The organism is Euzebya tangerina (assembly GCF_003074135.1).
GTDB lineage: Bacteria > Actinomycetota > Nitriliruptoria > Euzebyales > Euzebyaceae > Euzebya > Euzebya tangerina.
Genome location: NZ_PPDK01000002.1, coordinates 115,344 through 173,014, shown reverse-complemented (window position 1 = coordinate 173,014; position 57,671 = coordinate 115,344). Strand labels below are relative to the sequence as shown.

Below are 57,671 nucleotides of genomic sequence, written 5' to 3'. Positions count from 1 at the left end.
ATCAGTCCCGAGCGATCTCGCGTTCCTCGTAGACCTCGAACTCGTCGCCGACCTTGATGTCCTGGAACTTGTCCAGCCCGACACCACACTCGAAGTTCTCACGGACCTCGGTGACGTCGTCCTTGAACCGCCGCAGTGAGGCGATCGTGTCGTCGGCCACCACGGTGGAGTCGCGGATGACCCTGACCTGGGCATTGCGCTTGAGCGTGCCCTCGGTGACGTAGGACCCGAAGACGAACCCGGCACGCGGCACCTTGAAGATCTCGCGGACCTCCGCACGGCCGACCACGACCTCCTCGAACTCGGGTGCGAGCAGACCCTTGACGGCGTTGGTGATGTCCTCGATCGCCTTGTAGATGATCGAGTACTGCCGGAGGTCGACTCCGGACTCCTCGATCGCCTCGCGGGCGCTCGACTCCGGCCGGACGTTGAAGGCGATGATGATCGCGTCAGACGTCACGGCAAGGTTGACGTCGTCGTTGGTCACCGCACCCACGCCCTTGCGGACGATCCGGGTGCGGACGCCTTCGAGGTCCAGCTTGTCCATCTCGGCCGCGACCGCTTCGACGGTCCCGGACACGTCGCCCTTGATGACGAGGTTGAGCATCGACAGCTGGCCCTCCTGGACCGCGGTGCCAAGGCCCTCCAGCGTCAGGCGCGGACGGTTGGCCAGCTCTTCCTTGCGTGCACGAGAGGCACGGTCCTCGGCGATGTCACGAGCCGTCCGCTCGTCCTCGACGACCCGGAAGTCGTCGCCGGCGTCAGGGACGTCTGACCAGCCGAGCACCTGGACCGGCTTGGCCGGCTCGGCCGTCTCGACCCGCTCGCCGGTGTCGTCGAACATCGCACGGACCTTGCAGCTGGCCACACCCGCGACCAGGTTGTCGCCCACGTTCAGCGTGCCGTTCTGCACCAGCACCGTGGCCACGGCACCACGCCCGCGGTCGAGGTTGGCCTCGATCACGGTCCCCATGGCCTCACGGTCGGGGTTGGCCTTGGTCTCCTCGACATCGGCCTGCAGCAGGATCAGGTCCAGCAGCTCATCGAGGTTCTGGCCGGTCATGGCGGAGACGTCCACGAAGGTCGTCTGGCCACCGAACTCCTCAGCGATGAGTTCGTACTCGGTCAACTGCGTTCGAACACGAACGGGGTCGGCGTTCTCCTTGTCGATCTTGTTGACCGCCACGATCAAGGGGACCTCGGCCTCCTTGATGTGGTCGATCGCCTCGACCGTCTGCGGCTTCACCCCGTCGTCGGCCGCGACGACCAGGATCGCGACATCCGTGACGGAGGCACCACGGGCACGCATCGCGCTGAACGCCTCGTGACCCGGGGTGTCGATGAAGGTGATCTTCCGGCCCTCGCGGGTGACCTGGTAGGCGCCGATGTGCTGGGTGATCCCGCCGGCCTCGCCGGAGACGACGTCGGCGTTGCGGATCGAGTCCAGCAGCAGGGTCTTCCCGTGGTCGACGTGACCCATGACGGTGACCACCGGTGGGCGGTCGACCAGGTCGTCCGGGTCGTCTTCCTCGATCTCGTCGAAGAAGAGGTCGTCGGCCTCGATGAAGTTGATCTCGGCGTCCATCTCGGCCGCGACGAGCTCGATGAGGTCGTTCGACATCGTCTGGGTCACCGTGATCATCTCGCCCATGCGGAACAGCACACCGACGATGGAGGCCGGGCTGACGCCGATGGCCTTGGCGAACTCGTTGACGGTGATGCCGGGCACGATGTCCACCGGACCTTCCACGGCGGCCTTGACGGCCTCCTTCTGCTTGCGGCCGCGACGGGGGCGGTTGTCACGCTCGAACTGCTCCTGCGGGGAGAGCTCGCCGCGACGGCCCTTGCGACCCTTGCCGCGACCGGGGGCACCACCGGGACGACCACCGCCGGGACGACCGGGGCCGCCGCCAGGGCGACCAGGTGCGCCACCGGGGCGGCTCGGACCGCCCTTGGGTGCTGCCTTGAGTGGTGGTGGGATGGACCGCTTCCCGTCGCCCTCCTGCGGCAGCTTGGTCTCGACGCGACGCCGTGGTTCGACGGCCGCGCCACGCAGCATGCGGGCCGGGATGGTGGACTCGCCGGGGCGTGGCGGACCGCTGGTCGCGGTGCCAGGGGCCACCGTCGCTTCGCCCTCCGTCTCCTCGGTCTCCTGTGGCGCTCGAGCAGCGGGGCGTTCCTGAGGCTTCTCGTTGGGCCGGTAGACCACACCCTGGCGGGCGATGGCCGCAGCCTGACGCGGGTCGAGCGGCTTGCCGACCGGCGAGGGCGTGGGCGTCGGCGCTGCGCTCTCGCCGGTGCTGGCCGCCGCCGGACGCGCCGGGCTGTCGGCCGGACGAGCTGGTGGGGTTGCCGGACGAGCCGGCGGCGGACCGGCGGGCCGATCCGGTGCTCCGCTCGGTGGCGGGGTGGACGCAGGGCGTGGGGACGCGGCCTCGCCGCCGACGGTGGCGGACCCACCGTCGGACGGCTTGAAGGCCTGGACCGGAGGGCGGAGGGCCCGGGCCGGCGCGGCAGCGGGCTGCTCGCTCTCCTCGGACTCCTGGGCCTTGCGCAGGTGCGGCGGCAGGATGCGGTTGGCCGTCCGCTCCTTCGGCTTGGCCTCGTTCATGGCCCGCTCGTACTCCTCGGCCTCCTTGCGGGCACGCTCGAGCTCGGCCTGCTCGCGCTCTTCCTTGGCCTTGCCCAAGCTCTCCCGGAAGCGCAGCGCGTCACCCTGCGACACCGACGAGGAGTGCGATTTCGCCGCAATGTCCATGTCGCCAAGGCGTTCCAGGACCTCTTTGTTGGACAGGCCTGTTTCCTTGGCGAGTTCGTAAACGCGGACCTTACTCAGTGGGACCACTCCTGGGTCGTGGGATCTGTGACGCCGGGGCGTCGCTTGCGATGGGACGGCTGTGACGACGAACTGTCGGCGAGCCTCTGCCGGCGTCAGACGGTCGGCGTCGTGGCCAACCTCTATCGGGAAGATGTCTGCCGCCGGCGGACCGGCACTATGCGTTCTTGTCGTGGGCGACCCTCAACCCTACTCCGGGGCTGGCGGTGCTGCTTCTGCGGTCTCGGCCGCGGCGGACCCGTCGTCCGACCCGGCGTCCGGCTCGCCGATTGGGTTGCCGAACTCGTCGATCTCACCCCGGTCGAGTGCCTCCTGGAAGGCCTGCTGCTCCTCCGCGAACTGCGTCTCGGACTTGATGTCGATGCGCCAACGGGTCAACCGCGCCGCGAGGCGGGCGTTCTGACCCTCGCGACCGATCGCCAGCGAGAGCTGATAGTCGGGCACCACGACCAGGGCCGTCTGGTCCTCCGGGTACAGGTACACCTCGCTGACCTTGGAGGGGCTGAGGGCGTTGGCCACCAGCTGGGCCGGCTCCTCCGACCACGTGACGATGTCGATCTTCTCCTGGTTGAGCGACTCGACGATCGAGCGGACCCGGGAGCCGCGCGGACCGACGCAGGCGCCGACCGGGTCGACGTTGGGATCGTTGGTCGCCACCGCGATCTTGGTACGGTAGCCGGCTTCACGAGCGACACCGCGGATCTCGATCGTCCCGGCTTCGATCTCGGGCACCTCCAGGCGGAAGAGGCTCGCCACGAGGTCCGGATGGGACCGGCTGACGATGATCTGGGGACCCTTCATGGACTTGCGGACCTCGGTCACGATGGCCCGCATGCGGCTGCCGTGTTCGTACCGCTCCGAGGGAACCTGCTCGGCGACGGGCAGCACGGCCTCGGCGTTGCCGAGGTCCAGCACCACGACGCGGTTGTCGTGGATCTGGATGGTGCCGGTGACGAGGTCGCCGTTCTTGCCGGAGTACTCGCCATAGGTCAGCTCGCGCTCCGCCTCGCGCAGGCGCTGGGTCAGGACCTGCTTCACGGTCTGGGCGATCATCCGACCGCCGGCATCGGCGGGGGTGTCGACCCACTCGTCGATCACGTTGCCCTCCTCGTCCAGCCGCTGGGCGAAGACGGTGACCTCGCCGCTGGAGCGGTCGATGACGACACGGGCCTCCTCGGCGTCGGCGTTGGAGCGCTTGTAGGCGTTGGCGAGCGCCCCCTCCATGGCGTCGAGAACGGTCTCGAAGGACAGGTTCTTCTCGCGCGCGATGGCCTCGAGCGCGGCGATTTCGACATTCATGAGAGTCCTTCCTGCTGTGGGTTCAGGAGGTGGGATGAGGTCATCACCAGCGCACCTCCTGCTTGGCCGAGAGGATGTGGTCGTAGGCCACCGTGTGAGCCTCGCCAGCGGAATCGGTGATCTGGACCGCATCGCTGCCGGCGGGTCCGACGGTGCCGCGCACCTCACCGGTCTGTCGGCCGTCCTGCCCCAGGCGGACGTGGACGGTCCGTCCCTCCACCCGGTCGAAGGAGGCCTGGTCGGACAGCGGCCAGTCGATGCCTGGGGACGTGACCTCCAGGGTGTACCGGTCATCCGTGGGGTCGTCGGTGTCGAGTTGCTTGCTGAGCGCCTTGGCCAGCTGTCGGCACGCATCCAGCGTCACGCCGCCCTTGCGGTCCACGATCACCTGGACGCGCTGCCGGGGGCCGGTCCCCTTCACCACCACGTCGAGGACGTCCAGATCCCCGTCCTCGGCAAGCGGGCGCGCCAGCCGTTCGACGGCGTCGGCGAGGTCGGCCATGACGGTGCTCCCTTCGGATGTAGTGGGGTGGACGGGCGGTGCGTCGGGCTCCGCGTTGAAGTTGTCCAGCTCCGAAGAGAGCCCGGTCGCTCGCGCGACCAGCATTTGCGGAAGCCTAGCAGCGCTGGTCGTCGCGGTCAGACAAGCCCGATCCGCCTTTGCCACCGAACCGCAGCGAGCTCAGCCGAGTTGCCGCTGGATGCGGCTGAGCTCCTCCTGCGCGCCGATCACCACCAGCACGTCGCCGGCCTGGAGCGCCACCATCGGATCCGGGCGCGTGGTCGGGCGGTCCTTGCCAGCCCGGCGGATGGCAACCACGTTGGCACCGTACTTGTCCCGCAGCCCGGCGTTCGCCAGCGTCCGACCGACCAAGGGTGAGCGCTCCGACAGCGTCACCTCCTCGAGGACCAGGTCGATGTCGGAGGAGTGCGTGACGATGTCGAGGAAGTCGACGACCTCAGGCTTGGTGAGCAGCGCCGCGATGCGACGACCACCGATCTCGGTCGGGGCGATGACCCGGTCGGCTCCGGCCTGCTGTGCCTTCGTGACGTTCCGCGTGTTCTTGATCCGCACGACGATGAACAGCTCAGGTCGCATGATCTTGGCCGTCAGGGCGATCAGGACGTTCTCGGCGTCGTCGTCGGTGCAGACCGCAAGCCCGGTTGCACGGGCGATCTGGGCTCGCTCCAGGACCCGCTCGTCGGTGGCGTCCCCGACGATGTGGGCGACGCCGGTCCCAACGACGCTCTCCAGTCGGTTCTCGTCGGTGTCGATCACGATGTGCTGGCGACCGGCTTGTCTCAGGTCCTCCGAGACCTGCAGGCCCACCCGACCGAACCCGCAGATGATCATGTGGGCGTCCAGCTCGGCCAGTTCGCGTTCCATACGGCGTCTCCCGACGAGATCCAGCAGGTGACCCTCGACGAAGAACTCGATGAGGGTGATGGTGAGGAAGGTGAATGAGCCGACTCCGAGCAGGATCACCCCACTGGTCAGCACCCGACCGGTGGCGTCCAGCGTGATCGTCTCGTCGAACCCGACTGCGAAGATCGTGATGATCGTGAAGTAGCTGGCCTCGGCCAGGCTGGCGTCCTGGGTCGTGACGTAGCCGACGATGCCGCCGATGACCACGAACACGAAGAAGGTGCCGGCGAAGGCCAGACGCCGGGTGACGGGTAGTCGCCCGACGTGGACCCGGTCGGGTCCGGGATCGCTGAAGCTGCTCATCCGGTACCGCAGCGTACGGTCGGGGCCATGGCCCACACCCCCATGTTCGACGACGACGACCCGATGCTGCTGCAGGTCCGGGCGTTGGCCGCGGAGTTCCCTGGCGCCGCGGAGAAGACCTCACACGGCCGACCGGCCTTCTACACCAAGAAGGTCTTTGCGTACTACGGCGGGTCCCTGAAGGTCGACGGCGAGTGGGTGCAGCACCCGCAGTCGCTGGTGCTGAAGTCGGATCCGGAGGACCGCCTGGCGCTCCTCGATGATCCCAGGACCTACACGCCGGCCTACCTCGGACCCTCGGGTTGGATCGGAATCGACCTCGAGGCGCACGCCGACTGGGCGGAGGTGCGGGAGCTGCTGGACGCCTCCTACCGGCTGACCGCGCCGGCCCGGCTCATCGCAGAGTTGGAGTAGCCGGCTCGGACGCACGGGTTGGGCCGCGTCACGGGTTGGGCCGAGTCGCGGGTTGGGCCGCGTCACGGGTTCGGCAAGGCGCCGTGGTCCGCGAGGATCGTCCGAAGCTCGGCGTGGACACCAGGTGGGCTGGCGACGTAGACCGTTGCAGGGCCCGTCGCCTCCTCCCCCTCGAGCGTCGTGACGGTCACCCCCGCCTCACGGGCGATGATCAGCCCGGCGGCCACATCCCACGCGTTCATCCCGCCCGCCATGCTCGCGTCGATCGTCCCCTCGGCCATGCAGGTGAGATCCGCCACCGAGCAGCCCTGCATCCGGGTACCCAGCGTCCGGCGCGTCAGCGCGCGAAAGCCCGCCATCATCGCGGCGTCCCCGCCGAAGTGCTGCGATCCGGTGCCGGTGATCGCGTAGGTGACCAGGGTGCGACCGAGGTCCGTGGTGTCCTGACAGCGGATCGGGACGCCGTTGCGGGTGGCGCCGAGCCCACGTGCCGCCGTGAAGACGCTCCCGGTGGCGGGGAGGATCACGACGCCGAGGAGCAACTCGTCGTCGCCGTCGGCCAGGCCGATGCTGATCCCCCAGGTCGGCAGACCCTTGAGGAAGTTGGTCGTGCCATCGATCGGGTCGACGTACCAGCGCCGCTGCCCCGGCTTCGGCGTCCGACCCGCACCGGTGCCCTCCTCGCCGATCACGAGGTCATCCGGGAACGAACACGCCAGACGGTCGGCGATCAGCGACTCGGTCTCTCGATCGGCGACGGAGACCAGGTCGCCCGGGTCCTTCTCGATCCATTCGACGCCGCGGTGGAACCAGGACAGCGCGAGCTCTGCTGCGTCCCGCCCGATCCGGGTCGCCGTGGCGAGTTCGGCCTGGAGATCAGGAGACAACGGCTGGCTCGCCCTCGCCACGCTCGGCCCGGATCTCCTCGGCCATCTCGTTGGCGAAGTGAACCAGGGTCTCCACGATCTCGTCCTCCCCGACCGTGAACAGGACCTCGCCCTTCTTCAGGATCTGGCCCTTGCCCTTGCCGGCCGCCACCCCCAGGTCGGCTTCACGCGCCTCGCCGGGGCCGTTGACCACACAGCCCATGACGGCGACGCGAAGCGGGACGTCGATGCCTTCGAGCCCCTTCTGGACGCTCTCCGCCAGGGTGTAGACGTCGACCTCGGCACGGCCGCACGAGGGGCAGGACACGACATCGAGGCCGCGTTCCCGCAGATGGAGAGCCTCGAGCATGGTGATGCCGGCTTTGACCTCCTCGACGGGGTCGGCGGACAGGGAGACCCTGATGGTGTCGCCGATCCCCTCGCTCAGCAGCGCACCGATGCCCACCGCCGACTTGATCGTGCCCGTGCCCATCGGGCCGGCCTCGGTCACACCGAGGTGGAGCGGGTAGTCGGTCCTCTCGCTGAGCAGCCGATAGGTCTGGATCATGGTCCAGGGGTCGGAGTGCTTGACGGAGATGGCGATGTCGGTGAAGTCGACGTCCTCGAGGATCTTCACCTCGTCGAGTGCCGACTCGACCAGGGCCTCCGGCGTGACACCGCCGTGCTTCACGACGAGGCGCTTCTCCAGCGACCCGCCGTTGACACCGATGCGGATGGGGATGCCGGCCGCCTTGGCCGCGTCGCCGATGACCTTCACCTTCGAGGTGTCGCCGGCCTTGTGGATGTTGCCCGGGTTGATGCGGACCTTGGCCACGCCTGCCTCGATGGCCTGCATGGCGTACTTCCACTGGAAGTGGATGTCGCTGACCACGGGCACCGTCGACTGCTTGGCGATCGTGGAGAGGGCGTCGGCGTCCTCCTGCCGCGGAACGGCGACGCGGACGATGTCGACGCCAGCCGCGTTCATGGCCGCGATCTGCTGCAGGGTGGCGTTGACGTCGTGGGTCGGCGTCGTGGTCATCGTCTGCACGCTGATCGGGGCGCCACCACCGACCTTCACGCCTCCGACATCGATCTGTCGGGTCTCACGCCGGACCGGGGGCTCCTGGTGCGGAGCCGTCTCGGGCGTCGTCGGGAGGATCGGGAGTGACTTCTTGCCGGATTTGGTCGGAGTCTGCGACATCAGGCAAAAGGCTACCCAGCACCGCTGCGAGCAAGACGTGCACGGGTCGGCCGTTGGTGTACCGCAGCCTGTCCACAGGCTGTGCGCTGAGCGCACGTTCTTGGCTGCCCGATGCGCCACCGTGACCCCATGACCGCACCAGGACCGTTCTCTGACATCCACGACCCGATACCGCGGTGGGACACCCAGTCCGACCTGCTCACCAGCCTCGCCGTCCACGATCTCGAGCAGGGTGGCGAGGTCAAGCCGTCGTGTGTCGCCTTCCAAGGCGAGCAGGCGGTGTTCCTGACCACCCTCCGCCCCTTCACGACCGGCGGCCACCATCGTCCGGTGCTGGAGGTGCTCGCCGTGGCGGCCGGCCTGGGCGCGGACCGCCTGATGATCTCGCTCGCGGGTCGCGCGTGGTCGCTCGAGGATCCCATTCCGCCGGTCAGCGAGGATGGTGACCTGCGCCAGCCGGTCCTGACCATCCACTCCGTCGACGGCAGCACGACCCCGCCCCTGTCACTCAACCGACTTCGGGCCTACGACCGAACCGAGACCGGCGAGGTCCGGCTGGGTGAGATGATCTGCGAGGTGAACGCGCTCGGGTTCATCCCGAGCGCACTGGCGGTGGCCGCCAGCGAGGCGACCCCGGTGCCGGTGCCCGGTACGGATCAGGCTGCGGCGCTGATCACGCAGATCTCCCGCTGCGAGCGGCTGGGTCATCGCTTCGCGTGGTCAACAGACACCGCCGCCTACCTGGACGTGCTACTGGACCAGTTCCGAGGCCGGGGAGGTGATGTCGAGGTACAGCGCTGCACTGGTTAGGACCAGGAAGAACGCGATGACCGCAAGCGCCACCGGTGTGACGATGCTGGGGTTGAGGTGGAACTTGGGTCGGGCCTTCGCGGCCCCGCGCAGTCGACGGGCACCGTTCACGGCCTCCTCGATGAACATGACCGCGACGTGGCCACCATCCAACGGCGGCAGCGGGAGCATGTTGAGTATCCCGAGCACGAGGTTCAGCTGGGCCAGCACGACCAGCACCGCGAAGATCTCGCCGCGGTTGCCGAACTCGCTGACGATCTGGCCAGCTCCGACCAAGGAGGTCACCGACTCCTCCTCGCGTGGCGCATCCTCATCCAGAGAACCGAAGAAGCGGCCCAGCCCCTCCAGGCTGAACACCTGTGTCAGCCCCTCGACCGTGGTGGTCGTCAAGAACGCAAACGAGTAGTTCTGGCCTGTACCGACCAACGCCTCGGAGGCCGAGGGGGCGAAGACGATGCGGGTTGCGTCGGCCACACCGAAGGCGCGCTGCTCGACCTCGGGGGACACGCCGAGAAAGCCGAAGCCCGCACGATCCGGGTTGGGGTGGGGAACGTCGAGGGTGACCTCCACCGTCCGCTCGCTGCCGCCACCGGCGATCGTCAGCGTCAGCGTGTCGCCGAAGCGGTCGGCCACTGCGGCACTGATGGCGTCGAACGTCGGTGTGGCCTCACCATCGACGGCAACGATCTCCTCCCCCGCCTCCAGACCGGCTGCCTCCGCCGGGCTGGCCTCCGACACCTGGCTGACGCCGTTGGTCAGCACGTCCACGCCGACGAAGGCCAGACCGCCGAGGAGGAACAGGATCGCGAGGATCACGTGGATGACCGAGCCGGAGACCAGCACGATGAACCGCTTCCAGGGTGCGTACTGGTAGAAGAGCCTGCCGTCGTCCGCCGGGTCCGTGTCCTCCCACGGGGTCATGCCGATGATCTTCACGAACCCGCCGGCTGGGATCCACTTGACCCCGTACTCGGTCTCCCCGCGCTGCGTCGACCAGATCGTGGGTCCGAAGCCGACGAAGAACTGGCTGGCCTTCATGCCGAAGGCCTTGGCCGTGGCGAAGTGACCCAACTCGTGCAGCACGATCGCACCCACGATCACGATGACGAAGAGTGCGACGAACATGTTGGCTCAAGGGTGCCGCGCCCCGGGGGGCTGTGCAGATCACGACTGAACCAGATGACACCCCAGATGACATCTGTCACGCGCAGGTCCTGACAAGCGGCACTACCGGAGTGGTCGGCTGAGGGTCACGGTGATCCACATGACCACCAGAGCAAGCACCACCAGCAGCACCCAACGACCCGCGCAAGCCCTGCCCTGCATCGCCCACGGCGTGACCTTCACCTACCCCGGCACCCACCCGAGCGCGGCCAGGCCGGCACTCGCCGGCGCGGACCTCCAGGTCGGCCCGGGTGAGATCGTGGCGCTGCTGGGCCCCAATGGCGCCGGCAAGACCACGCTGGTCGACTGCATCACTGGCCTCCGCGCGCCCGACCACGGCTCGGTCCGTGTAGGAGGTGGCGACCCGCGCGACCAGGCGACACGCCGGGCGCTCGGTGTCGTGCAGCAGACCGCAGGCTTTCCACGACACCTGACCGTCAGCGAGATCGTCGGTGGTGAGGCGGTCCGACATGGCGTTCCGGCGCCACGCGCGGCCGCAGTCCTGGACGAGCTCGACATCCGCGACCTGGCGTCCCGCCGCACCAAGGAGCTGTCGGGTGGACAGCAGCAGCGTGTCTGGCTGGCTCGGGCGCTGGTGACCCAGCCCGTCCTGTTGGTCCTGGACGAGCCCACGGTTGGTCTGGACTCGAGCACGCGCCGCCAGTTCTGGAACGACCTGCAGGTCCGACGAGACCAGGGCATGGCGATCTTGATGACCACCCACCTCATGGACGAGGCCGGGGCCATGGCCGACCGGGTCGTTGTCATCGCCGACGGCCGGATCGTGGCCGACGAGACACCGCGACGGCTCACGGGCCGGCTGCCCAACCGCACGGTCACGCTCTCCACGACGCTGTCCATCGACCGGGTCCGCCGGCTCCACGGAGTCGTGTCCTGCAGGGCCGACGGCGACCTCCTGACCATCGTCACCAGCCATCCCGAGGACCTTCTCCGACAGCTGTTCGAGCAGGATTCGCAGATCACCGATCTGCGGGTCGAGACCGCGAGCCTCGACGAGGCCGTCGCCGCCATCTCCACCGGCATGCCGACCACGCCACCCACCACTTCCACCACCATCACATCCCCCATGGAACTGGAGCACATCCGATGACCGCCCTCGCCCCCATCGCCCGCGTCGAGATCCGCGACGAGATGCTCGGCATCATCCGCGAACCCGCCGCAATCCTCTTCTCGATCGTCATGCCCGTGGCCTTCTTCGCCCTGTTCGTCGGACTCTTCGGCACCGAGCAGGCCGCCGACCAGGCGGTGCCGACCGGCACGCTGATGCTGGCGACCTTCGGGACCTACGGCGTGCTCGGCGCCGGCATGCTCTCGCCCGGCATCAGCCTGGCCGAGTCCCGGGAGGCCGGCTGGTTGCGCGTCCAACGAGTGTCCCCCGTTCCCCTCCCCCTGATCCTGGGCGCCAAGGTCGTGGCCGCCTTTCCCTACTGCGTCGGCATCCTCGGTGCGATGACGCTCACCGCAGGGGTCATGGGCGTGCTGGAGATCGGGATCCTGGAGTGGCTGGCACTCGTTGCGCTCATGGTGGTCAGCGTCATCCCCTTCGCGCTCATCGGGATGGCCGTCGGTGCACAGGCGTCGGGCAACGCAACGACCGCGATACTCAACGCCATCATCATGCCGATGGCCATCGCCTCGGGCTTGTGGTTCCCACTCGAGATGATGCCCGAGTGGGTCGCGCAGATCGCTCCGGTGTGGCCGACCTACCACCTCTCCCAGCTGGCACTGGGCGTCATCGACGCCGGCCCGCTCCGGCTGGGCAACGCCGTCGCGCTGCTCGGCTTCGCGACCGTCGCCGCCCTCGTCGCAGCGGTGTCATACCGTCGGGCACGGATATGAGCTCGGACCTGAACATCGCCACGGCATCCGCTCGGACCCGCCTTCGCCAGTACCTGGCGAGGCCGGGGACGGAGTGGCTGTACCTGTTCTTCCTCTCCAACCTGGTCTGGCAGCCGGCGTTCGACCCGGACGCGGGCCTGGTGCAGTGGTTGCTCGTCATCGGGGTCATCGCCGCCTTCGTGCCCCTGTGGCTGGTCCTGTACCAGCCGGACTCGAGTCGTCGCCACGGGGCCATGGTCGCTCTGACGCTGCTGGGTACAGCCGCGACCGTCGTCAACGTCGGTGCCGCGGTCTGTCTGGTCTACGTGGCGGCAGCCGCGGGATCTGAATCCGATCGCGGGCGCGCGTTCCGCTGGTGGTTGGTGCTGACGGGACTGCTGCTGACTCTCGCAGTGGTCTCGGCCGTGCCGTTCCCGTTTCGCCTGTACGGCATCCTGCCACCTCTGATCCTGATCTGGACCATCGGCGTGTCGGTCCAGGGCGAGGCGGAGCGGCAACGGCAGGCCGAGGAGCAGCGCATCGCAGCGATCCGGGCGGAGCACCTGGCGACCGCGTCCGAGCGTGAGCGGATCGCGCGAGACCTGCACGACATGCTGGGTCAGAGCCTGACGGGACTGGTGGTGCAGGCCCAGCTGGTGCGGAGCACGGTCGCCAGCGACCCCCAGGCTGCTGCCCGTGCGGCGGCTGCGGTGGAGGAGGACGCACGCACCGCTCTGGTCCAGGTGCGGCAGGCCGTCTCGGGTCTGAGTGAGCTGTCCTTGGCTGAGGAGGTGTCCCGGGCCGAGGACAGCCTCGCGGCAGCGGGTGTCGTGGCCGAGGTCACCGTCCCCCCCGACGTCCGCCCGGATCCGATGCTGGAGCGCACCCTGGCACTCGCCTTGCGTGAGGCGGTCACCAACGTGATCCGTCACGCCGATGCTCAGCGTTGCCGAATCACCCTGGACGAAGCCGGCGCCACCTATCGGCTGGAGGTGGCCGACGACGGCGTCGGCTCGACCGAGCCCGACGGCAACGGGCTGCGAGGACTACGGGAGCGCATAGCCGCCGTCGGTGGCAGCGTCGAGCGACGTCAGCGAGCTGGCACCACGCTGATCGTGGCTGTCCCCGCGTGACGGCGACGCCGGTGGGACCCGACAACTCCCCGGTCCGCGTCGTCCTGGCCGAGGACCAGGCCATGATCCGGGACGCCTTCGCCCAGCTCCTGGGGCTCCAGCCGGGAATCGACGTCGTGGCCACGGTGGCTGACGGCCACGCTGCCATGGCTGCGATCGCACACCATGAACCGGACATCGTGCTGACCGACATCGAGATGCCGGGTGCAACGGGTCTGGACCTTGCCGAGCGGATCCAGCAGCAGGAGCTCGACTGCCGCGTGGTCATCGTCACGACCTTCCAGCGGCCCGGCTATCTGCGGCGAGCGTTGGCCGCCGGCGTCGCGGGCTATGTGCTGAAGGCGGCACCGATCGAGGACCTGGTGCAGGCCCTGCGCACCGTCCGCGACGGAGGCCGTGTGATCGACCCAGAGCTGGCCGTCCAGGCGTGGGAGGCGACGGTGGAGCTGACCGACCGCGAGCGCGACGTCCTCCGGGCGGTCGAGAGGGGCCTGTCCGGTCGTGAGATCGCCGCGGACTTGCACCTGGCCGAGGGAACCGTGCGCAACTACCTCTCGGAGGCGTGCACCAAGCTCGCTGTGTCGTCCCGAGCCCAGGCGGCCACCAAGGCCCGCAACCTGGGCTTGCTTTGACGACCCGACGAGCCGAACGTGTCGGGCCCGCCAGGGTGTGTCAGGTTCGCGCGACAGGCCGCTCATGGGCGACACACCGGCTGGCAGCCCGGTCTAGGCGCGGCGGGTGATGTGTGCTCGGGCGGTGGTCCGTGCTTCGTCGATGACTTGACGGACGTGCTCCAGGCTCTCGATCGGCTCGGCCTGGTGGACCTCGAGGGTGTCCCCGACGACGTCCGCGATGCCGAGGAAGGACAGCCGCCCGTCGAGGAAGGCGGCAACCGCCGCTTCGTTCGCGGCGTTGAAGACAGCGGGTGCGGTGCCACCGGCCCGACCGGCCTGGCGGGCCAGCTGGACCATGGGGAAGGTGTCGTGGTCCAGTGGCTCGAAGGTCATCTGGACCGCGGAGCCCCAGTCCATCCGCGTCGGTGCGAAGTCAAGACGTTCGGGCCAGGTCAGCGCCAACTGGATGGGTAGCCGCATGTCAGGCGGGCTCAGCTTGGCGATGGTCGCCCCATCGGTGAACTCAACCATCGAGTGCACGATCGACTGTGGGTGGACGACCACGTCGATGTCGTCGAAGTCGATGTCGAAGAGCAGGTGCGCCTCGATGACCTCGAGGCCCTTGTTGGCGAGGGTCGCGGAGTTGATGGTGATGGCCGGGCCCATGTCCCAGGTCGGGTGGTTGAGGGCGTCGGCGACCGTCACGGTCGCCAGGTCGGCCCGATCGCGGCCGCGGAACGGTCCGCCGGATGCCGTGAGGACGAGCCGCCCGACATCCCGGGCCTGCTCACCCCGCAGGCACTGCGCGATCGCGGAGTGTTCGGAGTCGACGGGCACGATCTGATCAGCGCGTTGCCGGGCCTCGCGGACCAGGTCGCCGCCCACGATCAGCGACTCCTTGTTCGCCAGGGCCAGCTGGCTGCCGGCGTGCAGCGCCGCCAACGTCGGCTCGAGGCCGCGGCCACCGTCGATGCCGTTGATGACGACGTCGGCCCCCGAGCCGGCGATGTCTGCGGCGGCACCGGCCCCGACGCAGACCTCGACGTCGGGGAGCGCCTCGCGCACACGACCGGCCAGGTCGTCATCAGCGACGCCGATGAGTCGGGCACCGGTGTTCTTGGCCTGTTGGATGATGTCGTCCCGGCGACCACAGGCGAGCGCGACGACCTCGAACCGGTCGGGGTGGTGGCTGATGACGTCGAGGGTCTGCGTTCCGATGGAGCCGGTGGACCCGACGATGGCGACGGTGCGGCGGCTCATCGCTGTGCGATTCGGTCGGCGGCGCCCACGGCCGCAGGCAGCATGCGGCCGCTGGCCATCTGGTAGTTGGCGTACAACTGCCCACAGGCGGCGTCGATGTCGTTGCCGCGATTGGCGCGGATGGTGGTCGAGATGCCACCGTCGTCGAGGACCCGGGCGAAGGCCCGCTGGTCGCTGATCGAGGGAGCGGTCCACGGGACGGCAGGGGTCGGGTTCATCGGTATCAGGTTGACGTGGGCCGAGCCGCTCGGCATGTGGGTGGCCAGCAACTGTCGGAGCGAGGCTGCCTGCTCGAGCGTGGTGTTGACGCCGTCGATCATCACGTACTCGAAGCTGACCCGTCGGCCCGTGGACTGCAGGTAGTGGCGTGCGGCGCCGAAGACCTCGGCAAGCGGGTGTTGCCGGTTGGCCGGGACGAGATCGTCGCGAAGGTCGTCGTCGGGAGCGTGCAGGCTGATCGCCAGCGTGATCGGGAGGTCGAGCTCGGCGAGCTTGACGATGCCGGGCACCAGCCCGATGGTCGACACGGTGATGGACCGTGCGGACAGCCCGAATGGGCCGTGGAGCCACCGGACGGCCTCCAGCGTCACATCGAGGTTCGCGAGCGGCTCACCCATCCCCATGAACACCACGTTGGTGACGTAGTCGGGCACACCGTCGGGGAGCCCAGCTGATCCCAGCTCACCGGCACCATCGGAGCCAGCGAGGAGCCGTTGCATCACGGTGACCTGTCGCACGGTCTCACCGACGGTCAGCTGCCGTCTGAACCCTGCCTGGCCGGTGGCGCAGAAGGGACAACCCATGGCACAGCCGGCCTGGGTGGAGATGCAGACCGTCGCTCGCCCAGCGCGCGCCGTTGATCCAGCTCGGGCGGAGCGGTCACCCGTGGCCGGGTACAGCATCAGGACGCTCTCGACCGCCTCGGCAGCGCCAGCGGTCCCGCACTCGAGCAGCACCTTCCTGGTGAGTCCGCCGTCCGACTCGCTGACCTTGAGCACGCGGGGTCGCGCTGGCATCTGCTCGGCCAGCCGCGCCCGCAGATCCTTGGACAGGTTGGTCATCTCGGCTGGATCGTCGATGCCCTTGGCCAGCCACTCCGCCACCTGGTCACGGCGGTAGGCCGGTTCGTCGGCCAGCAACTGCGCCAGGCCGTCCGGGGTGTAGGGGTCGGGTTGCACGGACTCAGTGTGGGTTGCCATCGGCGAACTCGCTAGATGCCGAACGTCAGGAGCGTGACGTGCGTGGCCGGGAGCGAGATGAGGAGGGCGTCGATGCGGTCCATGACCCCGCCGTGGCCCGGGAAGATGGTGCCGAGGTCCTTCACGCCCAGATCACGCTTGAGGACGGACTCGGCCAGGTCACCGGTGGTCGAAGCGATCACGACCGCGCCAGCCACTGCCAGCGCCACCCCGATGCTCAGGTCGGGCACGAGCCGCGCAGTCACCAGCACGGCCAGCAGCACGGTGGTGACCACCGCACCGCCGAAACCCTCCCAGCTCTTCTTCGGGGAGATCTGCGGCGCCATCCGGTGGCGACCGAAGTTGCGGCCGAAGGCATAGGCGCCGATGTCGTGTGTGACGGTCAAGGCCGTCGCTGCCATCACGTACCAGTGTCCGTCATCGCGCTGCAGGAGCAGCCCGAGTGAGCTGGCCCCCAGGTTGACCCACAGCAGCATCAGCGAGAGGGCAGCGATCCGTGAGACCGCGTGACCGCGCTTGCCGGTGACCATGACTGCGAGGAAGCCGGTGAGCAGACCCATGAACAGCCCGACGACGACGAAGTCGCTACCGCCGAGGTAGGCACCGTAGAGCATCACCGGCAGGGCGATCAGGGCCACGAGTGTCGGGGGTGGGGCCTTGGTGCGGGCGAATGCGGCGTGCAGCTCGGACAGCGCGATGCCGATGTTGACCAACACGAAGGTGAGGAACAGAAGCGGGTGGATCAGCAGCGATCCGACGAACATGGTCGCCAGGCCCACACCGACGCCGATGGCGACCGGAAGGTTGCGCCCGCCACGGTGGATGGGCTCGACCGGCTGGCCGTCAGCCGATGACTCCGGTTGCTCTGGGGCTGCCATGACGTCGTGTGACTCGAGGACCGGTCACACCTCCAGCAGCTCGGCCTCCTTGGCCTTCAGCACCGTGTCGATCTGGGACGTCGCCGCATCCGTGCGCTTCTGCAGATCGTCCTCTGCCCGACGCAGTTCATCCTCGCTGATCTCACCCTCGCTCTCGAGGGACTCCAGATCGCTCTTGGCCGAACGCCGGGCGTTGCGAACCGCGATCCGGCCGTCCTCGGCGCGTTCGCGGGCCAGCTTGACGTACTGCTTTCGCCGCTCTTCGGTCAGCTCCGGGAGGATCACCCGGATGACGGAGCCGTCGTTGCTCGGGTTCAATCCCAGGTCGCTCATCATGATCGCCTTCTCGATGTCGCGGAGCGAGCTGGCGTCATAGGGGGCGATGAGCAGCATGCGGGCCTCTGGTGCGGTGATCCCGGCCAGTTGCTGGAGCGGCGTCGATGCACCGTAGTAGTCGACGCGGAGACCGGTCAGCAGCTGCGGGTTGGCCCGACCGGTCCGGATCTTGGAGAACCCGTCCTTGGTGTGCTCCACGGCGTCGTCCATCTTGAGCTCGGCCTCGTCCAGGATGTCATCGATCATGGGACTATCCTGCCCGAGATTGGCCGTCGTCGTCCTCAGCCCGCTCCACCAGCGTCCCGATGGGCTCCCGCTCCACGGCCCGGCGGATGTTCCCCTCGGTCATCATGTTGAACACGATGATGGGCAACTGGTTGTCCATGCACAGCGAGATCGCCGTGGCGTCCATCACCTTCAGCTCGTCGGCGAGCACCTGCAGGTAGCTCAGCCGGTCGTACTTCGTGGCGCTCGGGTCGACGGCCGGGTCGGCGTCATACACCCCGTCGACCTTGGTGCCCTTCAGGATCGCCTCGGCGTCGATCTCGAGGGCGCGCTGCGCCGCCGCGGTGTCGGTGGAGAAGTACGGCGCTCCCAGCCCCGCGGCGAAGATGACGATCCGCTTCTTCTCGAGGTGGCGGACAGCCCGCCTGCGGATGTAGGGCTCGGCCAGCTCCTGCATGGCGACCGCCGACTGGACACGCGTGTTCACGCCACGCTTCTCGCAGGCATCCTGGAGGGCCAGTGCGTTGATGACGGTGGCCAGCATGCCCATGTGGTCGGCACTCGAGCGGTCCATGCCGGTGGCGGACAGCGACGCGCCGCGCAGGATGTTGCCTCCACCGACCACCACGCCGATCTCGGTGCCGAGCGCAGAGACCTCCACCAACTGGTCAGCCACCGATCCGACGATGGTCGGCGAGATGGCCGTGCTCTCGTCGGCGAAGGTCTCCCCCGACAGCTTGAGGAGGACTCGGCTGTAAGGTGCCACCGGCCCTAGCCGATCTGGAAGCGGACGAACCGGCCGACCTCGATCTTCTCACCGGTCCGGGCGCTGGCGTCGGTGATGAGCTGGGCGATGGTCTGGTCGGGGTTCTTGACGAATGGCTGATTCAGCAGGACCTGATCCTTCAGCATCGCGGCGACCCGACCCTCCACGATCTTGGAGACGATGTTCTCCGGCTTGCCCTCCTCCTCGGCCTGGCTCTTCGCGAAGGCCCGTTCCTTCTCGATGAGGGCAGGGTCGACCTGGTCCTCGGACACGGCGACCGGCTTGGAGGCGGCGATGTGCAGCGCGATGTCCTGCGCGAGCTGCTGGAAGGACTCCTCCTTGGCGACGAAGTCGGTCTCGCAGTTGAGCTGGAGCATCACACCGACCTTGGCGGGCACGCCGGGGGTCGGGGTGTGCAGGTAGGCGTGGACCAGTCCCTCGGCGGCGGTGCGGTCACCCGCTCGCTGCTCCATCTTCAGTCCGGTCGTCTTGCGGACGATGTCGGCTGCGGCCTCCATGTCGCCGTCAGCCTCGACGAGAGCCTTCTTGCACGCCATCATCCCGGCCCCGGTGGCTTCCCGGAGGGCCTTGACGTCCGCGGCGCTGATCTTGGTGTCACTCATGATGTGTTGGTTTCCTTGGTCGTCTTACCCAGTGGTCTACTCGGCGGGTGCCTCGGGCTCGGCGTCGTCCTGATCGGGCGCCTCGGCCGCGGGTGCGGCGTCAGCGGGGGCGGCGTCAGCGGCCGGAACCGGCTCCTCTGCCGCAGGAGCGGCGTCAGCAGACGCGGCGTCAGCAGACGCGGCGTCAGCAGACGGGGCGTCGGCAGGAGCAGCCTCAGCCGCAGCCGCCTCGGGGGGTGCGCCGGCCGCAGCGGCAGCTGAGGCGGCTTCCTCCTGCTGCAGGGCGATCTCCCACTCGGCCAGGGGCTCCGCCGCCGGGGCGGCCTCGGCCTGCTCCGGTGCCGGTGTCGCCGACACGGCTGCGGCCTGCTCGGCCACCACGTCGTCGCTGCTGCGCGACGCGCGGCGGGCGTACCCGGCGGCGCAGGCGTCGGCCATCAGGTGGGTCAGCAGTGCACCCGAACGGATGGCGTCGTCGTTCCCCGGGATCACGTAGTCGATCATGTCGGGGTCGCAGTTGGTGTCGACGACGGCGACCACAGGGATGCCGAGGCGGTTGGCCTCGGAGACCGCGATGTGCTCCTTGACGGTATCGACCACCCAGATGGCGGATGGCAGCTTGGTCATGGACCGGATGCCGCCGAGGTTGCGCTGCAGCTTGTCCAACTCGCGGGTCAGCAACAGCCCTTCCTTCTTCGTCAGCAACTCGATGGTGCCGTCGTTGACCATGTCCTCCAACTCACGGAGTCGCGTGAGGCGGGTCTTGATGGTCTCGAAGTTGGTGAGCATGCCGCCCAACCAGCGGAAGTTGACGTAGGGCATCCCGACGCGGAGTGCCTGCTGCTCAACCGCCTCCTGCGCCTGCTTCTTCGTTCCGACGAAGAGCACGGTGCCGCCACCGGCGACGGTGTCCTCGAGGAACTGGTAGGCACGCTCGAGCAGGCCGACCGTCTGCTGGAGGTCGAGGATGTAGATCCCATTGCGCTCCCCCCAGATGTACCGCTCCATCTTGGGGTTCCAGCGGCGGGTCTGATGCCCGAAGTGGACACCGGCTTCTAGCAGCTGTCGCACGGTGACGACGCTCATGATGTTTCTCCTGTTGTGTTCGCGGTTGGGCCTCGCGCACGTGCCAGGGGCAGCCGAGAGATCCGACTAGCCGAGGTGAACCTCCGCCGGTGGGGCGGACCGCAGGTTCGGCCATGCGCTGTGTGATGTGCTCCGGATCGCTCCGGGCGGGTGTCGCATCGGGCACACCATCCGGCAGACCCGTGCAGCGACCAAGGGTAGCCGTGCCACCACCTCTTGTGCAGCCAGACGTCGACGGTCCCCAGCGCCCCCGATCGAACCCCATCTTTCTCCGGGGAGGATAAGACGCAACACTCCACGTCACGGGGACCGTGCCCACCGTGCTCAGCCTCCGACCTCAGCGTCGAGGTGCGATCAGGTGGAGCCGCCAACGCATCAGGAGCAGCAGCGGATCGATGTACTCCCCGTCGCGGAGAACACCCCAGTCGAGGTGGGTGGCGTCCGGTTCGAGCACACCGATGACCTGCCCTGCCCGGATGACCTGGTCACGTCTCACCAGCGCCGTCACGGGCCCGTACGTCGTCCGCAGTGCCGGACCATGCTCCAGCGAGACCCAACCGACACCCGCCACCTGACCAGCAAAGCGCACCGTGCCATCCAGCGGCGCGGTCACCCGCTCACCACCGACTGCGTGAAGGTCGACACCCCGATGGCCGGGGCCGTAGGGATGAGGCGGCGGGTCGAAGGGCCGGGTCACCGCACCGGGCACGGGCCGTTGGACGCCACCGGCCTCCGCTGCGTGGACCGCACCCGCTGGCCCGCCAGCGAGCAGGAGGGTGAGTACCAGCACCGCGGCGGACGCGCCGCGCTGCCATCGTGTGGCCAGTTCTGACACGAGGCGCACGGTACGTGAGACCGGTGGCGTCCCGAGAGGGAATTCCCGTGGCCTGTGGAGAACTGCTCTGACGCGCTACAGCTTGGCGGTCATCCGGGTGCGCAGCCCCAGCACGGCCTTGGTGTGGATCTGACAGATCCGCGACTCGGTCACCCCGAGCACCTCGCCGATCTGGCCCAGCGTCATCCCCTCGAAGTAGTACAGCACGATGACCGTCTTCTCGCGCTCTGACATCCGGTTGATCGCATCGGCCAGGATGGCCCGCAACTCCTGGTCCTCCAGTGACTGCTGCGGATCGGTCAGGGAGCGGTCGGCCAGGGTGTCGACCAGCGTCTGGCGGCCACCGCCGTCATCGGAGGCCGTCGGCTCGTCGAGCGCGGCGAGCGAGGTGAGCGACACCTGCGTCAGGATCTGGCGGAGCTCGTCGACCGAGATCTCCATCTCGGCGGCCAGCTCCTCTTCGGTGGGGGTCCGATCCAGCTGCTCCTCGAGCTTGGCGAGGGCCCGCTGGACCCGCTTGGCCTTGGCCCGAACGCTGCGGGGGACCCAGTCGACCGAGCGGAGCTCGTCGATGATCGCGCCGCGGATGCGGGTTATGGCGTAGGTCTCGAACTTGAATCCGCGGTCCAACTCGAACTTGTCGAGGGCATCGATCAAGCCGAACATCCCGTAGGACACCAGGTCGGCGTGTTCCACCGTGTTCGGGAGGCCGACGCTCACCCGGCCGGCGACGTACTTCACCAGCGGGGAGTAGTTGAGGATCAGCCGCTCGCGGGCGTCCTGGTCACCGTCGTCCTTGAAGCGCTCCCAGAGAGCAACGACCTCAGGTGCCATCCCCGGGCCGGGCGAACGAGAGGTGGTTGATGGTGTGGACACACCTGTGAGTGTAGGGCGCCGTCGCCACGATCCGCGCAACAGCGGCACAACTGAGGCGGGTCACGCTCGTGGGTGGGCGCCGGCGTAGACCGACCGCAGGTGTTCGCGGGACACGTGGGTGTAGGTCTGCGTCGTCGCGAGGCTGGCATGCCCGAGGAGCTCCTGGACGCTGCGGAGGTCGGCGCCACCTTCGAGGAGGTGCGTGGCGAAGGAGTGTCGCAGCATGTGCGGCGTGACGTGCCCGACGCCGGCCCGCATCCCCCGGGATCGGACCATGCGGTAGATCGCGCCCCGATCGACGCGGTCGCCCGACCGGCCCAGGAACAGGGCCGGGGTGTTGCCGGCCCCGAGCAGCACGTCGCGGCCGGATCCGAGCCAGTGTCGGAGCGCCACGAGGGCGGGTTCGCCAAGGGGGACCAGGCGCTCCTTGTCTCCCTTGCCGTGGAGTCGGGCTCGTGCCGCACGGAGGTCGATCGAGCCCAGATCCAGGGAGGTGACCTCACTGACCCGCGCACCACTCGCGTACAGCAGCTCCAGGATCGCCGCGTCGCGCCGATCGATGGCGTCGGGGATGCCCGAGACGGGATCGCCGAGCAGTGCAGCGACCTGGTCGATCCGCATCACCTTCGGCAGCAACCGGTCGGTCTTCGGAGCGTCCAGCAGGACAGCAGGATCGGCCTCGACGAGGCCTCGCTTGGCGGCCCAGGCGAAGAACGTCCGCAGTGCTGCCCGCTTGCGGCTGATCGTGGACCGCGCCAACCCCTCCCGCCGTCGTTGGCCCATGAACCGGCGCAGCACCTGCACCGTCACCTCGTCCGGCCCGATGGCGAACTCCGCACACCAACTCGCCAGGTCTCCCACATCACGCAGGTAGGCCTGGACGGTGTTGCTGGACAGGCCCCGCTCCAGGTCCAGGTGTCGCTCGAAGGACCGCATCGCCGACGCCCAGCGGGGGTCGTCACTGGTGGTTGGCACAGCTCGCCGATCTGGTCGATGGGGCGCGGGATGTCCTCACCGTACGGTCGCGGCATCCCCCTGCCAGGTAGCCGCGACGCCGCCGGGGCCCTGTCGGGCGAGCCCGGCGTCCTCGAGCTTGGAGACCGCCACGAGGACCTGCCTGACCGGCAGATCGCAGGCACCGGCCAGCTCGGAGGGGCTCACCTCCGTGGGCCCCAGCAGCGCGACCACCTCGGCGACCGCCGGATCCGCGAGGCAGGGGGCCGACGCCTGGGGGGCCCTGCCCTGGCGTGGCTGGCTCTGATCTGTTCCCGGCGATGGCTGGGTGACCCCGATCACGTCCAGCACGTCGCGGGCGTTCCTGACCGGCGCGGCTCCGTCGACCAGCAGCGCCAGCGATCCTGCCGCGGCACGGTTCGACGGACTGGCCGGCACGACGAGGACCTCTCGACCGAACGTGGCCGCCCAACTCGCGCTGTTGAGCGCGCCACTGCGCTGCCCGGCCTCGATCACAACAACGGCATCCGCCAGGCCGACGAGGATCCGGTTGCGAGCCAGGAACTGGGCGGGCTGGCGAATCCCGTGGCCGGGCGGGAACTCGCTCAGCACCCCGCCACTGGCTGCCACCTCGGCCTGCAGGCGCTCGCTACCGGCCGGATAGGCCACGTCAAGGCCGGTGCCGACGACGGCGGTGGTTCGACCACCAGCGGCCAGCGCACCGCGGTGGGCCGTCTGGTCGATCCCGCGAGCCATCCCGGAGACGACACGGACACCGGCGCGGGCCAGGTCGCCCGCCAGGTTGCGCGCCAGTCGCAACCCGTCGGAGGTCGGCCTGCGCGTGCCGACGATCGCAACGGCAGGCCCATCAGGCGGCGGCTGACCCCGACACCACAGCCACAGCGGACCACCAGCCTCCCAGGTCTGGGACAGCAGCGGGGGCATGTCGTCGCCGACCACGAGCAGGTGATAGTCGTCCGGCGCCGGTGTGGCCTTCTGCAGAGTTCGGCTGTCGCCCGTCGCCGGTCCGTCCCCGGCGGCGTGAGTCGCGTGACGGGACTGGGCCAGCAACGTGGTGGCAACCACACGAGGGCCGGCGTCCAGGCCGAGCTTCCGGCGCACGCGAGCGATCTGGTTCGGGGTGACCTCGGCCTCGACGAGGTGGCGGACCAGCGAGCGCACCGTCACGCCGCCTGCTCCCAGGTCTGGTCGAGCCGAGCGCGGTGGCCGACCGCTTCGTGGGCATCCTCCTCGTGGATGCGGGGCCGGCCGGCCAGGTCCGCGCAGGTCCGGGCGACGCGCAGCGCTCGATCGAAGCCACGGGCGCTGAGCCGTCCGCGCTGGACTGCCCGGACGAGCACGTCGAGGGCGTCGGAGTCGGCGGTCTGCCGGACCACCGCCGCCGGTGCAGTCGCGTTCGGGCCGTGACCGCGGTCGGCGGCCCAGGCCCGCGCGGCCCGAACCCTGGCCGCGACGGCACTCGATGGCTCACCACCGGCGCCACCGGCCAGCGCCGTCGCGGGGACGGGCTGGATCAGCGGTGCGAGGTCGAAGCGGTCGGCCAACGGACCGGTCAGACGGGCGCGGTACCGCGCGACCTCGTTGCCCGGGCAGCGGCAGCCACCGCGGGCCGGTCCACACGGACACGGATTGCTGGCAGCGACCAGCAGGAACGATGCCGGGTAGGTGACGGTGCCGTGGGCACGGGCCAGCCTGACAACGCCCTCTTCCATGGGCTCGCGCAGCGCATCCAGCGTCCGTCGGCTCCACTCGAACAACTCATCGAGGAACAGCACACCGTGCGCCGCGTCGCTCACCGCCCCCGGTCGTGCCAACCCCGAGCCACCGCCGAGGAGGGCTGCGGTGCTGGCCGAGTGATGGGGTGCGGCGAAGGGGGCCATCGACTCCAGTCGGGTCAGCCCCCGGGTCCGCCCTGCCAAGGACCGAACGGAGGCGGCGACCAGCGCTTCGGTTGCGGTCAGCGGCGGCAGGATCCCCGGCAGTCGGCGGGCCAACATCGACTTGCCGGCGCCGGGCGGCCCGATCATGAGGAGATGGTGACCACCTGATGCCGCCACCTCCAGTGCTCGCCGTGCCTCGGGTTGACCGGCGACATCGGCCAGGTCGGGAACCTCGGCCGGCTCGGGCAGACCCTCCGGCAGCGTGATCCGCTCGGGCCTGGTCGTTCCAGTGGCGATGTCCACGTAGTCCCGCAGCGTGCGGATCCCCACCACGACGCGGTCGCCCGCCAACCGGGCCTCGTGACGGTTGGCCCACGGTACGACGACGGCGTCACTGCCGACGCCGCGCGGGGTCGGGGGCGAGGTCGCAGCCGCTCGTCCGCCGAGCGCGCCGTCCGGCAGGAGGCTCGGCAGGACCCCCGAGACGCCACGCACCTCGCCGGCCAAGGACAGCTCGCCGATCAGGGTGTCCTCACCCTCGTCGATGACCGCGAGCGACCGCAGCACGGCCACGGCGATCGGCAGATCGAAGCGGGCTCCTCGCTTGCGGACGTCGGCCGGGGCCAGGTTGACCAGGACCTTGACCTGGCCGACCCCGTGGCCAACCGCGGCCAGGGCCGCCCTGACCCGCTCGCCGGTGTCACCCGAGGGACCGCCGATCACGGTGAAGCCCGGGAGCCCGTGGGTGACACGGGCCTCAACTCGGACCGGGCGCGGCATCAGCCCCTCGAGGGCCACGGTCCAGGCGATGCCGACCCTCACCAGACGCCCCGCAGGTGCCGCAGCTCGGTGCTGGCGTCGGCCACGCTGAGTGGCGCGTAGATCGTGATGACGTCACCGCGTAGGGGTCCTCGAGTGCCCGTCTCGTACTGGTACGCGGCGCAGAGCAGCCGCAGCCGCCGGCGCTTGCGCCGGTCGACCGATTCGAGCGCGGTCCCTGCCCGCAGGGTGGATCGAGTCCGGACCTCCACGACGACGGTCCCGTCCGCCTCCCGGGCGACGATGTCGAGTTCGCCGCGGACCTCCCGCAGGTCCGGCCGCCAGTTGCGGTGGAGGATCCGGTACCCCTGCTGGGTCAGGTAGGCGGCTGCGCGGGCTTCACCAGCCGCACCGAGTTGTTGGCGTCGATGCATACCGAAGGACGGTAGGCATCAGTCCACGTGCCCCGAGAGGAATCTCAGCCGGTCTGTGGACAACCCCGCGGACGCCGTCGGGCCGTCGCGATCTAGAAGACGCCGGCCGCCCAGGCCACCAGTCCCCCGATGATGAGGATGGCGCTGATCAGGATGCCGATGTCCTTGAACTTGGAGTCCCGGTAGCGGCGTGTGGCGTTGAATCCCATTGGTCTACTCCTCGTACTCGGCTATCGGCAGGGACCCGGCGCCGTCGATCGGCCAGATCGTCACGAAGGCCCGGCCGAGCAGCTGGTCGGCATCGATCTGGCCCAGCGAGAACCGACTGTCGGAGGAGTTGGGCCGGTTGTCCCCCATGACGAAGTAGTGGTCAGCCTCCACGGTGACGGGTCCGAAGTCGTTGAGGTCCCGCTCGGCCAGGTAGCCGCCGTCGCTCATGAGCGACTCGGGCAGCGGGTCGCCATTGATCAGCACGACCCCGCCGCGCATCTCCACCTCGTCACCGGGCAAGCCGATGATCCGCTTGATGAAGTCCCGCTCGAGGGGCTGGATCAGGCCAAGGCCGGAGGCGAAGGACCGAACCGTGTCTCCGACGATGTTGCCCTGCGTCGTCGGACCCACCTCCTCCTCACGGAACACCACGATCTCGCCGCGCTCTGGCTCGCGATAGAGGTAGGCCAGCTTGGTGACCAACACCCGATCGCCGACCTGGAGCGTCGGCTCCATCGACGCGGACGGGATGTAGAACGCCTGGATGACGAAGGTCTTCAGCAGGAAGGCGAGGACCAGCGCCACGATGATCAGGCCGGGCAGCTCCGCGAAGAAGCGAGTAAGGGCCAAGCCCGGCCTGCGGCCTGCTGCCGCCGATTCAGGCTGCGGGTCGGCGTCGGCTCGACTGTCCGTCGAGTCGTCGGTGGTCGTCTCCAGGCCGTTCACGGCGGTGGGCTGACGCGCAGGCAGCGCGGTCGTCAGCTGGTGCGCTTCTCCTTGATCTTGGCCTTCTTGCCGACCCGGTCCCGCAGGTAGTACAGCTTGGCGCGCCGCACCTTGCCGTGACGGACGACCTCGATCTTGTCGATGATCGGCGCGTGCAGCGGGAAGATCCGCTCGACGCCGATGCCGTTGAAGGAGACCTTGCGGATCGTGAACGACTCGCGTGGGCCGCTGCCGCGACGTGCGATCACGTCGCCCTCGAAGATCTGGATTCGGGTGCGTTCGCCCTCCGTCACACGGACGTGCACCTTGAGGGTGTCACCAGGGCTGAAGTCGGGGATGTCGTCGCGGACGGTCTCGACGTCGACAAGATCGGTGGGGTTCATCGTGGAGGACTCCGCAGGGGGTTGGTGGAGCAGGGTTGGGCTGGCAACAGCTTGGGTGGCGCGAACAGGCGGCCTGGTGAGGTGACCTCTCTGGGGCGTCGGGGCTGCCGCGTCGGCGCGTGCTCCGCAGGAGGCATAGGGAAACGAGCGCCGGTCGGGCGCGACGGTCCAAGGTACGGGGCCGACAGAGGAGCGTCAACTGAGCGCTACTCGGCTGCTCCCAGGGACTGCTCTCCGACGCCGGGGTAGTCGGTGTCGATGGCGAGGGTGGCGTCCGGCAGTGGCCAGATGATCGCGAAGGTCCGCCCGATGATGTTCTGCTCGGGGATGGTGCCGAGCCCGAACCGGGAATCGAGCGAGTTGGTGCGGTTGTCACCCATCACGAAGTACTCACCCGCGGGAACGACCAACGGGCCGAAGGGGCGTTGTTCGAAGGCTGCGTAGGGCTCCTCGAGCGCCCGTCCGTTGATGTGGACGACGCCATCGATCAGCTCGATGGTCTCGCCGGGCAGGCCGATGATCCGCTTGATGAGGTCCCGCTCGGGGTCCGGTTGCACCACACCGATGCCCTCGAGGAAGGACGTTGCGGTCTCACGAAGGCTGAATCCCTGGGTCTCGAGGCCAGGCCGGCGGAAGACGATCACCTCACCCCGCTCCGGTGGACGGAACCGGTAGGTCACCTTCTCCACCAGGACCCGGTCGCCGATCTGGAGGGTCTGCAGCATCGAGCCGGAGGGGATGAAGAAGGCCTGCATCGCCAGGGACTTGATGATGAAGGCCATGACCAGTGCGATCACGAGCAACTGCACCAACTCGCGCAGCCCCCGCAGCACGGTCGTGGCCGCCGATGGAGATCCCTCCGCGGCTTCGGCCGCGGCAGGGGACTCGGAGGCGAGCTCGGACGACGATCTGACGACCACCCCCTTCTCGGCAGGTTGGGGGGCCTCCGGCTGCTCGGTCTGGGACGGCTGCTCGGCTGGTGCCCGCTCTTCAGGGCGCGGCGGGCGGAAGGTCGACCGAGGCACCGACCCCCCATCCTGCGGGGACGCCGGGACGGGCGGCGGCCACGCGGATGAGTCGTGCAGGTTGGTCACGGCGCTGGCCTTCGGGCTCGGGTCAGGAGAGGTTCTCGGGGCCGGACAGGTCCGGCCGGACGAGCCGGGTTCTGGACCGTGCCTGCGCGGTGCGCCACGCCTGGACCCGGCCGTGGTCACCCGACCGTAGAACGCCCGGGACCTGCCAGCCACGGAATGATGCTGGTCGGGTGTACTGGGGGTGCTCCAGCAGCCCGGCCTGCGGGCCGGAGGTTCCGAAGGACTCCTCCACCCCGCTGTCGGCGTTTCCCATGACACCTGGTACCAGCCTGGTGACCGCCTCCACCACCATGGCGGCAGCCACCTCACCGCCCGCCAGGACCACGTCGCCGACGGAGATCTCATCGTGCGCCAGGTGCAGGTGGACGCGTTCGTCGATGCCCTCGTAGCGGCCGCACAGCAGGAGCAGGTGGTCCTCCGTCGCAAGCGTCGTCGCCATGCGCTGGTCGAACTGGCGCCCCCTCGGTGTCATCACCAGCGTCCGCGGGCGCTGGTCCACCCCGCCGTACAGGGCCTCGACCGCAGCGAAGAAGGGCGCCGGGGTCATCACCATCCCGGCCCCGCCTCCGTAGGGCGCATCATCCACCGTGCGGCGGGGGTCGCCGGTCCAGTCCCGGAGGTCATGAACGGCCAATTGGACCAGCCCGGTCTCGTGCGCTCGTCCGAGCAGGGAGGCGTCGAACGGCCCCTGGAAGAACTCGGGGAAGATCGTGAGGACGTCGATCTTCACAGCGCTGCTCTCCTCATCGCTCGGTTCCCGCTACAGCCACTGGTCGTCGATGAGACCGGGGATCGGGTGGAGGACCAGCGGGTCGACGGACCACTCGACCAACTCGGTGACCATGGGGATGGAGGCGTGCCCGCCACGGTCCAGGGACACCACGAGGAGGTCGTGGGCGTGCCCGTCCTTGACCGAATCGACGACGCCGACGGGAGCGCCCGTGACATCGACCACGCGGCGGCCCACGAGGTCGGCCACCCACAGCGCATCCTCGACGAGGGTCACCTCGTCGCGTCCGCGGTGGAGCAGCGCACCGCGGAGGGACTCGGCATCCCCTCGGGTCCCGACGCCGTCGAAGGCCACGACCAGGCGGTCGCCCTGATGCCGAGAGTGCCGGACCGTGAGCTGAGCCGTTGGTGCCTGCGCAGCGTCGAGCACGGTCCCCGGGTCGAACCCCTCGTCCAGGTCGGCGTCGGCGAACACGTAGACCTCGCCGGAGGTCCCGAACGGCTTGCCGATGACTCCGACGATGACGCGGTCGGCGGGCACGTCGGACATCGGCGGGCTGGTGACCGCGCTACTCGATGATCTCGACGGAGGCGTTGATGCCTTCGCGGGTCCCCGCGGCCTTGATCATGGTGCGGATGGCCTTGGCGGTCCGACCCCGCTTGCCGATGACCTTGCCCATGTCCTCGGGGTTGACCCGCAGCTCGAGCAGGACGCCACCGTCGGAATCGGTGGAGGTGATGTGGACGTCGTCGGGGTTGTCGACCAGGTTCTTCGCGATGAAGTCGAGGACCTCTTCGGTCATCTCCATGACCTACTCCTCCTCGGAAGCCGCGGCGTCGTCCGCACCGGCGTCATCGGCGTTGGTGTCCGCGGCCGACTCCTCGACGGGACTGTCAGTCTCGTCTGCAGCGGCCTCGGCCTGCGCGGCCTCCTCGGCGGCCGCTGCTTCAGCGGCAGCGGCGTCGGCGGCAGCCTGTGCCTCCGCCTCCTCGGCGGCGCGCTTGTCGGCCAGTTCCTTGGCGGCCGCGGCCTCCGCCTCGGCGATCTTGGCGTCGCGGGCGGCGGCTTCCTTGGCGCGCTGCTCGATCTTCGCGGTGCGGTCGCGACCGGGATCGCCCGGCTTGAACTCCTCCCAGATGCCGCTGACGCGGAGCAACTGCTTCACCTGGTCCGAGGGCTGAACCCCGTTGCCGAGCCAGTACAGCGCGCGCTCGGAGTTGATCTCGATGGTCGAGGGGTCGTTCAGCGGCTGATAGAAGCCGATGTCCTCGATGTAGCGCCCGTCACGAGGCGAGCGGGAGTCGGCGACGACCACCCGGTAGTACGGGGCCTTCTTCTTTCCTTCGCGCCGCAGGCGCATGCGAACTGCCATGGGTTCCTCTTTCGTGGTCTACGCGTGATTTGGCTCTACCCCCGAGCAGTTCAGGGGCCACGCAAGGCGATGTGCCTTCGGGAGATGCCGGGTCTGGGTCCTGGCGGGTACTCCGAGCAGGTCCACGTCGACGCGGCTGCGCGATGGTATCGGGCGCTCGACTGCGTGACAGCGGACCCCAGGCCGAGTGCTGAGCGAGCTACAGCGCCAGAGCCGTCACACCCGCGTAGCCGGCCAGCAGGACGCCGCCCTCCCACCGGTTGACGAAGAAGTCGGTCCTCGAGAAGACCGCGAACAGCACGCAGCCACCGACCATGAGCAGCAGGCTCAAGCCGAACTGGCTGTCCAGCGGCGTGGTATCGAGAATCCCGGCAACCCCGGCCACGGGCAGGGAGTTGAAGATGTTGGAGCCGACGACGTTGCCGATGATCAGGTCGTTCTCCTGGCGTCGTGCAGCGGCGACGGCCGTCACGAGTTCCGGCAACGAGGTCCCGATCGCCACGACCGTGAGACCGATGACCGCTTCGCTCAGCCCCAGCGCCTCGGCCAGTCCGGAGGCCCCCACCACCAGCATCTGGGCCCCCGCCAACGTCCCGGCGAGCCCGACCAGTGTGAGGACGATGGAGGGTCCCAAGCGGTGCTCTCCCTCGCTGAGTTCGCCGACCTCAACCTGGATCTCCTGCGCGGCCTCACGGTCCTTGGATGCCCAGTAGATGATCAGCCCGATGGCGGCGACGGCACCGACGAGCAGGAAGATGGCATCGATGGTCGAGACCCGAAGGTCGTAGGACACCAGCGCCAGCACGCCGATCGCGATCAGCATCAGCCGGATCTCCTGCCTCCAGATCCGGGTCGTGATGGGCAGCACGCCGAAGAGGGCCGCCGACCCGATGACGAGCATGACGTTGGCGACGTTCGAGCCGACGATGTTGCCGAGGGCGATGTCCTGCTTCCCGTCGATCGAGGCCAGCGCGCTGACCAGGAGTTCCGGTGCACTGGTCCCGAAGCCGACGACCAGGGCACCGACCAGCACGATGGAGACGCGCAGGATCGTGGCGACGCGCACGGCGCCGAGGACGAACTTGTCGGCGGCGTAGGTCAGCAGTCCCAGGCCGGCGACGAGGAGGAGAGCGTCACGCATGGCGGTGAGGGTACTGGCCGCCCCAAAGGCGCGGATGTGACCATCGCGCCGCAACGACCTCCCGAACCGGCTACCTCCATCATGCGGTATGTGGTTTACTCCTGACGGACCGTCACCGCCGGACGGCGCGTGACACGGAACACCCACGGGAGGCCGCCGACACGGGCGGCGGCACGCATGCCACGAACTGAACAGGAACGCTGATGCCCCTCACGTCCGCGCCCACCCATCACCGCGCCACGCTCAGCAGCACCACGCTGCGCGTGCTCGTCGGTGTGCTCGCCGCAGCCATGGCCTTGACGGGGATGGCCAGTCCGGCCGCGGCCCAGACTGGCCCACCGCCAGCGAGCGGCGACCGTTCCTTCGGTCCGGCCTTCAGCATCAACACGCCCGGCGACATCACCCAGACCGGGAACGTGGTGGTGTCGTGTACGCCAGGTCAGGGCAACTGCGATGCGGCACGGGCCGGCACCCAGAGCGGGTCCAACAACAGCCTCGCGATGATCAACGTCGACATCGACAGCGACCCCAACACCTTCAACTCCTCCACCGCTGACCTCACGATCCCGGCTGGCGGAGAGGTGCTGTACGCCGGGCTGTACTGGGGGGCGCGCATCTCCGGCAACACGCCCGCAGCGTCGGGGCCCGACGGACCTGCCGCGCCGACGCCTGCCGATCAGGGCCGTGTCCTGCTCACCGTTCCCGGGGACGCCGACTACCAGCCGATCGTGGCCGACACCGTCGACGGCTCGGCGACGGGTGACTACCAGGGTGTCGCCGACGTGACCGCCCAGGTCCGGGCCGCGGGCTCCGGAACCTACGGGGTCGCCAACGTCCAGGCGGGGCTGGGTGGAGGCAGGTACGGCGGGTGGGCGCTGATCGTGGCGTACCGCGACCAGGCTGAGCCTGCGCGCAACCTGACGATCTTCGACGGCTATGACGTCGTCTCGAACGGCAACCCGATCAACATCGCCCTGGAGGGCTTCCAGACACCGCCGCTCGGCACGGTGCGGTCCGAGGTCGGCATCCTCTCCTGGGAGGGCGACAGCGGCATCACCGGCGACCAGTTGAGCCTGGACGGAGACGTCATCTCCGACACCAACAACCCGTCCACCAACTTCTTCAACTCCTCCATCTCGTTCCTCGGCGCACGGTTCGACGACAAGAACCCGGACTTCGTCGACCAGCTCGCCGTCGACCTCGATCGGGTCGACGCCTCGGGGATCCTGACCAACAACCAGACCAGCTCGACGATCAACCTGACGTCCAGCGGTGACCAGTACTTCCCCGGGGTCGTGACCTTCTCCACCGAGCTCTTCGCCCCCAACGTGCAGATCACCAAGACCGGGCGGGACATCAACGGCGGCAGCGCCGAGCCCGGGGACGTGATCGAGTACACGATCGAGATCTCGAACCTGCAGCCACCGGCGGCCGACGGCATCGACGACGCAGTCGACACGGTCCTGACCGACGAACTGCCAGCCTTCACGCGCCTGGTCCCGGGCTCCATCAGCTACGTCGACGGGGTGAACGCCGGCGGCAAGACCGCCGCCGCCGGCGACGACCAGGTAGACGTGGCAGGCAACGTGCTGACGGCGCGTCTGGGCACGGGTGCTGATGCCACGGACGGCGGTGTGTTCGAGACGGACGAGGTGAACACCATTCGGTACCGCGTCGAGGTGCTGGAGGGTGTCGTCGACGGCTCCAGCATCGACAACGACGCGACCGTCGCGTTCTCCTCCACGGCCGATCTTGACTTCGAGAACTCGAGCAACGTCGACTCCCAGCCTGTTGTGGTGCGCAGCGACCTGTCGGTCCGCAAGTCGGTGGACCCGGCTGGCCCCGTCGCCGTCGGTGAGACCGTCACGTACGTCCTCGAGGTGCGCAACGCGGGTCCCAACGCCGATCCTGCGGTGGTCCTGACCGATGACATCCCGGCGGGGATCAGCGTCACATCGCTGCCGGCCGAGTGCACCCAAGTCGGCACACTCGTCGAGTGCGACCTGGGGGCCCTGGCCTCCGGGACGGCGATCTCCCTCGAGATCGAGGGTGAGGTGACGGGCGCACCCGGTGACTCGCCGAGCAACACCGCCACGGTGTCGGGTGACAACACCGACCCCGACCCCGGCAACAACACCTCCGCCGCGGTCGCGGTCGACATCGCACAGCCTCCGGTGGCCGACGACGACACGGCCAGCACCGGTCCCGGCACGCCCGTCACGATCGACGTGCTCAGCAACGACAGCGACCCCGACGGTGATGACGCGGCGCTCACCATCACCGCGGTCAGCGACCCGCCGAACGGCTCGGTGACCATCGTGGACGGGCAGCTCGTCTACACACCCGATCCAGGATTCGCGGGCCAAGACACCTTCACCTACACCGTCACCGACGAGCAGGGTCTGACCCAGACCGCGACCGTCACCGTGGATGTGGCCAATGCCGATCCGGTCGCTCGCAACGACGCCGGCGCCGTGGAGGAGGGTCAGACGATCACCATCGACCTCCTCGCCAACGACACCGACGTCAACGGCGACGACCTCTCGGTCTCCTTCCCGGGAGGCCTGCCGGATGGGGTCACGGACAACGGTGACGGCACGATCACCTACGATCCCGGCCTGCTGGGCGATGACGACCCGGATGTCGTCGTGGTGCCGCCCTTCACCTACGAGGTCGATGACGGCAACGGCGGGACGGCGACAGCCACCGTCAGCCTCACGGTCACCCAGGTGCCGCCCGTGACCGCGCCCGACAGCGGCGTGACCGACCCGGAGACGCCGATCACCATCGACGTGTTGGCCAACGACGCCGCCCCCGGCAGCACCGGTCCGCTCGGTGTCGTCGGCGTGGACGTCGACCCGGCGGTCGGCGAGGCGATCGTCATCGACGGTCAGGTCCAGTTCACGCCCGCACCCGGCGTGTCCGGCGACGTCGAGTTCACCTACACCGTCCGCGACGCGTCGGGCTCGACACTCAGCGAGACCGTCACCGTGACGGTCAACAACGCGCCGCCCGAGGCGACCGACGACACCGCGGCCGTGCCCTTCGACACGCCGACGACCATCGACGTGCTCGCCAACGACAACGACCCCAACGACGACCCGCTGACGGTCATCGGCGTCGACAACCCCGTCGGTGGCACCGTGACGATCGACGCTGGCAGCGGCCTGCCCGTCTTCACCCCCGACCCCACGTTCGTCGGCGAGGGCTCGTTCGAGTACACGATCAGCGACGGCAACGGCGGAACGGACACGGCCACCGTCACCGTCGACGTGGCCAACGCCCCACCAGTCGCAAATGACGACGCGGCGGTCACCGACACCGACACGCCGGTCACCGTCTACCCACTCGACAACGACACCGACTCCAACTCCGACACGCTCACGGTCTCGATCGTCGGTGGCGTGCCCGAGGGTGGTTCCGCTGTGGTCAACCCCGACGGCTCGGTCGTCGTGACGCCCCCTCCCGGCTTCACCGGGACCTACGAGGTCACCTACGAGGTCCGAGACGGCAACGGCGGAACGGACACGGCCACCATCTCCGTGACCGTCGCCAACGCCCTCCCAGACGCACGCGACGACTTCGGAACGGTTGCCGCGTACGGGCCGGCCGAGCCGCCGACCACGGTCACGATCGACGCCCTGGCCAACGACACGGACAGCAACAGCGACACGCTGACGGTCACGCAGGTGGACACGACCACCGACAGTGGCGGAACCATCGTCGACAATGGTGACGGGACGTTCGACTACACGCCAGCCGAGGGCTTCACCGGCACCGACTCCTTCACGTACACGATCGAAGACGGCCGTGGCGGAACCGCGACTGCGACCGTGGTGATCGAGGTGTCGGCCGACGCCCCACTGGCGACCGACGACCTGTTCGTCCTTCCCGATCCGGCGCCGGGCTCGCTGCCCGCTCCGCTGACGGCCGGGGACCTGCTGGGCAACGACACCAGTCCGAACGGCCTTGATCTGACCGTGACCGGCGTGGGCACGCCCTCGAGCGGGACCGTGGACCTGAACCCGGACGGGACCATCGACTACACGCCAGACCCGACCTTCGTCGGGACGGCAGAGTTCACCTACACGATCGCCGACACCACGGGCACCGACACGGGGACCGACACCGCCGTCGTGCGGATCGTCGTGCCGAACGCCATCCCCACGGCCGGCGACGACACCGCTGACGTGCCAGGAACGGGTACCTCGATCCTCGACGTCCTCGGCAACGACAGCGACCCCAACGGCTCGCCACTGACCGTCACCGGCACGCAGGGCGGTCAGGGAACGGTCACCGTCAACCCGGACGGAACCCTCTCATACACACCACCCCCCGGCTTCAAGGGCACTGACACGATCACCTACACGGTCACCGACCCCGATGGTGGAACGGCGACGGCGACGGTCACGGTCACCGTTGCCAACGAGCCACCGGTCGCCGTCGACGACGACGCCGAAACGGATCCAGCCACACCCGTCGACATACCCGTGCTCGACAACGACTCGGATCCGAACGACGACCCCATCTCGGTCTCGACCGTCGGCACTCCCGCGAACGGGTCAGCCGTCGCTGGCGGTGACGGCACGATCACCTACACCCCGACGGCCGGCTTCAAGGGCACCGACACGTTCGAGTACAGCATCATCGACGGCGACGGGGGGACCGACACCGCCACGGTCACGGTGGTCGTGCCCAATGCTCCCCCCGAGGCCGGAGACGACACCGCCACCACCGATGAGAACACACCGGTGACGATCGATGTCGCCGCCAACGACAGCGACCCCAACGGCGACCCGTTGACGTTCGGCCTGGGGACGCAGCCCTCCAACGGAACGGTCACCATCGATACGGCGACCGGAACCGTCGTCTACACCCCCTTCGACGGGTTCGACGGGACCGACACCTTCACCTACGTCGTCGACGACGGCGACGGGGGGATCACGACCGCAACCGTCACCGTCACCGTTGGCGATGTCCCGCCGACCGCCTCCGACGACGCCGCCTCCGTCGACGGCTACTCCCCCGGCGAGGACCCGACCTCGGTCACCATCGACGCACTCGCCAACGACCTCGACCCGGCCGGCAACGGTCTGGAGATCACCGGATTCGACGATTCCGGCATCGAGGGGACCGTCGAAATAGTCGACGGTGAGCTGGTCTACACCCCACCCCCGGGCTTCGTCGGTACCGAGACGTTCCCCTACACGATCACCGACGGCAGCGGCAACACGGCAACGGCTGATGTGACCGTGACCGTCGGGGGTCTGGAACCGCAGGCGGAGGACGACAGCGCAACCGTCGACGGCTACGGCGGTGACGGCGACCCCACCTCGGTCACGATCGACGTGCTCGGCAACGACGCCGATCCAGCCGGCGGAGGACTCGACATCACCGACGTCGACACCTCCGACACCCAGGGGACGGTCGACATCGTGGACGGGCAACTCGTCTACACACCGCCACCCGGGTTCGTCGGCCTCGACACCTTCACCTACGAGATCACCGACATCAACGGGAACACGTCCACTGCGACGGTGTCGGTCGAGGTGAACGACCTCGCGCCCGTCGCCGAGGACGACGACGCCACCGTCACTACAGGCGGCAGCGTCCGGATCCCGGTGCTCGACAACGACTTCGACCCCAATGGCGGGCCCATCACCATCAACCCCGACGGATTCGATGGCCCAGCCAACGGCACCGTCGAAATCGGTCCCGACGGTCAACTCATCTACACGCCGAACGAGGGTTTCGTCGGGACGGACACCTTCGTCTACGAGATCACCGACGAAGGCGGGAACACCACAACGGCAACCGTGACAGTCACGGTGCTGGAGGGTGACGGTGAGCCTGGCGCCGAGGTGGTCCGAGTCGCGGGCGACACCCGCATCGAGACCGCGATCCTGGTGGCACAGATCGCCTACCCGGATGGCGCGCCCTGGGTGGTGCTCGCGCGGTCCGACGATTACGCGGACGCCCTCTCCGGCGCCACCATCGCGCGGCAACTCAACGCACCGATCCTGTTGACCTCCACCGGCCAGCTCGACTCGGCCACATCCACCGAGATCACTCGGCTGGGGGCGGAGAACGCCCTCATCCTGGGCGGCGAGGTCGCGGTCTCGGCCGAGACCGCCGGACAGGTCGCTGATCTCGGACTGGACGTCAGCCGGGTTGGTGGTGTGAACCGCTTCGACACCGCGCGACTGGTCCAAGCCAACTTGGACGAGCCGGACGGCACCACCGTGTACATCACCGAGGGCGAGAACGTCGATCCGCAGCGGGGCTGGCCCGATGCCCTGGGCGTCTCGTCGCAGGCGGCGTTCTCCCAGCGCCCGATCCTGCTGGTGAACGCCACCCGGCTACCACAGGAGACCATCGATGCCCTGGCGGCATCGGAGGCAACCAATGTCATCGTCGTCGGCGGCACGGCCGCCGTGAGCGCCGAGGTCGAGCAGCAGATCGCCGATCTGGGCTTTGACATCGAGCGGATCGCCGGCGCGACCAGGTACGAGACGCTGGCGCTGCTGTACCAGGAGGGGTTGGCGCTGGGCCTCGACCCCGAAGTGCTGTGGGTCGCTACGGGATTGGACTGGCCCGACGCCCTGACGACCGGCCCGGTCATCGGTGCCCTCGGCGACACCGTCGCCCTCGTCAACGGCCAGGACCCCGCCGGATCACCCGAGATCCTGGACCTGGTGGCGGCCAACTCCGGGCCGATCGAGACGATCCGGATCGTGGGCGGGACCAACGCGGTGACCGAGGAGGTCGAGGCCGCCATCGCGGCCGCCGCGAACGGCGACGGCTGACCGCGACGACGGCTGAGGCGGGCCGGCAGGACCTCCGCACCGCCAGACCCAGGGGGCAGACCCAGTAGCTGACTGGGTCGGCCCCAAGGGCTGGCCGTCGCAGCAGGCCGTGAGGGTTGAGGGTTGAGGGTGCGCACCAATCCTCACGGGCGGCAAGATCGAACAGCAAGAAACCACTCTCTGTGATTGCAGGCAATCATTGCGTGTCCTAACTGCTCAAGTAGCCGCGATGCGAGCCGACAGGGATGCACACAACTCATCGCTAGACCGACTTCCAGAACGGACGTTTGACATGGGGGATCTGCCGACCGGCGCTCGCACCCGCTCCGACTGCCGCACCACAGCCGGGCTCATGGCCCTGCTGTTGATCGTCGGTCTTCTGACGACCGGCCTCGCCACGCCGGCTGCCGCGCAGACGACACCGCCGGCCAGCAACGGGCTGCAGACCTTCGAGCCGCGCTACGCCATCAACACCACCGGCAACATCGCGGCGATCGGCAACACCCTCCTGACCTGCCCGGCGACGGCGAACAACTGCACGGCGACCCGGAACGGAACGGCCTCCCCGCCGACGGCGAACAACAACTTCAACATGGTGATGGTCGACGTCGACGGCAACGCCTCGACCTTCAACTCCTCCACGGCCGAGCTGTCGCTCCCCGCTGGTGCGGAGGTGCTCTTCGCCGGTCTGTACTGGGGCGCCGACGTGCGGCAGGGCGTCAACGCCACCGGGAGCGCAGCGCCGAACCGCGCCGACGCCGGTGTCGTGCAGTTCCGCCTCCCGGGCAGCACGGCCTACTCGACGGTCGTGGCGGACGAGGTGATGGGCTTCGACACCGCCTACTACCAGGGCTTCGCCGACATCACCACACAGGTCCGGAGCTCCGGCAACGGCACCTACGGCGTCGCCAACGTCCAGACGGGCACCGGCCAGGACAACTACGCCGGGTGGGCCATCCAGCTCGCCTACCGCGATCGCAGCGCCCCCGCCCGAAATCTGACGGTGTTCGACGGCTACCAGCAGATCTCCAACAACAACAATCAGACCATCACCGTCTCGGGCTTCCAGACCCCGCGGCTCGGTCCGGTGCGGACCCAGCTGGGTGTCCTGGCCTGGGAGGGCGACAACGCCATCACCGGCGACGCCCTCCAGCTGAACGGCAACACGCGATCCGACACCAACAACCCCGCCAACAACTTCTTCAACTCCTCGATCTCGAACCTCGCGACCACGTTCACGGCGAAGAACCCGAACTACAAGGACCAGTTCGCCGTCGACGTCGACCGGGTGGACGCCAGCGGCATCCTGGCGAACAACGCCACCAGCGCGACGATCCGCCTGTCGAGCACGGGCGACGTGTACCGGCCCGGTGTCGTCACCTTCGTCACCGATCTCTTCGCGCCAAACATCGAGATCGACAAGGTCGGCGAGGACCTGAACGGCGGACAGGCCGAGCCCGGCGACATCATCGAGTACACGATCCGCGTCTCCAACCTGCAGCCCGACCCGATGACCGGGATCGACGACGCACTCCGCTCCGTCCTGACCGACCCTCTCCCGTCGTTCACCGAGTTGGTCCCCGGTTCGATCGACCTGGTCGCCGGCGCCAACGCGGGAGCGAAGACCGAAGCAATCGACGCCGACCAGGTCGACGTCACCGATGGTGTGCTCACCGTGCGGCTCGGCACCGGGGCGAACAGCACCGACGGGGGGACGTTCGAGACGAACGAGGTCAACACGGTCCGCTTCCGCGTCCAAGTGCAGCCGGGCATCCCCAACAACTTCCTCATCGAGAACCAGGCCTCGATGACCTATGAGTCCACGGCCGGCAGGACCTTCACCCAGACCAGCCAGCAGGACGTCAAGACGGTGGTGGTCGAGAGCGACCTGTCGATCACCAAGACCGCGGACCCCGCCGACGTGGTTCTACCCGGTGAGCCGATCACCTGGAGCCTCGCGGTTCGCAACGCCGGTCCGGACACCGAACCGGACGTGGTCGTGACCGATGTGCTGCCGGCCGACGTCACCGTGACCGACCTGCCCGACTCCTGCACGAACGACGCCGGCACGCTGACCTGCGCGATCGGCGCCCTCGCTCCTGGCGACGTCCAGAGCCTGACCGTCACCGCGACGGTTGACGGGGACGCCGCCGGTCCGCTCGCCAACACCGCATCGGTCACCGGCGACAACGACGACACCAACCCGGGCAACAACGCCACCGACCCCGTCACGACAGCGGTTGGCGCCGCCCCCACCGCCGGTGATGACACCGCATCCACCGCTGGTGGGACCCCGGTGACGATCGACGTGTTGGCCGATGATGACGACCCCGACGGCGACAACGCGAACCTGCAGATCACCGCCGTCGCCGACCCGGCAGGCGGCTCGGTCAGCGTCGTCGACGGGCAGATCGTCTACACCCCGGACGCCGACTTCGCCGGCGCCGACACGTTCACCTACACCATCACCGACGAGCAGGGCCTGTCCGCGACCGCAACCGTCACGGTCACCGTCGCCAACACCGCCCCCATCGCGCGCGACGACGCCGGTGCGGTGCCCGAGGGCGAGGACCTGGTGCTGACCGTCCTCGCCAACGACACCGATCCGAACGGCGACCCGCTGACCGTCACGATCCTCAACCAGCCCGCGCTGGGCTCCGCCGCCGTCAACCCCGATGGCACGATCACCTACACCGCCCCCCTGCTCGGGGACGGCGACCCCGACATCGAGCAGACCACCTTCAGCTACGAGGTCGATGATGGCAACGGCGGTGTTGACACGGCAACCGTGACCATCGACATCACCCAGCAGCCGCCGATCACCGCACCCGACTCGGCCGTGACCGACGCCAGCACCTCCGTGATGATCCCGGTGCTCGCCAATGACGCGGCGCCCGGCAACACCGGTCCCCTGCAGGTCATCGCCGTCGACGTCGATCCAGCCGTCGGGACGGCCATCGTCGTCGATGGCGAGGTTCGCTTCACCCCGGCACCAGCCGCACGTGGCCCGGTGACCTTCACCTACACGGTGCGCGATGCCTCAGGCTCCACCCTGACCGAGACCGTGACGGTTGATGTCGCGAACGGACCACCCGTTGCGGCCGATGACATCGCCACGGTGCCCGCCAACACGGCGACGCCGATCGACGTGCTCGCCAACGACACCGACCCCAACGGAGACCCGCTGACGGTCGTCGGCATCGACGACGTGGTGGGTGGCTCGGTCACGATCGGTGCTGACGGCATCCCCGTGTTCACACCCGACCCGACGTTCGTCGGCGCGGGTGGCTTCACCTACACGGTCTCCGACGCTGCCGGCGGAACGGACGTCGCGGTCGTCGAGATCGACGTCGCCAACGCCCCACCGCTGGCCCAGGACGACATCGCGACGGCGAAGGCCGGCGAGCCGGTCACCATCTTCGTGCTGGACAACGACGCCGACCCCAACGGTGGCCCACTGAGCGTCTCCATCGTCGGAGCAGTACCGGCCGGCGGTTCGGCGCGGGTCAACCCCGACGGATCCGTGACGGTCACGCCACCCCCGGGATTCGTCGGCGACTACCTGGTCACCTACCAGGTCCGCGACGTGGACGGGGGAACCGACACCGCCACGATCACCGTCTCCGTCCCCAACGTGGTTCCCGACGCCCAGGACGACTTCGAGACCATGCCCGCCTACGGCCCCGGCGATCCGGTGACCGTCGTGACCATCGACGCACTCGCCAACGACACCGACGACAACGGTGACCCGCTCACCGTCACCGCATTCGACGCGGTCGGGACCGGCGGTGGCACGGTGACCTCTGGTGGCGATGGCACGTTCGACTTCTCCCCGGCACAGGACTTCGTCGGCACCGACACCTTCACCTACACCGTCTCCGACGGCCGTGGCGGCACCGCAACGGCCACGGTCGTGATCGAGGTCTCCGCCGAGGCGCCGCTGGCACGGGACAACCGCTTCGTGCTGCCCACGCCCGCGCCGGGAAGTGCCGCGGCAGCACTCGTCGGCGCGGACATCCTGAGCGACGACGTGAGCCCGAACGGTCTGACGCTGGCCATCACAGCCATCGGCCCGGCCACGGGTGGCACCGTCACAAACAACGGCGACGGCACGATCGACTTCACGCCTGACGCAGCCTTCGTGGGGACTGCCGAGTTCTCCTACACGATCTCCGACACCGGCGGCGGAACCGACACGGCCACCGTCCGGGTCGTCGTACCCAACGGCCCCCCGACGGCCGCGCCGGACATGGCAAGCGTCGCTGGCGGCGGAACCGCGGCCGGCATTCGCGTCCTCGACAACGATGCGGACCCCAACGGCGAGGCCCTGACGATCGCGGGCACGCAGGGAGGCACCGGCACCGTCACCATCAACCCGGACGGGACGCTCGACTACACCGCCGCGCCCGGCTTCAAGGGCACCGACACCGTGACCTACCGGGTGACCGACCCCGACGGAGGCACCGCGACCTCGACGCTGAGCGTCACCGTCGTCAACACCCCACCGACCGCAGTCGCTGACACCGCGGCGACGGATGCGGGCACACCCGTCGACATCCCCGTGCTGGCCAACGACGCCGACGCGAATGACGACCCACTGACGGTCACCGAGGTCTCGGCCCCCGACAACGGCACCGCTGCCGTGAACCCGGACGGGACGATCACCTACACCCCGGATGCCACGTTCAAGGGCACCGATGTGTTCACCTATCGCGTGACCGACGGCGACGGGGGCAGCGACACCGCAGCGGTCACGGTCACCGTCCCGAATGCCGACCCGATCGCCACCGACGACACGGCGACCACCCTCGAGAACACGCCGGTCGACATCGACCTGACGGTGGGAGACAGCGATCCCAATGCGGACCCGCTGACCTATGTCGTGGGGGCCGCGCCGACGAACGGCTCGGTGACGGTCAGCGCGACCGGCCTCGCGACCTACACACCCTTCGCCGGGTTCAGCGGCACCGACAGCTTCACCTACGTCATCGACGACGGAGATGGCGGGCTCAGCTCGGCCACCGTCACGATCACCGTCAGCGACGTGCCGCCGACGACCAGCCCCGACACCGCCACAGTGGCGAGCTACGCCGACGGTGACACACCGACCAACGTCCGGATCCCCGTGCTCGACAACGACACCGACCCGGCCGGCAACGGTCTCGAACTGCTCGCGCTGATCACCGACTCCACGACCGGGACCGCCGTCATCGACGGCGATGAGGTCGTCTACACCCCCGCGGCTGGCTTCAAGGGCACCGACACCTTCGACTACCAGGTGCTGGACGGCTCCGGCAACACGGCAACCGAAACCGTCACCGTGACCGTCAGCAACGCCCCACCGACCGCGGTCGACGACACCGCGTCGACGACCGAGGGCACGCCTGTTGAGATCACCGTGCTGGGCAACGACCTCGACTCCAACAGCGACACGCTGACCGTCACGGCTGTCTCGTCACCCGGCAACGGCACGACCACGACCGACGGCACGATCGTCACCTACACACCCGGCCCTGGATTCAAGGGCACCGACACGTTCACCTACAGCATCTCCGACGGCGACGGTGGCACCGACAGCGCCACCGTGACGGTGACCGTCGACAACGCCGTGCCCGTGATCGTCGGTGGTGACCTCGCAGCCACCACTCCGGAGAACACCCCGGTCGACATCGACCTGACCGAGGGAGTCAGCGACCCCAACGGCGATCCGCTCAGCTACACCGTCGATGATGCGCCCACCGGCGGCACGGTGGAGATCACCGATGGCGTCGCGACCTACACGCCCAACCCCGGGTTCAGCGGTACGGACACCTTCACCTACCGGATCTCGGACGGCGATGGCGGAACCGTCATCCGCACCGTGACGGTGACCGTCACCGACGTCCCCCCGACGGCCGTCCCCGACGCGGCTCAAGTGGTTGGTTACGCCTCCGGAGACACGCCCACCTCCGTGCTGATCGACGTCCTCGACAACGACCAGGACCCGGCCGGCAACGGCCTCGCCGTCGATGCCGTCGATGCTGCGGGCACAGCTGGCTCGGCGGTCGTGATCGGCGACGAGGTCCGCTACACGCCCCCGGCAGGGTTCAAGGGCACCGACGTCTTCGTCTACACCCTGATCGACGGTTCGGGCAACACCGACACCGCATCGGTGGTCGTGACCGTGGCCAATGCGGCGCCGATCGCGCGGGACGACAGCGCGTCCACCGGGCTCAACACGCCCGTCGACATCGCCGTCCTGGTCAACGACACGGACTCCAACTCAGACACGCTGACCATCGAGGAGGTCGGAAGTCCCGGTAGCGGCATCGCAGTGGCGAACCCGGACGGCACGATCACCTACGCCCCGGCGGACGGGTTCAAGGGCACCGACTCCTTCACCTACGTCGTGTCCGACGGGGACGGTGGTACCGACACCGCCACCGTCAGGGTGACCGTCGCCAATGCGCCCCCAAGCGTCAGCGGCGGGAACCTGGAGACCAGCACTCCGGAGAACACGCCGGCCACGATCGACCTCACCGACGGTGTGAGCGACCCCAACGACGACGACCTCACCTACGCAACCGGGGCTGACCCGAGCAACGGAACGGTGTCGATCACACCAACGGGTGTTGCGACCTACACGCCGGACCAGGGCTTCAGCGGCACCGACACGTTCACCTACCTGATCGATGACGGCGACGGCGGCATCATCACCCGCACGGTGATCGTGACGGTCACGGACGTTCCCCCGACCGCGAACGGTGACACCGCGGCAGTGGGCAGTTACGGCGTCGGGGACACCCCGACGAGTGTGCTGATCGACGTCCTCGGCAACGACGAGGATCCGGCCGGCAACGGTCTGGCCATCGACTCGGTGGACACCACCGGCACGGCCGGCACCGCGGAGGTCGAGGCCGACCAGGTTCGCTACACCCCGCCCACCGGGTTCAAGGGCACCGACACCTTCGCCTATCAACTGGTGGACGGGTCGGGCAACAGCGACACCGCCACGGTCAGCGTCAGCGTGGCCAACGCCGCACCCATCGCCCGACCCGACACCGCCACCACGACCCTGGTGACCCCCGTTGACATCGACGTGCTCACCAACGACACCGACTCGAACACCGACACCGTCACCATCACCGCCGTCGGCACCCCGGCCAACGGCACCGCGGTGATCGGCCCGGACGGCGCGGTCACCTACACCCCCGGCGAGGGCTTCAAGGGCACCGACACCTTCACCTACCAGATCAGCGACGGCGACACCGGCACCGACACCGGCATCGTCACCGTCACCGTGGCCAATGCGGTGCCCGTCGTGGACGGCGAACCGATCACGACGACCACACCAGAGAACACCGACGTGCTGGTCGACGTCACCGTCGGCGCGACCGACCCGAATGGCGACCCCCTCACCTTCGGAATCGGCGGGCAGCCCGACAACGGATCGGCGGTCATCGACGGCGCCGGGATCGTCACCTACACCCCGGACCCCGGGTTCGTGGGCACCGACACCTTCACCTACACCGTCTCCGACGACGATGGCGGCACGACCATCCGCACCGTCACCGTCACCGTCACCGACGTTCCCCCGACGGCGGTTGACGACTCCGCCACGGTCACCGGCCGGGCAGCCGGCCAGCCCGTGGCACCCAGTCCCATCGCGGTGCTGGACAACGACCTCGACCCCGCCGGCAACGGCCTGTCCCTGGACAGCCTCGACACCGCGGGGACCGTGGGAACTGCGGTCGTCAGCGGCAACCAGGTCAACTACGTGCCGGCTGGTGGGTTCAAGGGGACCGACGCGTTCACCTACACCCTGGTCGACGGCTCCGGCAACACGGCGACGGCCACCGTGACGGTGACCGTGCCGAACGCCGCCCCGATCGCCCGCGACGACACCGCGACCACCGTCGGGGGCACGCCGGTCGACATCACGGTGCTCGGCAACGACACCGACTCCAACACCGACACCCTCACCGTCACCGCCGTCACCGACCCCACGAACGGCTCGCTGTCCGACGCCGGCGACGGCACCATCACCTACACCCCCGGTCCCGGGTTCAACGGCACCGACAGCTTCACCTACACCGTCTCTGACGGCGACGGCGGCACCGACACCGCAACCGTCACCATCTCGGTGGACAATGCCACCCCCATCATCCGCGGGGGCGAGCTGGGTGCGCGCACCCCGGAGAACACCCCGGTCGGGATCGACCTCACGCGCGGCGTCTCCGACCCCGAGGGTGCCCCGCTCACCTACACCACGCTCGTGGAGCCCGAGGCCGGCACCGTGGTCATCAACCCCACCACCGGCCAGGCCACCTACACCCCGGACCAGGGATTCATCGGATTCGACGTCTTCACGTACCAAATCGACGACGGCGCCGGCGGCACCGCCAGCCGAACGGTCACCATCACCGTGCTCGACGTCCCCGTCGTCGCGGTCGATGACCAGGCATCCGTCGACGGCTACGGCGCTGGAAGCCCAGCGACCAGCGTCCGGATCTCCGTGCTCACCAACGACCTCGACGCGGCCGGCAACGGTCTGACCGTGCAATCACTCAGGACGGACTCGACGACCGGCACAGCCCTGATCGACGGCGACGACGTCGTCTACACCCCACCCCCGGGGTTCAAGGGCACCGACACCTTCAGCTACACGGTCGTGGACGGCTCAGGCGATGAGGACACGGCCACCGTCGAGGTCCGCGTGTTCAACCTGGCGCCAATCGCCAGGTCCGACACGGCGACGACCACCGTCGCCAGTCCTGTCCTGATCGACGTGTTGGCCAACGACACCGATTCCAACGCCGACACCCTGACCGTCGCCGCGGTGGGTGACCCGGCCGGCGGCACGGCAGAGATCGGGCCGGATGGGATCACCTACACCCCCGCAGCAACGTTCAAGGGGACGGACACCTTCTCCTACCAGGTCAGCGACGGCGACACCGGCACCGACACGGCCACCGTCTCGGTCACCGTCCCGAACGCACCACCCGTGGTGGACGGCCGCGACCCGGTTGCGGTCACCACACCGGAGAACACCGCGGTCGAGGTCGACCTGGCCGACGGCGTCACCGACCCCAACGGCGACCCGCTGACGTTCACGATCGACACCGAACCGGCCAACGGCACCGTGGATCTCACGGACGGTGTGGCCACCTACACCCCCGACCCCGGCTACGACGGCGACGACTCGTTCGTGTACGTCATCGACGATGGCGACGGGGGTGTCATCACCCGCACCGTCGTCATCACGGTGACCAACGTCGCACCCGTGGCCAACGACGACGACGCGGCCGTTGACAGCTACGGCCCCGGTGAACCGGCCACCTCAGTTCGGGTCGACGTGCTCGGCAACGACGATGACGACGCCGGCAACGGCCTCTCGCTGACGTCGGTGGACACGACCTCTACGTCTGGAGCGGTCGTCGTCGACGGCGACGACCTCATCTACACGCCACCCGCGGGCTTCAAGGGGACCGACACCCTCACCTACGTCGTGACCGACGGCAGCGGTGACCTCTCGACCGGGACGGTGACGATCACGGTCCGCAACGCCGTCCCGATCGCCCGGGACGACGAGCGGTCGACAGCGCCCGATACGCCGGTGACGATCAACGTCCTCGGCAACGATACCGACTCCAACTCCGACACCCTGACCATCGCATCGGTCAGCGACCCGGCGGGCGGGACCGCGACCATCACCGCCGATGGGACCGTCACCTACACCCCTGATGCCTCGTTCAAGGGCACGGACACCTTCACCTACCAGGTGGACGACGGCGAGGACCAGGCCAGCGCCACCGTCACCGTCACCGTTCCGAACGCGGCACCCGTGGCCGGCAACGACTCGGCGACCACCGACGAGAACACGGCCACGGCGATCAACCTCGCCGCCAACGACAGCGACCCCAACGGGGATCCGCTGACGTGGTCCGTGGTCTCGGACCCGGCGAACGGGACGGTGACGATCAGCCCCTCAGGTGTGGCCACATACACCCCGAATCCGGGCTTCGCCGGCACCGACACCTTCACCTACCAGGTGGACGACGGGGACGGTGGCATCACGACGGCCACGGTCACCGTCGCGGTCGGCGACGTCCCAGCCGTCGCCGTGCCGGACCGCCGGACCATGGACGGCTACGCCGCCGGCCAGACCCCGACCCGCATCACCATCGAGGTGCTGGGCAACGACCTGGACCCGGCCGGCAACGGCCTGACCCTGACGAGCATCAGCACCAGCGGAACGCGCGGCTCACCCGAGATCGTCGGCAACACCATCCAGTACTCCCCGGCTCCCGGGTTCCGTGGTGTCGACACGTTCACCTATCGCCTCACCGACGGCAGCGGCAGCACCGCCACGACGACGGTGACCATCACGGTCCGCAACCTGCCCCCCCGTGCAGTGGGCGACAGCGTCACGGCCGAGCCCGGCCAGTCGGTGCGGGTGGACGTCCTGACCAACGACGTCGACCCCAACGGCGATCCCCTGACCATCACGATCGGTCAGGTCGTCGGTGGCGGCACCGCTCGGGTCAACGGCGACGGCACGATCACCTACTCCCCCGGCCCTGGTCAGGGCACGGTGCGCATCACCTACACCGTCAGTGACGGTCAGGGCGGAACGAGTACGGCGACCCTCACGATCACCATTCCCAACCGTCCACCGACCGGCGGGGACGACACCATCACGGTCGTCAGCGGCGACCCGGTCACGATTCCGGTGCTCGACAACGACACCGACCCCAACGGCGATCCCCTCACCATCGACCCGGCAACGCTGGGCCAGCCCTCCGGCGGCACGGTCAGCGTTGTCGACGGCCAGCTGGTCTACACGCCGGATCAGGACTTCGTGGGAACCGACACCTTCACCTACGACGTCGTCGACGACGACGGCGCACGGACCACCGTGACCGTCACCGTGACCGTTGAAGCCGGCCCGGTCGATCCGGTGAATCCGGTCGACCCGGTGGATCCAGGTGAGCCGGCGGATCCAGGTGAGCCGGGCGCGGCCATCGAGCGGATCGCGGGCGACACCCGCATCCAGACCGCCGTGCTGATCTCCCAACTGGCCTACCCCGGCCAGACCCGGTGGGTGGTCGTCGCCCGCGCGGACAATTACGCCGATGCGCTGGCCGGCGCCACGATCGCTCGGCAGCTCGAGGCACCGATCCTGCTCACGCCGACCGAGGAGCTCAGCGGCGACACCGCCGAGGAGATCCGACGACTCGGTGCCACCAACGCCTTGATCCTGGGCGGTGAGGCAGCCGTCTCGGCGAACGCCGCGGCGCAACTGGCCGGCCTCGACCAGATCGAGACCGTGGAGCGCATCGGTGGCGTCAACCGCTTCGACACGGCCAGACTGGTGCGTGACGGGCTGGCTGAGCCCGACCCGACCACGGTCTACATCACCGAAGGGGAGAACGCCGACCCCCTGCGCGGGTGGCCCGACGCCCTCGGCGTCTCGTCCCAGGCGGCCTTCACCCAGCGACCCATCCTGCTGGTCAATGCCGAACGCCTGCCGCAGGAGACCATCGACGCCCTCACGGCGTCCGGGGCCACCGACGTCGTCATCGTCGGCGGGACCGCTGCCGTCAGCAGCGAGGTGGAGCAGCAGATCGCTGACCTCGGCTACTCGATCCGACGGATCGCCGGCACGACCCGATACGAGACCCTCTCGTTGCTCTACGACGAGGGCGTCGAGTTGGGCCTCGACCAATCGGTCCTCTGGGTGGCGACCGGTCTGAACTGGCCCGACGCCCTGACGACCGGCCCGGTCATCGGTGCCCTCGGCGACACCGTCGCCCTCGTCAACGGCCAGGACCCCGCGGGATCACCCGAGATCCTGGACCTGGTGGCGGCCAACTCCGGGCCGATCGAGACGATCCGGATCGTGGGCGGGACCAACGCGGTGACCGAGGAGGTCGAGGCCGCCATCGCGGCCGCCGCGAACGGCGACGGCTGACCGCGACGCGGGCTGAAGCGGGCCGGCACGACCGTTCTGTGTCGGCCCCACACCTGGTCACATGGGGCTAGTCCCTTGTGATCAACTTTGCTCGGACCTGATCGAGACGCCTACAGCACCGCCGCGTTTCTGTCGAGGTCGTGGAGTGACGCCCACTTCCCTCGAAACGTGCTCATGTCTACCGATCCCAACTCCCGAACCCCGCTCGTGCGCCTCGCCACCGCACTGGCCATCAGCCTGTTCTGCACTGCGTTGCTGCTCGCAGGAGTGGCCGCCCCTGCGGGTGCTCAGATCGACCCGGACGACTTCTCGGTCCGGTTCTCCGCAGACGCGCAGGGCGACATCGCGCAGATCGGCAATGCCGTCCTGACCTGCCCCACCAGCAACACCCGGTGTGCGCCGACACAGGCGGGCAACGACAACGAGACCAACAACAGCTTCAGCATGGTCAACATCGATGTCGATGGTGACGCCAGCACCTTCAACTCCTCGACGGCAGATCTGGACCTCCCCGACGACGCTGAGGTGCTGTGGGCCGGCCTGTACTGGGGCGCCGGATACAACGAAGGCCAGACCACCACGACCGCGCCAGATCCCGCTGCTCGGGACACGGTGCGTCTGCGTACGCCGATCGCCGGCTACTCGACCGTCACCGCCGATGAGCTCAACACCCTGCCATCGGGTAACAACCAGGGGTTCCAGGGCTTCGCCGACATCACCTCCGTCGTCCAAGCGGCCGGAGACGGCACGTATGGCGTGGCCAACGTCCAGGCGCGAACCGGGCAGACGGGGTACGGCGGCTGGTCGATCCAGATCGTCTACCGCGACCTCACCCAGCCCCCGCGCAACCTGACGATCTTCGACGGCCTCGAGTTGGTCGCCGCGACCGGAGGCGCGGTCCCAGTCGACGTCTCTGGGTTTCAGACGCCCGGCCGCGGCCCTGTACGGACCCGCATCGGTGTACTGGCATGGGAGGGCGACGACGGCCTCGGCGGCGACTCCCTGGCCCTGAACACCACCACACTGACCGATGCGGTCAACCCGTCCAACAACTTCTTCAACTCCACCATCAGCGAGAGCGGCAGCCACGCCACCGCGAAGAACCCCAACCACGTCAACCAGCTGGCCATGGACCTGGACCGCGTCTCGGCGGACGGTGTGCTGGCCAACGGTGCCACCTCCGCCACCGTCACCTTCGACACGAACGGCGACGGCTACTACCCCGGCGTCATGACGTTCGCGACGGACCTGTTCCAGCCGAACGTCGACGTGCAGAAGGTCGGCACGGACCTGAATGGCGGCGACGCGGAACCCGGAGACATCATCGAGTACAGCATCGAGGTCTCCAACTTCCTGCCAGCCCCAGGAGAGGGGATCGATGACGCGCGGGAGGTGGTCCTCACCGACCCGCTGCCCGAGTTCACCACACTGGTCCCTGGCTCGATCACGATCAACAACGGCGTGAATGCCGGCGCCAAGACCGAGACGGTCGACGCCGACCAGGCCGAGGTCGTCGATGACGTGTTGACCGTTCGACTCGGCGACGGGGCGGATGACACCGACGGCGGGACGATCGCCAGCGACGAGACGACGACCGTCTCCTTCCGCGTCGAGATCATCGACACCGTCCCGAACGCCACGAACATCGACAACCGGGCTCGCGTCCGCTACGTCGGAACGACCGGAACGGAGATCCAGGACACCAGCGAGACCGTCACCACGGTCGTGCGCCGCGAGAGCGATCTGTCGGTCATCAAGACCGCCGACCCGGCCGACGTCGTCACCGTCGGCGACACCATCACCTGGACCATCGACGTCGCCAACGCCGGCCCAGACGACGACCCCGCCGTCATCGTCACCGACACGCTGCCCGCCGGCGTGACCGTCACGAATGCCTCCCCGGCGTGCAGCCAGATCGGCTCCACGGTGACCTGTGCACTTGGCGCGCTTGCCGCCGGGGACAGCACCAGCGTCACGATCGCCGCCACCGTCGACGGCGGCACCACCGGTCCGCTCGACAACGTCGCGACCGTCGAGGGTGACAACGAGGACCCCGACCCGAGTGATGACAGCACCGGTCCGGTCACGGTGGACCTCGGGCAGCCTCCGGTGGCCACCGACGACTCCGCCACGACCGCAACGAACACCGCCGTCACGACCGACGTGGTGGCCAACGACACCGACCCCGATGGCGATGACGCAGCCCTGCTGCTCTCCGCTGTCTCAGACCCCGCAGGCGGGACCGCCGGGATCGTGGATGGCGAGCTGGTCTACACACCTGACGCTGGCTTCGCCGGGACCGACACGGTGACCTACACCGTCACCGACGAGCAGGGCCTCACCGACACCGGCACCCTCACCGTCACCGTCGACAACGCCGCTCCGATCGCGCGCAACGACGCCGGCTCGGTGGAGGAGGGTGAGACGATCACCCTGGACCTGCTGGTCAACGACACTGACGCCAACGGCGACGGTCTCACCGTCACGATCAGCAACCCGCCAGCCGGGGTGACGGACAACGGCGACGGGACCATCAGCTACGAGCCCGGCCTCCTCGGCGATGCCGACCCCGACACCGTGACGGTGACCTTCGCCTACAGCGTCGATGACGGCAACGGCGGGACGGACACGGCCACGGTCGCCCTGACCGTGACCCAGGTGCCGCCCGTCACCTCGCCCGACTCGGTCCTGACCGACCACGCCACCCCGGTCACCATCAACGTCCTGGCCAACGATGCGGCCCCTGGCAACACCGGCCCACTTGCCGTCATCAGCGTCACCGTCGATCCCGCTGACGGATCGGCGACGATCTCAGGCGACCAGGTCATCTTCACCCCGGCTGACGGTGTCGCTGGCGACGTCACCTTCACCTACACCGTGCGGGACGCCTCCGGCTCGACGCTCACCGAGACCGTCACCGTCACCGTGGCGAACGCCGCTCCGGACGCCACCGACGACACGGCCGCCGTCCCGTTTGACACGGCGACCCCGATCGACGTCCTGGCCAACGACGCCGACGCCAACGGCGACACCCTCGTCGTCGCCGGTGTCACCGGTGTGGTCGGTGGCTCGGTCGCCATCGGCGCAGACGGAACGCCGGTCTTCACGCCGGATACGGACTTCGTCGGCACCGGTGGCTTCACCTACACCGTGAGCGACGGCAACGGCGGGACCGACACTGCCGCCGTCACGGTCACCGTCGCCAACGCCGACCCGATCGCGGTCGACGACAGCGCCTCGACCGCCGCCGACACACCGGTCGTCGTGACGGTGCTCGACAACGACTCCGACCCCAACGGGACACCGCTGACCGTCTCCATCGTGGAGGCCCCAGGTGGGGGCTCCGCTCTCGTCGACGGCGCCGGGAACGTCACCGTGACGCCACCAAGCGGCTTCGTGGGCGAGTACGTCGTGACCTACCAGGTCAGCGACGGCGACGGTGGCACCGACACCGCCACCATCACCGTCACCGTGGCCAACGCCACGCCGGACGCCCAGGACGACACCGCCGGTGTTGCGGCGTACGGCGGCGCAGAGACGCCGACCACCGTCACCATCGATGTGGTCGCCAACGACACCGACGCCAACGGTGACACGATCGTCGTGACCAGTGTCGACACCACCAGTGACAGCGGCGGCACGATCGTCGACGACGGCGACGGCACCGTGACCTACACACCGCCAGCCGACTACGTCGGGACGGACAGCTTCACCTATGGGATCGCCGACGGCCGCGGCGGAACCGCGAGCGCCACGGTCAGCGTCGTCGTGTCCGCCGACGCGCCGGTGGCCCGCGACGATGTCTTCACGCTGCCGAACCCGGCGCCCGGGACGCTGCCAGCTGCCCTGACGGGCGCCGCGCTCCTCGGCAACGACATCAGCCCGAACGGCTTGACGCTGACCGTCAGCGCGATCGGGACCGCGACGGGCGGTACGGCCGCGCTGAATCCGGACGACACCGTCGACTTCACCCCTGACGCGAACTTCGTGGGGACAGCCACGTTTGGCTACACGATCTCCGACAGCGCCGGTGGCAGCGACACTGCGACTGTCCGCGTCATCGTCCCGAACGCGGTACCGACTGCCGGAGCCGACAGCGCGTCGGTAGCAGGCGGAGGTCAGGTGGACATCCCCGTCCTCGACAACGACGCCGATCCCAACGGCGACACACTGACCATCACAGGTCTTGGCGGCGCCGCCGGGACGGTGGGCATCAACCCCGACGGCAGCATCCGGTACGAGGCCGCCGCCGGCTTCAAGGGCACCGACACCTTCACCTACCAGGTCGTCGATGGCGATGGCGGAACCGCATCCGCCACGGTCACCGTGACCGTGGACAACGCTGCCCCCGTCGCGGATGACGACAGTGCCTCGACCACCAACGCAACCGCGGTGGACATCGACGTCCTCAGCAACGACACCGACCCGAACGGTGATGCACTCACCGTCACGGCCGTCGACGCACCCAGCAACGGCACGGCGGTGGCCGGCCCGGCTGGTGTGATCACCTACACCCCGGCAGGTGGGTTCAAGGGAACGGACACATTCGGCTACACCCTCAGTGACGCTGATAGCGCGACGGACACAGCGGTGGTCACCGTCTCGGTCGCCAACGCCGCTCCGGTGGCCGCTGACGACGCGGCGACGACCCCGGAGAACACCCCGACGACGATCGACCTGACCGTCGGCGACAGCGATGTCAACGGTGACGCCCTCACCTACAGCCTTGGGGCCTCTCCTGCCGGTGGCTCCGTCAGCATCACCCCTGCGGGGGAGGCGACGTACACGCCGCTCGCCGGCTTCAGCGGAACCGACACGTTCACCTATCGGGTCAGCGACGGCGATGGCGGTATCTCCAGCGCAACCGTCACCGTCACGGTCACCGACGTCCCCCCGACCGCGGTCGATGACACCGTCACCGTGACCGGTGTCGCGGCCGGTCAGCCCAACCCCCCAGTGAGCATTCCGGTCCTCGACAACGACCTGGACCCCGCCGGCAACGGCCTGTCGCTGGAGTCCATCGACACCGACGGCACCACCGGTACCGCGGACACCAGTGGCGACGACATCAGCTACACCCCGGCTCCCGGGTTCAAGGGCACCGACACCGTCAGCTATCGCCTCATCGACGGCTCCGGCAACACCGCGACCGCAACCGTGACCATCACCGTCCCCAACGCCGCTCCCATCGCCCGGGACGACGCCGCCTCCACCACGCTGAACACCAGCGTCACCATCGACCTGCTGGCCAACGACACCGACTCCGACACCGACACCCTGGTCGTCACATCGGTCGGCACGCCCGCAAATGGCACCGTCGTCGACCACACCGACGGCACCATCACCTACACCCCCGCCGACGGGTACCGCGGAACCGACACCGCCACCTACCAGATCAGCGACGGCGACACCGGCACCGACACCGCAACCGTCACCGTGACCGTCGCCAATGCCGTCCCCACCGTGACCGACGGCCCCACAGCCGCCACCACCCCGGAGAACACCCCCGTCGACATCGACGTGACCGTGGGCGCCAGCGATCCCAACGGTGACCCCCTCACCTTCGGCATCGGCCAGCAGCCGGACGACGGCACCGCCAGCATCGTCGGAGGCGTCGTCACCTACACCCCGAACCCCGGCTTCGCGGGCACCGACACGTTCACCTACACGGTCTCTGACAACGCCGGTGGCACCACCATCCGCACCGTCACCGTCACCGTCACCGACGTCCCCCCGACCGCGGTCGATGACACCGTCACCGTGACCGGTGTCGCGGCCGGACAGCCCAACCCCCCGGTGAGCATTCCGGTCCTCGACAACGACCTGGACCCCGCCGGCAACGGCCTGTCCCTCGACTCCATCGACACCGACGGCACCACCGGTACCGCGGACACCAGTGGCGACGACATCAGCTACACCCCGGCTCCCGGGTTCAAGGGCACCGACACCGTCAGCTATCGCCTCATCGACGGCTCCGGCAACACCGCGACCGCAACCGTGACCATCACCGTCCCCAACGCCGCTCCCATCGCCCGCGATGACATCGCGACCACGACCGAGGGCACGACGGTCGACATCACGGTGCTGGGCAACGACACCGACTCCAACACCGACACGCTCGTGGTCACCGCGGTCAGCACGCCCACCGACGGCACCGTGACCGATGGCGGCAACGGCGTCATCACCTACACCCCCGACCCGGCCTTCAAGGGAACCGACACCTTCACCTACACCGTCTCCGACGGCGATGGCGGCACGGACACAGCAACTGTGGCCGTCTCGGTCGACAACGCCAACCCCATCATCCGTGGTGGCGACCTGGGTGCGACCACGACGGAGAACACCCCAGCGACGATTGATCTGACGAGCGGGGTCTTCGACCCCAACGGCGACCCCTTGACCTACTCCCTGGTCACGGGACCGCCCAACGGATCGGTGACCATCGACCCTGACGGTGATGCCGTGTACACGCCGGATCCCGGGTTCGCCGGCTTCGACGTCTTCACCTACCTGGTTGACGATGGCGACGGCGGCACCGTCACGCGCACCGTCACGGTCACGGTGTTGGACGTGCCCGTCGTTGCCAACACTGACCAGGCAACGGTCGGCAGCTACGCCACCGGCGACACGCCCCCCTCCGTCACCGTGGACGTGCTGACCAACGACCTCGATCCAGCCGGCAACGGCCTGTCGCTCGACTCCATCGACACCGACACCACAACCGGCACCGCCATCATCACTGGCGACGACGTCACCTACACCCCTGCTCCCGGGTTCAAGGGCACCGACACCGTCGAGTACATCGTGGTCGACGGCTCCGGGAACCGTGACCGGGCCACCATCACGATCACGGTGGCCAACGCCGCCCCGATCGCCCGCGACGACGCCGCCTCCACCGCCCTGAACACCAGCGTGACCGTCGACCTGCTGGCCAACGACACCGACTCCAACACCGACACCCTCGTGGTCACATCGGTCGGCACCCCCGCCAACGGGACCGTCGTCGACCACTCCGACGGCACCATCACCTACACCCCCACGGACGGGTTCAAGGGCACCGACACCGTCGACTATGGCATCTCCGACGGCGACACGGGCACTGACACGGCAACGGTCACCGTCACGGTCGCCAACGCCGCTCCCGTGGCGACGGGCGCCGTGGACGCGTCGCAGTCAACCCCGGAGAACACGCCGGTCGCCGTGGACCTCGACGCCG

At 68.8% G+C, this 57,671-nt stretch carries 37 protein-coding genes (1 of these 37 only partly in view); 9 read left to right on the top strand and 28 right to left on the bottom strand.

Going from position 1 to position 57,671, the window contains the following annotated elements; translation table 11 throughout:
* Window position 1: 1 nt before the first annotated feature.
* The 4 genes from infB to C1746_RS16550 all read right to left on the bottom strand — a co-directional run bounded on the left by infB (window position 2) and on the right by C1746_RS16550 (window position 5,864).
* Complete coding sequence (infB, locus tag C1746_RS16565; protein ID WP_205711945.1) at window positions 2–2,845, bottom strand: translation initiation factor IF-2; 2,844 nt, start codon at window positions 2,843–2,845, stop codon at window positions 2–4.
* 180 nt (window positions 2,846–3,025) lie between these two features.
* On the bottom strand, window positions 3,026–4,135 hold the full coding sequence (gene nusA / locus C1746_RS16560) for a transcription termination factor NusA (protein ID WP_116715880.1): 1,110 nt from the start codon (window positions 4,133–4,135) through the stop codon (window positions 3,026–3,028).
* A gap of 43 nt (window positions 4,136–4,178) precedes the next feature.
* Complete coding sequence (locus tag C1746_RS16555; RefSeq protein ID WP_116715879.1) at window positions 4,179–4,742, bottom strand: ribosome maturation factor RimP; 564 nt, start codon at window positions 4,740–4,742, stop codon at window positions 4,179–4,181.
* 75 nt (window positions 4,743–4,817) lie between these two features.
* On the bottom strand, window positions 4,818–5,864 hold the full coding sequence (locus C1746_RS16550) for a potassium channel family protein (protein WP_116715878.1): 1,047 nt from the start codon (window positions 5,862–5,864) through the stop codon (window positions 4,818–4,820).
* Between the two features lie 27 nt (window positions 5,865–5,891).
* Here C1746_RS16550 and C1746_RS16545 point away from each other — a divergent pair, with 27 nt between their 5' ends.
* Window positions 5,892–6,278 (top strand): MmcQ/YjbR family DNA-binding protein, encoded by a 387-nt coding sequence (locus C1746_RS16545; RefSeq protein ID WP_116715877.1) that lies wholly within the window; start codon window positions 5,892–5,894, stop codon window positions 6,276–6,278.
* Between the two features lie 62 nt (window positions 6,279–6,340).
* On the opposite strand, the gene C1746_RS16540 is transcribed toward C1746_RS16545, so the two are convergent.
* On the bottom strand, window positions 6,341–7,165 hold the full coding sequence (locus C1746_RS16540; RefSeq protein ID WP_162867866.1) for an inositol monophosphatase family protein: 825 nt from the start codon (window positions 7,163–7,165) through the stop codon (window positions 6,341–6,343).
* Window positions 7,155–8,348: a flavodoxin-dependent (E)-4-hydroxy-3-methylbut-2-enyl-diphosphate synthase gene (gene ispG, locus C1746_RS16535; protein WP_116715875.1), complete on the bottom strand. Its 1,194-nt coding sequence runs from the start codon at window positions 8,346–8,348 to the stop codon at window positions 7,155–7,157. Before ispG ends, C1746_RS16540 begins: the two co-directional genes overlap by 11 nt.
* A gap of 129 nt (window positions 8,349–8,477) precedes the next feature.
* Between ispG and C1746_RS16530 the strand changes: the two genes are divergently transcribed.
* Window positions 8,478–9,158 carry a hypothetical protein gene (locus tag C1746_RS16530; protein ID WP_116715874.1) on the top strand — a complete coding sequence of 227 codons (681 nt, stop codon included), beginning with the start codon at window positions 8,478–8,480 and terminating at the stop codon, window positions 9,156–9,158.
* Here the strand turns inward: C1746_RS16530 and C1746_RS16525 are convergent.
* The gene (locus C1746_RS16525) at window positions 9,099–10,283 is read right to left on the bottom strand and encodes a M50 family metallopeptidase (RefSeq protein WP_116715873.1); all 1,185 of its coding nucleotides are present in this window, start codon (window positions 10,281–10,283) and stop codon (window positions 9,099–9,101) included. The genes C1746_RS16530 and C1746_RS16525 overlap by 60 nt on opposite strands.
* Window positions 10,284–10,422: 139 nt before the next feature.
* On the opposite strand from C1746_RS16525, the gene C1746_RS16520 reads away from it, so the two are divergent.
* From C1746_RS16520 to C1746_RS16505, 4 genes are read left to right on the top strand one after another with little or no spacing between them, the layout of a single operon-like run.
* The gene (locus C1746_RS16520) at window positions 10,423–11,433 is read left to right on the top strand and encodes an ABC transporter ATP-binding protein (protein ID WP_116716201.1); all 1,011 of its coding nucleotides are present in this window, start codon (window positions 10,423–10,425) and stop codon (window positions 11,431–11,433) included.
* Window positions 11,430–12,182 (top strand): ABC transporter permease, encoded by a 753-nt coding sequence (locus C1746_RS16515; RefSeq protein ID WP_116715872.1) that lies wholly within the window; start codon window positions 11,430–11,432, stop codon window positions 12,180–12,182. Before C1746_RS16520 ends, C1746_RS16515 begins: the two co-directional genes overlap by 4 nt.
* Window positions 12,179–13,294, top strand: coding sequence for a sensor histidine kinase (locus tag C1746_RS16510; protein ID WP_116715871.1), 1,116 nt, complete (start codon window positions 12,179–12,181; stop codon window positions 13,292–13,294). The genes C1746_RS16515 and C1746_RS16510 overlap by 4 nt, the downstream gene beginning before the upstream one ends.
* Before the next feature lie 11 nt (window positions 13,295–13,305).
* Window positions 13,306–13,926 carry a response regulator transcription factor gene (locus tag C1746_RS16505; protein ID WP_205711944.1) on the top strand — a complete coding sequence of 207 codons (621 nt, stop codon included), beginning with the start codon at window positions 13,306–13,308 and terminating at the stop codon, window positions 13,924–13,926.
* A gap of 93 nt (window positions 13,927–14,019) precedes the next feature.
* Here C1746_RS16505 and dxr read toward each other — a convergent pair whose 3' ends face one another.
* From dxr to C1746_RS16400, 21 genes are all read right to left on the bottom strand, one after another.
* Entirely contained in the window at window positions 14,020–15,168 is a 1,149-nt protein-coding gene (gene dxr / locus C1746_RS16500; protein WP_116715870.1) for a 1-deoxy-D-xylulose-5-phosphate reductoisomerase, read from the bottom strand.
* Complete coding sequence (gene rlmN / locus C1746_RS16495; protein ID WP_116715869.1) at window positions 15,165–16,367, bottom strand: dual-specificity RNA methyltransferase RlmN; 1,203 nt, start codon at window positions 16,365–16,367, stop codon at window positions 15,165–15,167. The genes dxr and rlmN overlap by 4 nt, the downstream gene beginning before the upstream one ends.
* 11 nt (window positions 16,368–16,378) lie before the next feature.
* Window positions 16,379–17,245: a phosphatidate cytidylyltransferase gene (locus C1746_RS16490; protein ID WP_116715868.1), complete on the bottom strand. Its 867-nt coding sequence runs from the start codon at window positions 17,243–17,245 to the stop codon at window positions 16,379–16,381.
* A 24-nt stretch (window positions 17,246–17,269) separates the two neighbouring features.
* Window positions 17,270–17,827 carry a ribosome recycling factor gene (frr, locus tag C1746_RS16485; RefSeq protein WP_116715867.1) on the bottom strand — a complete coding sequence of 186 codons (558 nt, stop codon included), beginning with the start codon at window positions 17,825–17,827 and terminating at the stop codon, window positions 17,270–17,272.
* Between the two features lie 4 nt (window positions 17,828–17,831).
* Window positions 17,832–18,572: a UMP kinase gene (gene pyrH, locus C1746_RS16480; protein ID WP_116715866.1), complete on the bottom strand. Its 741-nt coding sequence runs from the start codon at window positions 18,570–18,572 to the stop codon at window positions 17,832–17,834.
* A 5-nt stretch (window positions 18,573–18,577) separates the two neighbouring features.
* Window positions 18,578–19,195, bottom strand: a complete 618-nt coding sequence (locus C1746_RS16475; RefSeq protein ID WP_116715865.1) for a translation elongation factor Ts — start codon at window positions 19,193–19,195, stop codon at window positions 18,578–18,580.
* Between the two features lie 36 nt (window positions 19,196–19,231).
* On the bottom strand, window positions 19,232–20,281 hold the full coding sequence (rpsB, locus tag C1746_RS23065; protein ID WP_116715864.1) for a 30S ribosomal protein S2: 1,050 nt from the start codon (window positions 20,279–20,281) through the stop codon (window positions 19,232–19,234).
* Between the two features lie 337 nt (window positions 20,282–20,618).
* A complete protein-coding gene (locus tag C1746_RS16465; protein WP_162867865.1) occupies window positions 20,619–21,116 on the bottom strand; it encodes a murein hydrolase activator EnvC family protein in 498 nt (165 codons plus the stop codon).
* A gap of 75 nt (window positions 21,117–21,191) precedes the next feature.
* On the bottom strand, window positions 21,192–21,950 hold the full coding sequence (gene whiG / locus C1746_RS16460; RefSeq protein WP_116715862.1) for an RNA polymerase sigma factor WhiG: 759 nt from the start codon (window positions 21,948–21,950) through the stop codon (window positions 21,192–21,194).
* A 102-nt stretch (window positions 21,951–22,052) separates the two neighbouring features.
* Complete coding sequence (locus C1746_RS16455) at window positions 22,053–22,967, bottom strand: tyrosine recombinase XerC (RefSeq protein ID WP_205711942.1); 915 nt, start codon at window positions 22,965–22,967, stop codon at window positions 22,053–22,055.
* Window positions 22,968–23,003: 36 nt separating this feature from the next.
* The gene (gene dprA, locus C1746_RS16450; RefSeq protein ID WP_116715861.1) at window positions 23,004–24,134 is read right to left on the bottom strand and encodes a DNA-processing protein DprA; all 1,131 of its coding nucleotides are present in this window, start codon (window positions 24,132–24,134) and stop codon (window positions 23,004–23,006) included.
* Window positions 24,131–25,669, bottom strand: coding sequence for a YifB family Mg chelatase-like AAA ATPase (locus C1746_RS16445; RefSeq protein ID WP_116715860.1), 1,539 nt, complete (start codon window positions 25,667–25,669; stop codon window positions 24,131–24,133). The genes dprA and C1746_RS16445 overlap by 4 nt, the downstream gene beginning before the upstream one ends.
* A complete protein-coding gene (locus tag C1746_RS16440; protein ID WP_116715859.1) occupies window positions 25,666–26,040 on the bottom strand; it encodes a YraN family protein in 375 nt (124 codons plus the stop codon). The genes C1746_RS16445 and C1746_RS16440 overlap by 4 nt, the downstream gene beginning before the upstream one ends.
* Before the next feature lie 213 nt (window positions 26,041–26,253).
* Window positions 26,254–26,976: a signal peptidase I gene (lepB, locus tag C1746_RS16435; protein ID WP_162867864.1), complete on the bottom strand. Its 723-nt coding sequence runs from the start codon at window positions 26,974–26,976 to the stop codon at window positions 26,254–26,256.
* A gap of 32 nt (window positions 26,977–27,008) precedes the next feature.
* Window positions 27,009–27,359, bottom strand: a complete 351-nt coding sequence (gene rplS / locus C1746_RS16430; RefSeq protein ID WP_116715857.1) for a 50S ribosomal protein L19 — start codon at window positions 27,357–27,359, stop codon at window positions 27,009–27,011.
* Between the two features lie 206 nt (window positions 27,360–27,565).
* Window positions 27,566–28,384, bottom strand: coding sequence for a signal peptidase I (lepB, locus tag C1746_RS16425; RefSeq protein WP_162867863.1), 819 nt, complete (start codon window positions 28,382–28,384; stop codon window positions 27,566–27,568).
* Between the two features lie 91 nt (window positions 28,385–28,475).
* The gene (gene trmD, locus C1746_RS16420; RefSeq protein WP_116715855.1) at window positions 28,476–29,183 is read right to left on the bottom strand and encodes a tRNA (guanosine(37)-N1)-methyltransferase TrmD; all 708 of its coding nucleotides are present in this window, start codon (window positions 29,181–29,183) and stop codon (window positions 28,476–28,478) included.
* Between the two features lie 30 nt (window positions 29,184–29,213).
* Window positions 29,214–29,732 carry a ribosome maturation factor RimM gene (rimM, locus tag C1746_RS16415; protein ID WP_116715854.1) on the bottom strand — a complete coding sequence of 173 codons (519 nt, stop codon included), beginning with the start codon at window positions 29,730–29,732 and terminating at the stop codon, window positions 29,214–29,216.
* Between the two features lie 19 nt (window positions 29,733–29,751).
* Window positions 29,752–29,991 (bottom strand): KH domain-containing protein, encoded by a 240-nt coding sequence (locus tag C1746_RS16410; protein ID WP_116715853.1) that lies wholly within the window; start codon window positions 29,989–29,991, stop codon window positions 29,752–29,754.
* Window positions 29,992–29,994: 3 nt separating this feature from the next.
* Window positions 29,995–30,555 carry a 30S ribosomal protein S16 gene (rpsP, locus tag C1746_RS23060; protein WP_116715852.1) on the bottom strand — a complete coding sequence of 187 codons (561 nt, stop codon included), beginning with the start codon at window positions 30,553–30,555 and terminating at the stop codon, window positions 29,995–29,997.
* A gap of 199 nt (window positions 30,556–30,754) precedes the next feature.
* On the bottom strand, window positions 30,755–31,696 hold the full coding sequence (locus C1746_RS16400; RefSeq protein WP_116715851.1) for a calcium/sodium antiporter: 942 nt from the start codon (window positions 31,694–31,696) through the stop codon (window positions 30,755–30,757).
* 203 nt (window positions 31,697–31,899) lie between these two features.
* Here C1746_RS16400 and C1746_RS16395 point away from each other — a divergent pair, with 203 nt between their 5' ends.
* The 3 genes from C1746_RS16395 to C1746_RS16385 all read left to right on the top strand — a co-directional run.
* Window positions 31,900–38,502, top strand: a complete 6,603-nt coding sequence (locus tag C1746_RS16395) for an Ig-like domain-containing protein (RefSeq protein WP_116715850.1) — start codon at window positions 31,900–31,902, stop codon at window positions 38,500–38,502.
* A gap of 292 nt (window positions 38,503–38,794) precedes the next feature.
* Entirely contained in the window at window positions 38,795–50,455 is an 11,661-nt protein-coding gene (locus C1746_RS16390; RefSeq protein WP_162867862.1) for an Ig-like domain-containing protein, read from the top strand.
* A gap of 174 nt (window positions 50,456–50,629) precedes the next feature.
* On the top strand, window positions 50,630–57,671 hold the 5' portion of the coding sequence (locus tag C1746_RS16385) for an Ig-like domain-containing protein (RefSeq protein WP_116715848.1). 3,926 nt of this gene lie beyond the right edge of the window; the window shows 7,042 of its 10,968 coding nt (coding positions 1–7,042); its start codon is at window positions 50,630–50,632; its stop codon lies off the right edge, out of view.

Coding starts and splice junctions, on each gene's coding strand:
- C1746_RS16530 (WP_116715874.1), top strand. CDS start 8,478: ATGACCGCACCAGGACCGTTCTCTGACATCCACGACCCGATACCGCGG.
- C1746_RS16390 (WP_162867862.1), top strand. CDS start 38,795: ATGGGGGATCTGCCGACCGGCGCTCGCACCCGCTCCGACTGCCGCACC.
- dxr (WP_116715870.1), bottom strand. CDS start 15,168: ATGAGCCGCCGCACCGTCGCCATCGTCGGGTCCACCGGCTCCATCGGA.
- C1746_RS16515 (WP_116715872.1), top strand. CDS start 11,430: ATGACCGCCCTCGCCCCCATCGCCCGCGTCGAGATCCGCGACGAGATG.
- C1746_RS16545 (WP_116715877.1), top strand. CDS start 5,892: ATGGCCCACACCCCCATGTTCGACGACGACGACCCGATGCTGCTGCAG.
- whiG (WP_116715862.1), bottom strand. CDS start 21,950: ATGGCACCTGAGGTCGTTGCTCTCTGGGAGCGCTTCAAGGACGACGGT.
- C1746_RS16395 (WP_116715850.1), top strand. CDS start 31,900: ATGCCCCTCACGTCCGCGCCCACCCATCACCGCGCCACGCTCAGCAGC.
- rpsB (WP_116715864.1), bottom strand. CDS start 20,281: ATGAGCGTCGTCACCGTGCGACAGCTGCTAGAAGCCGGTGTCCACTTC.
- rpsP (WP_116715852.1), bottom strand. CDS start 30,555: ATGGCAGTTCGCATGCGCCTGCGGCGCGAAGGAAAGAAGAAGGCCCCG.
- C1746_RS16555 (WP_116715879.1), bottom strand. CDS start 4,742: ATGCTGGTCGCGCGAGCGACCGGGCTCTCTTCGGAGCTGGACAACTTC.
- frr (WP_116715867.1), bottom strand. CDS start 17,827: ATGATCGATGACATCCTGGACGAGGCCGAGCTCAAGATGGACGACGCC.
- C1746_RS16440 (WP_116715859.1), bottom strand. CDS start 26,040: ATGCATCGACGCCAACAACTCGGTGCGGCTGGTGAAGCCCGCGCAGCC.
- rplS (WP_116715857.1), bottom strand. CDS start 27,359: ATGAACCCCACCGATCTTGTCGACGTCGAGACCGTCCGCGACGACATC.
- rimM (WP_116715854.1), bottom strand. CDS start 29,732: ATGTCCGACGTGCCCGCCGACCGCGTCATCGTCGGAGTCATCGGCAAG.
- C1746_RS16520 (WP_116716201.1), top strand. CDS start 10,423: ATGACCACCAGAGCAAGCACCACCAGCAGCACCCAACGACCCGCGCAA.
- C1746_RS16510 (WP_116715871.1), top strand. CDS start 12,179: ATGAGCTCGGACCTGAACATCGCCACGGCATCCGCTCGGACCCGCCTT.
- C1746_RS16550 (WP_116715878.1), bottom strand. CDS start 5,864: ATGAGCAGCTTCAGCGATCCCGGACCCGACCGGGTCCACGTCGGGCGA.
- C1746_RS16410 (WP_116715853.1), bottom strand. CDS start 29,991: ATGGAGATGACCGAAGAGGTCCTCGACTTCATCGCGAAGAACCTGGTC.
- C1746_RS16525 (WP_116715873.1), bottom strand. CDS start 10,283: ATGTTCGTCGCACTCTTCGTCATCGTGATCGTGGGTGCGATCGTGCTG.
- ispG (WP_116715875.1), bottom strand. CDS start 8,348: ATGTCGCAGACTCCGACCAAATCCGGCAAGAAGTCACTCCCGATCCTC.
- C1746_RS16400 (WP_116715851.1), bottom strand. CDS start 31,696: ATGCGTGACGCTCTCCTCCTCGTCGCCGGCCTGGGACTGCTGACCTAC.
- C1746_RS16475 (WP_116715865.1), bottom strand. CDS start 19,195: ATGAGTGACACCAAGATCAGCGCCGCGGACGTCAAGGCCCTCCGGGAA.
- C1746_RS16490 (WP_116715868.1), bottom strand. CDS start 17,245: ATGGCAGCCCCAGAGCAACCGGAGTCATCGGCTGACGGCCAGCCGGTC.
- rlmN (WP_116715869.1), bottom strand. CDS start 16,367: ATGGCAACCCACACTGAGTCCGTGCAACCCGACCCCTACACCCCGGAC.
- nusA (WP_116715880.1), bottom strand. CDS start 4,135: ATGAATGTCGAAATCGCCGCGCTCGAGGCCATCGCGCGCGAGAAGAAC.